General features: G+C 44.5%; 54 protein-coding genes (1 of these 54 running past the window's edge). 20 read left to right on the top strand and 34 right to left on the bottom strand.

Annotation, left to right across the window (positions count from 1 at the left end; genetic code table 11):
* From ACVBIK_RS07880 to ACVBIK_RS07735, 30 genes are all read right to left on the bottom strand, one after another.
* Window positions 1-3,311, bottom strand: the 5' portion of a protein-coding gene (locus ACVBIK_RS07880) for a YhdP family protein (protein ID WP_447169432.1). Its footprint begins 1,051 nt before the window's first position; 3,311 of the gene's 4,362 nt are visible here — the first part of the coding sequence; its start codon is at window positions 3,309-3,311; the stop codon falls past the left edge of the window.
* Window positions 3,311-4,777: a ribonuclease G gene (rng, locus tag ACVBIK_RS07875; RefSeq protein WP_447159815.1), complete on the bottom strand. Its 1,467-nt coding sequence runs from the start codon at window positions 4,775-4,777 to the stop codon at window positions 3,311-3,313. Before rng ends, ACVBIK_RS07880 begins: the two co-directional genes overlap by 1 nt.
* A 201-nt stretch (window positions 4,778-4,978) precedes the next feature.
* Window positions 4,979-5,587, bottom strand: a complete 609-nt coding sequence (locus tag ACVBIK_RS07870; protein WP_447159759.1) for a Maf family protein — start codon at window positions 5,585-5,587, stop codon at window positions 4,979-4,981.
* Window positions 5,588-5,699: 112 nt separating this feature from the next.
* Complete coding sequence (gene mreD, locus ACVBIK_RS07865; RefSeq protein WP_447159760.1) at window positions 5,700-6,188, bottom strand: rod shape-determining protein MreD; 489 nt, start codon at window positions 6,186-6,188, stop codon at window positions 5,700-5,702.
* A complete protein-coding gene (mreC, locus tag ACVBIK_RS07860; protein ID WP_447159761.1) occupies window positions 6,185-7,072 on the bottom strand; it encodes a rod shape-determining protein MreC in 888 nt (295 codons plus the stop codon). Before mreC ends, mreD begins: the two co-directional genes overlap by 4 nt.
* Before the next feature lie 41 nt (window positions 7,073-7,113).
* Complete coding sequence (locus ACVBIK_RS07855; RefSeq protein WP_447159762.1) at window positions 7,114-8,163, bottom strand: rod shape-determining protein; 1,050 nt, start codon at window positions 8,161-8,163, stop codon at window positions 7,114-7,116.
* Between the two features lie 172 nt (window positions 8,164-8,335).
* Complete coding sequence (locus tag ACVBIK_RS07850; RefSeq protein WP_447169431.1) at window positions 8,336-12,757, bottom strand: DUF6701 domain-containing protein; 4,422 nt, start codon at window positions 12,755-12,757, stop codon at window positions 8,336-8,338.
* 7 nt (window positions 12,758-12,764) lie between these two features.
* Window positions 12,765-13,289: an MSHA biogenesis protein MshP gene (locus ACVBIK_RS07845; RefSeq protein ID WP_447169441.1), complete on the bottom strand. Its 525-nt coding sequence runs from the start codon at window positions 13,287-13,289 to the stop codon at window positions 12,765-12,767.
* Between the two features lie 4 nt (window positions 13,290-13,293).
* A complete protein-coding gene (locus tag ACVBIK_RS07840) occupies window positions 13,294-14,220 on the bottom strand; it encodes a PilW family protein (protein WP_447169430.1) in 927 nt (308 codons plus the stop codon).
* Window positions 14,220-14,795, bottom strand: a complete 576-nt coding sequence (locus tag ACVBIK_RS07835; protein WP_447159766.1) for a type IV pilus modification PilV family protein — start codon at window positions 14,793-14,795, stop codon at window positions 14,220-14,222. Before ACVBIK_RS07835 ends, ACVBIK_RS07840 begins: the two co-directional genes overlap by 1 nt.
* A complete protein-coding gene (locus ACVBIK_RS07830) occupies window positions 14,782-15,267 on the bottom strand; it encodes a pilus assembly FimT family protein (RefSeq protein ID WP_447169429.1) in 486 nt (161 codons plus the stop codon). The genes ACVBIK_RS07835 and ACVBIK_RS07830 overlap by 14 nt, the downstream gene beginning before the upstream one ends.
* A 309-nt stretch (window positions 15,268-15,576) precedes the next feature.
* Entirely contained in the window at window positions 15,577-16,053 is a 477-nt protein-coding gene (locus tag ACVBIK_RS07825; RefSeq protein ID WP_447169428.1) for a type II secretion system protein, read from the bottom strand.
* 26 nt (window positions 16,054-16,079) lie between these two features.
* On the bottom strand, window positions 16,080-16,604 hold the full coding sequence (locus tag ACVBIK_RS07820) for a type II secretion system protein (protein ID WP_447169427.1): 525 nt from the start codon (window positions 16,602-16,604) through the stop codon (window positions 16,080-16,082).
* A 14-nt stretch (window positions 16,605-16,618) separates the two neighbouring features.
* Window positions 16,619-17,128 carry a type II secretion system protein gene (locus tag ACVBIK_RS07815; protein WP_447169426.1) on the bottom strand — a complete coding sequence of 170 codons (510 nt, stop codon included), beginning with the start codon at window positions 17,126-17,128 and terminating at the stop codon, window positions 16,619-16,621.
* A 63-nt stretch (window positions 17,129-17,191) separates the two neighbouring features.
* Complete coding sequence (locus ACVBIK_RS07810) at window positions 17,192-17,800, bottom strand: type II secretion system protein (RefSeq protein ID WP_447169425.1); 609 nt, start codon at window positions 17,798-17,800, stop codon at window positions 17,192-17,194.
* Between the two features lie 69 nt (window positions 17,801-17,869).
* Window positions 17,870-18,361, bottom strand: coding sequence for a hypothetical protein (locus tag ACVBIK_RS07805; RefSeq protein ID WP_447159772.1), 492 nt, complete (start codon window positions 18,359-18,361; stop codon window positions 17,870-17,872).
* Between the two features lie 36 nt (window positions 18,362-18,397).
* Complete coding sequence (locus ACVBIK_RS07800; protein WP_447159773.1) at window positions 18,398-19,618, bottom strand: type II secretion system F family protein; 1,221 nt, start codon at window positions 19,616-19,618, stop codon at window positions 18,398-18,400.
* 2 nt (window positions 19,619-19,620) lie between these two features.
* A complete protein-coding gene (locus tag ACVBIK_RS07795) occupies window positions 19,621-21,354 on the bottom strand; it encodes a GspE/PulE family protein (RefSeq protein WP_447159774.1) in 1,734 nt (577 codons plus the stop codon).
* Window positions 21,354-22,619 carry a tetratricopeptide repeat protein gene (locus tag ACVBIK_RS07790; protein WP_447169424.1) on the bottom strand — a complete coding sequence of 422 codons (1,266 nt, stop codon included), beginning with the start codon at window positions 22,617-22,619 and terminating at the stop codon, window positions 21,354-21,356. Before ACVBIK_RS07790 ends, ACVBIK_RS07795 begins: the two co-directional genes overlap by 1 nt.
* On the bottom strand, window positions 22,616-23,524 hold the full coding sequence (locus ACVBIK_RS07785; protein WP_447159776.1) for an ExeA family protein: 909 nt from the start codon (window positions 23,522-23,524) through the stop codon (window positions 22,616-22,618). Before ACVBIK_RS07785 ends, ACVBIK_RS07790 begins: the two co-directional genes overlap by 4 nt.
* Before the next feature lie 2 nt (window positions 23,525-23,526).
* The gene (gene mshL / locus ACVBIK_RS07780; protein WP_447159777.1) at window positions 23,527-25,200 is read right to left on the bottom strand and encodes a pilus (MSHA type) biogenesis protein MshL; all 1,674 of its coding nucleotides are present in this window, start codon (window positions 25,198-25,200) and stop codon (window positions 23,527-23,529) included.
* Window positions 25,201-25,205: 5 nt separating this feature from the next.
* Window positions 25,206-25,541: an MSHA biogenesis protein MshK gene (locus ACVBIK_RS07775; protein ID WP_447159778.1), complete on the bottom strand. Its 336-nt coding sequence runs from the start codon at window positions 25,539-25,541 to the stop codon at window positions 25,206-25,208.
* A complete protein-coding gene (locus ACVBIK_RS07770) occupies window positions 25,522-26,178 on the bottom strand; it encodes an MSHA biogenesis protein MshJ (RefSeq protein WP_447159779.1) in 657 nt (218 codons plus the stop codon). The genes ACVBIK_RS07775 and ACVBIK_RS07770 overlap by 20 nt, the downstream gene beginning before the upstream one ends.
* The gene (locus tag ACVBIK_RS07765; protein ID WP_447159780.1) at window positions 26,175-26,783 is read right to left on the bottom strand and encodes a PilN domain-containing protein; all 609 of its coding nucleotides are present in this window, start codon (window positions 26,781-26,783) and stop codon (window positions 26,175-26,177) included. Before ACVBIK_RS07765 ends, ACVBIK_RS07770 begins: the two co-directional genes overlap by 4 nt.
* A complete protein-coding gene (locus ACVBIK_RS07760; RefSeq protein ID WP_447169423.1) occupies window positions 26,780-27,661 on the bottom strand; it encodes an MSHA biogenesis protein MshI in 882 nt (293 codons plus the stop codon). Before ACVBIK_RS07760 ends, ACVBIK_RS07765 begins: the two co-directional genes overlap by 4 nt.
* Window positions 27,662-27,878: 217 nt before the next feature.
* On the bottom strand, window positions 27,879-29,798 hold the full coding sequence (gene csrD, locus ACVBIK_RS07755; RefSeq protein ID WP_447169422.1) for an RNase E specificity factor CsrD: 1,920 nt from the start codon (window positions 29,796-29,798) through the stop codon (window positions 27,879-27,881).
* Window positions 29,799-29,968: 170 nt separating this feature from the next.
* Window positions 29,969-31,219 (bottom strand): malic enzyme-like NAD(P)-binding protein, encoded by a 1,251-nt coding sequence (locus tag ACVBIK_RS07750; protein ID WP_447159783.1) that lies wholly within the window; start codon window positions 31,217-31,219, stop codon window positions 29,969-29,971.
* 165 nt (window positions 31,220-31,384) lie between these two features.
* Window positions 31,385-32,158, bottom strand: a complete 774-nt coding sequence (locus tag ACVBIK_RS07745) for a thermonuclease family protein (protein WP_447159784.1) — start codon at window positions 32,156-32,158, stop codon at window positions 31,385-31,387.
* A gap of 201 nt (window positions 32,159-32,359) precedes the next feature.
* A complete protein-coding gene (rpmE, locus tag ACVBIK_RS07740; RefSeq protein WP_220762057.1) occupies window positions 32,360-32,572 on the bottom strand; it encodes a 50S ribosomal protein L31 in 213 nt (70 codons plus the stop codon).
* 201 nt (window positions 32,573-32,773) lie between these two features.
* Entirely contained in the window at window positions 32,774-33,490 is a 717-nt protein-coding gene (locus tag ACVBIK_RS07735; protein WP_447159785.1) for a FimV/HubP family polar landmark protein, read from the bottom strand.
* Window positions 33,491-33,735: 245 nt separating this feature from the next.
* Between ACVBIK_RS07735 and priA the strand changes: the two genes are divergently transcribed.
* The 8 genes from priA to tsgA all read left to right on the top strand — a co-directional run bounded on the left by priA (window position 33,736) and on the right by tsgA (window position 43,173).
* The gene (gene priA, locus ACVBIK_RS07730) at window positions 33,736-35,931 is read left to right on the top strand and encodes a primosomal protein N' (RefSeq protein ID WP_447169421.1); all 2,196 of its coding nucleotides are present in this window, start codon (window positions 33,736-33,738) and stop codon (window positions 35,929-35,931) included.
* 124 nt (window positions 35,932-36,055) lie between these two features.
* The gene (gene argS, locus ACVBIK_RS07725) at window positions 36,056-37,801 is read left to right on the top strand and encodes an arginine--tRNA ligase (protein WP_447169420.1); all 1,746 of its coding nucleotides are present in this window, start codon (window positions 36,056-36,058) and stop codon (window positions 37,799-37,801) included.
* Between the two features lie 10 nt (window positions 37,802-37,811).
* A complete protein-coding gene (locus ACVBIK_RS07720) occupies window positions 37,812-38,387 on the top strand; it encodes an SPOR domain-containing protein (protein WP_447159788.1) in 576 nt (191 codons plus the stop codon).
* A gap of 150 nt (window positions 38,388-38,537) precedes the next feature.
* The gene (hslV, locus tag ACVBIK_RS07715) at window positions 38,538-39,062 is read left to right on the top strand and encodes an ATP-dependent protease subunit HslV (RefSeq protein ID WP_447159789.1); all 525 of its coding nucleotides are present in this window, start codon (window positions 38,538-38,540) and stop codon (window positions 39,060-39,062) included.
* Window positions 39,063-39,151: 89 nt separating this feature from the next.
* Window positions 39,152-40,477, top strand: a complete 1,326-nt coding sequence (gene hslU / locus ACVBIK_RS07710; RefSeq protein WP_447159790.1) for an ATP-dependent protease ATPase subunit HslU — start codon at window positions 39,152-39,154, stop codon at window positions 40,475-40,477.
* A gap of 116 nt (window positions 40,478-40,593) precedes the next feature.
* On the top strand, window positions 40,594-40,989 hold the full coding sequence (locus ACVBIK_RS07705; RefSeq protein ID WP_447159791.1) for a gamma-butyrobetaine hydroxylase-like domain-containing protein: 396 nt from the start codon (window positions 40,594-40,596) through the stop codon (window positions 40,987-40,989).
* A gap of 216 nt (window positions 40,990-41,205) precedes the next feature.
* A complete protein-coding gene (gene deoD, locus ACVBIK_RS07700; RefSeq protein ID WP_447169419.1) occupies window positions 41,206-41,910 on the top strand; it encodes a purine-nucleoside phosphorylase in 705 nt (234 codons plus the stop codon).
* A gap of 93 nt (window positions 41,911-42,003) precedes the next feature.
* Window positions 42,004-43,173 carry an MFS transporter TsgA gene (gene tsgA / locus ACVBIK_RS07695; RefSeq protein WP_447169418.1) on the top strand — a complete coding sequence of 390 codons (1,170 nt, stop codon included), beginning with the start codon at window positions 42,004-42,006 and terminating at the stop codon, window positions 43,171-43,173.
* 53 nt (window positions 43,174-43,226) lie between these two features.
* Here the strand turns inward: tsgA and ACVBIK_RS07690 are convergent, their stop codons facing one another.
* The 4 genes from ACVBIK_RS07690 to ACVBIK_RS07675 form a co-directional block, all read right to left on the bottom strand.
* Window positions 43,227-43,898 (bottom strand): Crp/Fnr family transcriptional regulator, encoded by a 672-nt coding sequence (locus ACVBIK_RS07690; protein WP_447159794.1) that lies wholly within the window; start codon window positions 43,896-43,898, stop codon window positions 43,227-43,229.
* An 82-nt stretch (window positions 43,899-43,980) separates the two neighbouring features.
* Entirely contained in the window at window positions 43,981-45,036 is a 1,056-nt protein-coding gene (locus ACVBIK_RS07685; RefSeq protein WP_447159795.1) for an MJ1255/VC2487 family glycosyltransferase, read from the bottom strand.
* A gap of 9 nt (window positions 45,037-45,045) precedes the next feature.
* Complete coding sequence (locus tag ACVBIK_RS07680) at window positions 45,046-45,558, bottom strand: phosphatase PAP2 family protein (RefSeq protein ID WP_447163301.1); 513 nt, start codon at window positions 45,556-45,558, stop codon at window positions 45,046-45,048.
* 306 nt (window positions 45,559-45,864) lie between these two features.
* Entirely contained in the window at window positions 45,865-46,116 is a 252-nt protein-coding gene (locus tag ACVBIK_RS07675) for a YgjV family protein (protein WP_447159796.1), read from the bottom strand.
* A 338-nt stretch (window positions 46,117-46,454) separates the two neighbouring features.
* Between ACVBIK_RS07675 and rraA the strand changes: the two genes are divergently transcribed.
* The 12 genes from rraA to hemB all read left to right on the top strand — a co-directional run bounded on the left by rraA (window position 46,455) and on the right by hemB (window position 57,331).
* Window positions 46,455-46,940, top strand: a complete 486-nt coding sequence (gene rraA / locus ACVBIK_RS07670; RefSeq protein ID WP_447159797.1) for a ribonuclease E activity regulator RraA — start codon at window positions 46,455-46,457, stop codon at window positions 46,938-46,940.
* A 230-nt stretch (window positions 46,941-47,170) separates the two neighbouring features.
* The gene (locus ACVBIK_RS07665; protein WP_447169417.1) at window positions 47,171-48,205 is read left to right on the top strand and encodes a formimidoylglutamase; all 1,035 of its coding nucleotides are present in this window, start codon (window positions 47,171-47,173) and stop codon (window positions 48,203-48,205) included.
* A gap of 204 nt (window positions 48,206-48,409) precedes the next feature.
* Window positions 48,410-49,165, top strand: a complete 756-nt coding sequence (gene ubiE / locus ACVBIK_RS07660) for a bifunctional demethylmenaquinone methyltransferase/2-methoxy-6-polyprenyl-1,4-benzoquinol methylase UbiE (protein WP_447159799.1) — start codon at window positions 48,410-48,412, stop codon at window positions 49,163-49,165.
* 11 nt (window positions 49,166-49,176) lie between these two features.
* The gene (locus ACVBIK_RS07655) at window positions 49,177-49,800 is read left to right on the top strand and encodes a ubiquinone biosynthesis accessory factor UbiJ (RefSeq protein ID WP_447169416.1); all 624 of its coding nucleotides are present in this window, start codon (window positions 49,177-49,179) and stop codon (window positions 49,798-49,800) included.
* Complete coding sequence (gene ubiB, locus ACVBIK_RS07650; protein WP_447159801.1) at window positions 49,797-51,446, top strand: ubiquinone biosynthesis regulatory protein kinase UbiB; 1,650 nt, start codon at window positions 49,797-49,799, stop codon at window positions 51,444-51,446. Before ACVBIK_RS07655 ends, ubiB begins: the two co-directional genes overlap by 4 nt.
* A gap of 60 nt (window positions 51,447-51,506) precedes the next feature.
* On the top strand, window positions 51,507-51,776 hold the full coding sequence (gene tatA, locus ACVBIK_RS07645) for a Sec-independent protein translocase subunit TatA (protein WP_447159802.1): 270 nt from the start codon (window positions 51,507-51,509) through the stop codon (window positions 51,774-51,776).
* Between the two features lie 6 nt (window positions 51,777-51,782).
* Window positions 51,783-52,178 carry a Sec-independent protein translocase protein TatB gene (gene tatB / locus ACVBIK_RS07640; protein WP_447159803.1) on the top strand — a complete coding sequence of 132 codons (396 nt, stop codon included), beginning with the start codon at window positions 51,783-51,785 and terminating at the stop codon, window positions 52,176-52,178.
* Between the two features lie 3 nt (window positions 52,179-52,181).
* On the top strand, window positions 52,182-52,949 hold the full coding sequence (gene tatC / locus ACVBIK_RS07635) for a twin-arginine translocase subunit TatC (RefSeq protein ID WP_447159804.1): 768 nt from the start codon (window positions 52,182-52,184) through the stop codon (window positions 52,947-52,949).
* A 172-nt stretch (window positions 52,950-53,121) separates the two neighbouring features.
* Window positions 53,122-53,628 (top strand): hypothetical protein, encoded by a 507-nt coding sequence (locus ACVBIK_RS07630; RefSeq protein ID WP_447159805.1) that lies wholly within the window; start codon window positions 53,122-53,124, stop codon window positions 53,626-53,628.
* On the top strand, window positions 53,628-54,422 hold the full coding sequence (locus ACVBIK_RS07625) for a TatD family hydrolase (protein WP_447163298.1): 795 nt from the start codon (window positions 53,628-53,630) through the stop codon (window positions 54,420-54,422). Before ACVBIK_RS07630 ends, ACVBIK_RS07625 begins: the two co-directional genes overlap by 1 nt.
* The gene (locus tag ACVBIK_RS07620) at window positions 54,422-56,296 is read left to right on the top strand and encodes a sensor domain-containing diguanylate cyclase (RefSeq protein WP_447169415.1); all 1,875 of its coding nucleotides are present in this window, start codon (window positions 54,422-54,424) and stop codon (window positions 56,294-56,296) included. The genes ACVBIK_RS07625 and ACVBIK_RS07620 overlap by 1 nt, the downstream gene beginning before the upstream one ends.
* 24 nt (window positions 56,297-56,320) lie before the next feature.
* Window positions 56,321-57,331, top strand: a complete 1,011-nt coding sequence (gene hemB / locus ACVBIK_RS07615) for a porphobilinogen synthase (protein WP_447159808.1) — start codon at window positions 56,321-56,323, stop codon at window positions 57,329-57,331.
* Window positions 57,332-57,671: the final 340 nt, after the last annotated feature.

Here is a 57,671-nt window from a genome sequence, read left to right as displayed (position 1 = left end):
GGGTCGATCCCCAGTTTCTCTGACAGATAATCAAATTTTGTGGCATCCAAAGTTAACTTGAATGAGGTGAGGTTTTTGCCTTGATTCATATCCCAGTCACCACGGCCTTTTAGCTGCACGTTGGGCGTGGTAATTGAGACGGTTTGGATCTCATATGACGCTCCCTTAGGTGTTCCTTGCAGCACTAAGTGGCCTAACGACTTACCATATAATGAAAAATTATCGACATCGATCGCCAATGGCGGCAAGTTAGCCATAATCGTATCAGACTTATAATGCGCATTTTCTTCTGTACGAGATTCTGGTGCCATATGGAACTTACTTGCGACGATCTTTAGTCCTTGATTAACCCAGTCCGGATAAAAGTCGAGACGACCATCAAACTGCTGCGAGTTAACATCGAATCGCCAGGCATGTTCAGTCGGCTCTGCGCTAAAGTGGAGGTCCGTCAGCGGTTGCCCCATAAGATTGAGATCATTTAAATCAGCATCAATTGATACCAAAGCAGGAAAGAAAGCTGCTTTGGTTGTCACGGACTCATCAGTCAACACGCTTGGCGCATCATCTTGACTGATATCGCTTTGACTAACCTCGCCTTGACTCACAAAGGCCTGCACAATCGGCAACCAAGGTGACAGCTCGGTCTTATCTAAATCGATCTGCAAGTGACCCTGGTGCTTACGTAACTTGTCTCCAGGCTTAAATAACCGCCCCAGTAACAAGTCATAATGCGCTAGCGCATTGCCTGAGTCAGCCCCAAAGCCACCCCAAAACTCCATCTGCTTATCCAGCTTAATGCCTAAAGAAGCTTGTTTATTATCACCAATTAACTCGGCAACTAAGTGCTTAGCTTCGCCTTTTGCCTTAGAAAAAGGCGCTGGTAAATTAAGGGCGGCGTCAATAAGATCGGTTTCGACTCGCGCTTGAATTCGGTAACCTATGGGATCGAAGATCAACCTCAAATCACCATTCCAATCAACTTGACCGTCATAATAATCGCTAAGGGGATTATGCAGCTCTGGTGGCAAATCGGCTAATTGCCACTGCCCAGCGAGATCGACGTTCACCCCATAGTTCTTATTCATGCTTTTGGTATTAAAGCTAAATTGCAGCGGCTGCTGATACATAACAGCGTTAAGGTTTGAGCCTGTGACCACATCATTGACAAACTGAATCTGTCCGGTGACCTTATCGAGTTGGATCCCAGGTTCAGCCACGTAAACAGGCGTATCTTTAAAATTAACCGTCCCTTTAATCACCTCACTTTCACCATCGTAAAGTGGAATGCTGAGATCGATCTGCCCGGTAATATCACCACTTATCTGCACTACATCAAGCGTTGCTCCAACAGAATCAACTAACGGTGATTGTTGAATAACGGCATTAGCAGCTTCAGCCTTTGTCGCTAAGTCTACTTTCACTTGCAATAAGCTTCTGTCGCCCAGCGAAGGAATGCCGATATAAGCACCGTCCGCTTTAACATCTAATAACTGGCCTTGATTGACCCGAAGATCCATCGCATCATTTTCAAACAAGGCTGACAAGTTAAGCTGACTCACTGCAGGCCAGGTTGGCTGAAATTCAAAGTTAGCGTTTGTTAACGTAAAATCTGCCTGGAAAATACCATCGTGCTGAGCATAGGGGTAACGACTAAATGCACCATGCCACACTACAACCGCATCATCAGTGTTACCCGCTTTAAGCGCTTGAGTTAGGTAAGTAACCAGCTCGCTACTCATGCCATTTAACGGAAAATATTGATGCACGTTAGCCACATCATTAATATCTATGTTGGCGAGTAAGGCCATATGCACCGCATCGGCAAACTCAAAGCGTACGCCAGCATCAATGTCTAAGTCGGCATTACTAAAGTGTATCTTTGGTAAAGATAGCGATAAATCTGAGAAGTTAACATCACCACTAAATGCATCGCCTTTAAGCTGGATTGGCGCGGCAAAATCACCATTAAAGTCGAGGAGGTAGCTTTGTTCAGGCAGTGAAAATCTCAGCGTGTCATCAAGTATATTCGCTTTGACATCAATCGCAGCAACACCAGGAATGCCATCATAAGCAAGCCAAGCGACGCTATCGAGTTCAAGCGACACTTCAGGCTGTTTCAGCAGCTCACCCCAATGGGCGTTAATGTTTTTAATCTTGCCGGTTAGCTTTAATGCCTGCCAGGTATTTAGGCTATCGAGCTCTACACCGGGAATGAGCGGCAGCAAAGGCAATAACATATCCAGCGCCAGCTGATTTGCAGTCGCATCAATACCTTGCTCTGTTTTTTCGGCGACCAGCGATAATGCAGGCCAAGAGGATTCATTGGTTGAAAAATCAAGTCCATGACTTGTTAATGACCAACCTTGTGCTTTTGGCTGCCACAGGACTGCGCCAGAGTTAATGGTAAATTTCTGCGGTTTTTCATTAAGAAACCACTCTAACCAGCTAGGTTGAAACTCGACCGTTACTCCCTCAATGCTTCTATTTGCAAATCCAGCCCATGCCTGAAGATTAACAACGCCTTCCAGTGGCAGACTTGTTGTCATGTCATATGGATTAGGTTGTCTGGAGGCCCACTCGCCAATATCCAGTGAGCGCGCCGCTAAGTAGAACTGGCCCACTAAAGATTCTGGGCGATTACCATTACCCTTAATATCGACGCTTAATGCCAACTGCTCTACCTCTGAGGCATTTTCATCGAGTACAACCTTGCCTTCAGCTCGATGCCGGCCACTGGTATTGCGCCACTTCATATCTTTAATAAAGATGGGGCGATAATCATGCTCTTTGCTAAGCAACTGAAATCTAGCATCGGTAATTGAAAAGCGATCCAGTTGTTCTAATAACAACTTATAGATCCAATCCGTCTGCATTTGGGTGGTCGACTCGCGAGGCTCAAGCGCCTTTAAACGATCCAGATCTAAGGCGACATTTGCCCCATCGAAGATCACATCCTCGATTTGTGGTGACGCTGTGACTAACGACTGCCAAAAATCAAATTTCACATGCACTTGATTAAATAGCAGGGTGACAGGAAGGTTGTCCTGCGCGGGTAGAACGAAGTTTTTAACCGTTAATGCAGGGCCATATGCCTGCCATTCCGCAGCGAGGTTACCGATGTCCACTTTGACTTGATACTCAGACTCAACAAAACTGATCAGCTCCATACGGACCTGATCAAGTTGTGGTAACAAGCCCCTAAATAGACTGACCATAAGTGCAAACAGCACTAAAATGATGGCGAGAAATTGCCAGCAAAAACGAGTCAAATTAAAAGAGCGCTTTTTAGGTGCGTAAGTCTCTGATGACACTACATTATCACCACATCAAATTTGTTCTGCGCATACATAGGTTCATTTTGCAGCCTCACTCGTTTACCGATGTAGACCTCCAATTCTCCCAGTAGATGACTCTCGTCACCTTTCAGACTCTGATAAACAGCAGGCGAGCAGTAAACCAAGAACTCATCAGCATCGTAGCCACGATTCAAACGAATGATCTCTCTGAAAATTTCGTAAGAGACAGTTTCAACCGTCTTTAAATTACCCGTGCCGAAACAAGCTGGACATTCACCGCACAATACATGCTCTAAGCTTTCACGAGTACGTTTACGGGTCATCTCCACTAGGCCTAAGCCAGAGAAACCACTGATATTGGTTTTCACTCTGTCTTTAGACAAAGCACTTTCTAAACTGGCTAGCACACGCTTTTTATGGTCGTTATTCATCATATCGATAAAGTCGATAATGATAATGCCGCCTAAATTACGCAGACGTAATTGACGTGCTATGGCATGGGTCGCTTCGAGGTTGGTATTAAAAATGGTTTCTGCAAGATTACGATGGCCAACAAACGCCCCCGTATTGATATCTACCGTGGTCATGGCTTCGGTTTGATCTATGATCAAGTAGCCGCCAGATTTAAGCTCGACTTTACGCCCCAAGGCACGCTGCACTTCATTTTCGACATCATAAAGGTCAAAAATGGGGATAGGCCCATTGTAGTGCTCAAGCTTATCGGCGATCTCAGGCATGAACTCTTGCGCAAACTGCTGCAGCTCTTCATAAGTTTGCGCAGAGTCGACCTGAATTTGGTCCAGCTCAGTACCCACAAAATCGCGCACAATACGCACAGGTAGGGCGAGGTCTTGATACAATAAAGACACGCCACGGCGCTTGCGTCTCTCGCTAACTTTGGCCCACACACGTCTTAAAAAGCCCGCATCTTGCACGAGTTCATCTTCACCCGCGCTCTCAGCTGCGGTGCGAATAATAAAGCCGCCATCATCATCAACAAAGGGTTGTGTTATTTTTTTCAGGCGAGCCCGAATTTCTTCGGACTCAATGCGTTGCGACACACCCACATGGCTAGAGCCTGGCATAAACACCAGATAGCGAGAGGGTAAGGTGATATCTGTCGTTAAGCGCGCGCCTTTGGTGCCTAGCGGATCTTTAACCACTTGCACCATGATGTCTTGCCCTTGCCTAACAAGCTCGGCAATGTCGCGCACCACAAAATTGCCTTTTTCAACATCGGCAACACATTCGGTATGCGGCACAATATCTGAGGCATGCAAAAATGCAGCCTTATCGAGGCCGATATCAACAAAAGCCGCCTGCATACCCGGTAGTACGCGGCTCACTTTACCTTTATAAATATTGCCAACTAAACCACGCTTCATGCGTCGTTCAATATGGACTTCTTGCAGCACACCATGCTCGACTAATGCAACTCGAGCTTCTGTTGGTGTTACATTGATTAAGAGCTCAGAGCCTATTTTTTTCTGCACTCGGCTTTGCGCGAATCGACTTCTACTCACAACTCACCCCACTTAGGGAAATAGCTAATTTAAAAAGGATTTGGCGTAGATCGTGATCTAGCTAAACGGAGGTAAAATACCGATTAGCCAGTTAAAGTCTGCAAAGAATGATGTTTTATAGCTTGGCAATTAAGGCCTATTTATTACGCTATTTTATGGCTATAAAATTTGCATCTCACACAATAACGCGCGGGTTTCTACCAAAGGTAACCCGACTACCGCGGAATAACTTCCCTCGATAGCTTCAACAAAACTTCCACCCAAACCTTGGATCCCGTATGCACCGGCTTTATCCATCGGCTCACCCGTTGCGATATAAGCTAAGATATCCGCCTGGGTTAGCTGGCAAAACTGCACCTTAGTTTTAACCAGGCGACTCACCGTCTTGGTGCCATCAGTTAACGCCACAGCGGTCATCACTTGATGCTGCAATCCTGACAGACTTGCCAATATTTGCGCCGCATCGGCTTCATCTTTTGGCTTGCCTAAAATGATGTCGCCTTGCACTACGATAGTGTCAGAACCTAACACTACAGCCTGGTTATCGGCGCCACTTTCCGCCCTATATAGCGCTAATCCTGCGAGTGCTTTCTCTTCAGCAAGTCTTAACACAAACGCTTCAGCAGACTCTCCTGCTTGATGACTTTCGTCAATATCCGCCGCTAAAATCTCGAACTCGAATGGACTCGCACTGTTAGTGTTCAAAAAACCTAACTGGCCTAACAATTCTTTACGACGAGGCGAGCCCGAGGCAAGTACTAACTTCATAATGAGTACCTTTTTTAAGATTCTAGCTGAGCTAACTTATTCTAGTGATTAACTTAAAGTCATAAGCTAACGTCACAAGCTAACGAAGAAAATAACCTAAAACCAATTGTTGCTATCTGACCTTATAAAGACGTCTTACACGGCGTAAAATCCAAAAGATCCACGGCCACATCACAAGGCTAGAAAGTGCTGGATAGAACAAACTAATATCGAAAACGGCGGAGTCGCTAACAAATTGCACCCAAAATACCACTAGGTTATAAAGTGCCACCTGCATAGCCACCAGCAGCGACTGTTGCCACATAGGGAAGTTACGTAAGCGCTGAAAATGCAGTACCACCACATATACGACGACTGACATAGCAAACGCACGGATCCCTAATGTGGCCCCGAGCAAGATGTCTAGCATCACACCCAGCACCCATGCCGTGAGAATATTGTATCGGTGAGGCAGCGCCATCGCCCAATAGATAATGACCAGCAATAACCAGTCGGGACGCCATGCTTCTACCAAATCTGGCAGTGGCATGATTTGAAACAGCATCGCCACTAATAGGCTTAACCAAACGACCCAGCGGCCATTTGCCACATGTAAACTCATTGTGTGACCTCTTGACTCGCCTTAACCGCTTCTTCGACACCCTCAGGCGGCGTGAGTTCAGCACTGTCAGATTCAATATCTGGCCAAAGTAATAATAAATAACGAATTCTATCTAATGCGGCTAACGGCTGAGCAACGACGGTAGCATAGTTCTTACCATCGTCTTTTTCGACGCTGATCACTCGAGCCACCGGGTAGCCCTCAGGAAAACGCTTGCCTAAGCCTGATGACACCAGAAGATCGCCAACCCGCACATCGGTACTCTTAGCCACATGCCTGAGCTCTAATTCATCGAGCACACCTGTGCCGACAGCCATAAGGCGCACATCATTACGGGTAATTCGTACCGGAATACCATGGGTGGTATCTGAAAGCAGCAGTACTCGGCTAGTGAGCTCGCTCACCTGCACCACCTGGCCGACAACACCTTGAGCATCAACCACAGGTTGACCGACAAATGTGCCACTGCGTGATCCATGGTTTAGTACTACATATTGGTGAAAAGGATCGCTGGCGACTTCCATCACCTCAGCAACGACCTTCTTCGCATCCATATGTACCGGAGATCCCAGTAAACCACGTAGACGATCGTTTTCTTGACGCAAATGTTCAAATCGCTGTAAACGCTCACTCATCAGCAGTTGATGACGTAATAATTCTTTATTTTGTTTCGCGAGCATGTTTCGCGTTGCCAAACTTTCAGCAGAAAGATCGAGTAATGCACCAGGAATATTAGCGACATACTGCAACGGACTTAATAACGAAGAGAGGGAGTTACGCACAGGTTCAAGCCTGTCATTAGCGACAAGCAGGATCACCGACATGATAACAGCCAGTGTTAATCTAAATTGATTGGAAATACCGCGAGCAAAAATAGGCTTCATAACAAACTAGGGCGGTTCAATACCGCCCTTTTTAACCGTGGTTAGTTTTCTTCAGAGAACAGGTCGCCGCCATGCATATCGATCATCTCTAAAGCTCTACCGCCGCCACGAGCAACACACGTTAATGGATCTTCTGCGATCATTACCGGAATACCCGTTTCTTGCATCAGTAATCTGTCTAGGTCACGTATAAGTGCGCCACCGCCAGTTAACACCATACCGCGCTCTGAAATATCCGATGCCAATTCTGGTGGAGACTGCTCTAGCGCAACCATTACGGCACTGACAATACCCGATAGTGGCTCTTGTAGCGCCTCTAGGATTTCGTTGCTGTTTAGCGTAAAGCTACGTGGTACACCTTCAGCAAGGTTACGACCGCGTACTTCAATCTCTAGTACTTCATCGCCTGGGTACGCGGTACCGATTGTGTGCTTGATACGTTCTGCTGTTGCTTCACCAATCAAGCTACCGTAGTTACGACGTACATAGTTGATAATCGCATCATCAAACTTGTCACCACCGATACGCACTGAAGATGAGTAAACCACACCGTTTAGCGAGATAATCGCAACTTCTGTAGTACCACCACCGATATCAACAACCATAGAACCTGTTGCTTCAGAAACCGGAAGACCGGCACCGATTGCAGCAGCCATTGGCTCTTCAATCAAATACACTTCACGCGCACCTGCGCCCATTGCCGATTCACGGATTGCACGACGTTCAACTTGCGTTGCACCCACTGGCACACACACTAGAACACGAGGGCTTGGACGAAATACGCTATTGTTATGAACTTGCTTGATAAAATGCTGTAGCATTTTTTCTGTGACATAAAAGTCGGCGATAACACCGTCTTTCATTGGACGAATTGCTTGAATGTTTCCAGGCGTACGACCTAGCATCTGCTTAGCTTCAGTACCGACGGCCGCAACCGACTTCTGACCAGAACCGTTTCGCTCTCCACGAATGGCAACGACTGATGGTTCGTTTAGCACTATGCCTTCTTCACGGACATAAATTAGTGTATTTGCTGTACCTAAATCGATCGAAAGATCATTAGAAAAAATGCCGCGTAGCTTCTTGAACATGTAACCAGCCTGTCTCAGTGGAGTCGTAGAAAAAAGAAATCAGGTAACTTTATCATGCTTCTTAAAATCCACAAGACCACAGAGGTTAACAATTGCTAATGAAACGCTGTTTTTTGCGATCTTCTACCAAAAGAGCGAGTCAATAACTTGTCTCGCCCCCTGTTACTGACATTTAGTTAACTTCTCGCCAATAAATAATCCGGTCATGACCTCGATAAGTACCAAAGTAAGCCGTTGCTCGAGGGTCCTGCAGGCCGGTATTTCCATCATAATTCCAATACCACTGTAGCCATTTATCAACATGCTGCTGTAAGAGCACCTCGCCATCGCTATTAGGTGCTGGCAAATAAATAAAGCTTTTACCTAACTCTATAGTACCGGCTTTTCCGGTTCCCCCTGATTGAGTAAAACCTTGCACTAACTCAAGCCCTGCATCTGGTTTTAAATTCAAGCCTGTATCTGCTGACTCTGTGGCTGTGGTCGTATCGAAAACCGAGCAGCTGTCACTAGTATTAGTCACCCACTGCGCTTTACCATCAACATTAGCAGCCACATATTGAGTACTTACCTCAACTCGCAACTCTTCCGATGAGGGGCCGTAAGCATTTTGCTTCACAAATCGACCATAGCGCATAGCAAAACTCTCGTCTTTGCCAATATCATCAAAGCTAAAGCCGATACAGGCACCAGATGCGGAGTCTTGATAACAAATTGCGTCGATATCGGTGACATCGGTCTTAGAAAGGTCTAAATCAAACTGCGCATTAAATGGCACAGCTAATGAGGCCGTACGGACATAATGCAGCTCTGATCCCTTTAGATAAGCCCTTTGAACACTGTTAGTATCATTAATCGGGTAGTAATCAACAACGCCAGAAATCGGTGTTTCATCTGCTATTTGCAGCGCTACACCATTAAACGAAGTGGCGCCTGAGGTATCGCTATAACTGCGATCCAGCCATTGCTTCCCCTTATAGCGCCACCAATCACCAATTTGGTAATTATTAGTTATCGCCCCGCTCTTACTTTTACCGACAATAGACAAAGTTGGCTCTTTACCCGTTAAGAAGCCAAACGGCTGCCCCATATAGGTGAAACTGCCACACTGAGCTTCAAGACTAGGAGCATTGCCCGTTAAGGTTAAATAGTAAGGAGAGAAGCGACCAAACGTGTCGCTGCTAGAGTTCGCCTCAGCAATCGTCGCGCCGAGGTAATTAACTTCGCCATCAAGCATAATGCTTATCGCGCCCACCTCAGAATAAGTCTGATTGGTCACTTTCAATGGTGCACTGTTAGTCTTGGTAAAGTTTAAGCCTGTGAGCCCCAGACCTCCAAGTCCTCCATCTTTATCATCCCCATTAGTGACTAATGGCGCTTGTAGCACAGGCTTAATGTTTAAGTCTGAAAATTGGAAATTTTTAAGTGCTGGGCGATCCTTATAGGTCGCTCCGTTATCAACGCCACACACCGCTTTTACATTCATCTTAAAATCAGCGCCAGCTTTAGCAAACAAGTCACAACTTGCACCGCTGCAACCATTAGTGCCGGAATCATTAAAAAAATGGAATCCATCGGGCTTAGAGACAAACTGCTCACTATGTTCAAGCACTAAGGTCTCGCTCGTGCTGCCATCGGGAGAACGAATCGTTTCAGTAAGCGTTGCTGCAAGCTCAACTTTACCCGCTTCAGGGTAGTTCACATTAAGTAGCGCCTTACCGTTGGCATCAAAATGTACTTGTAGCTGTTGACTTGCCCCGCCTGTAATCTCTTTACTCGCCGTTGGCGAATTGAGACTGTTAATGGTCAGCTTGGCCGCTTCATTTATCCCTGATGAATCGGGGGTAATGTAATTAAATGCCATTGAAATCGGTTTTGTTTTGTTGGCAAATAGCGGTACACATTGCTGAGTGGTTTGATCTTTTTTAACCGCGAACAGCTCGAAGTTATTTGAATTTTTACAGGCTGTAGAATCATCGATATTAAAGTAGATGCCGCTATCTTCAAAGTTCAATTGGCATTGACTGTTGGCAACAAAACTTCCATCGATATAACAGCTGTAGTTAGCCGTCGGCAAGGTCGAGCTTAACCCAAGCGTGACCAAGCCACCCTGAGGGTGCCACAACTCTGTTGTTGTGTTGCCGGTAAAGGTTTCACGAGTATAACTGGTATTGTTTTTCGTCAGCGTCACAGAAGCGGGATCGCTAAGTAAAGATGTACAGTCTGGATTAGCACATGCCTGAAGGGTGATTGATTTAGCCGCGCAGCTAAGCGCGCCAGAATCAAAGTTAATTCGATAATGATTAACGGCTGGCGCGTCTGGCGCATACTCAAAGGCAAAGTAACCAATACTCTCAGCTAGATGGCTGCGCTCATCATCTCGCTGCTGATCTTCATCTATCGCAAAGCTCACCTGATTGTTAAAACTCTCTTTGGTGCAGCGCCTTACCCAGCCGCCATCTGCCCCACGGCGCTGGTTTTTATTAGCGATCGTTAAAGGTTGGTCTGAATAGGTTTGCTGATAGTTGTTATTAAAAACGCACTGCTGGCTCAATGTTTGAGTTGAACTACCATTGCCATGATTTAAGCCGTTTGCAAACTCGTACTTTAGGTTCTCACCATTGACTGTCATCACGCCCTGACCAACACCAGCAACATAGCCCAAGGTCTCTTCAGTCCAAATTGGACTACTAATTTCAGAACCTTCAATAGCAATTTCAAAGTCGTAGCCATCGCTGTTGACGTTGTTGATTACTGTAGTACTAAAACGTTGATTATTATTGGTCAGTGTTTGCCCAAGTATAGCTGGCTTTAGGCCGAAACGATGATTGAAGGCGATATGCTCATAACCCCGACCTGAGCTTGGCAGATATTTACCTTGATACAATTTGGTTGATATCGCTCCCGCCTGCAATGCCTTGCCTCTTTCTAGAAAACGGTAACCTTGCTCCATGACAAAATAATCGATTTTATCCATCTTTTTATTTAAGCCATATGGATAACCGGAGTTCACCTGCTTAATAGAGGCATGACTCGAACTAAGACTATCGACTCTTACCGTAGAAGATCGATCTATGATTTCCCCATGTCTATCAGTATCATTTGGATCTATCGTCGGCATAACCATGATGACAGGAGCTGTAGAATAAGTATTATCAAAATTAATAACCGCATTGCCGTTGGCATCAAGCTCGGCGCGGCCAAACTCAAACTGCGGCGCCGGACAAGTCAGCAACTGGCTCGACGGAACTATCTCAAAACGATTTGAGGAAGGGGGTTGCCAATACAGTCTAAAGGCTTCTGCACCAAAGGCTTCATGAAAGCGAAATTCAATCCTATGAGCCCCTTGTTCTAGCAAAACCTTACCTTGATATCGAGTGCAATTACACACGGCATGGGTACTATAAAACCCAGTAACGACCTCACCATCGATCAAGACTTCAATAGCATCATCGCCATCAATAGCAAACGTATACTCGCCTGTTTCAGGAACTTGAATATAGCCTTCAAAAACGCCTAAATATAGATCTTGATCGGCTGCAGCCTTTGAATGAGGATTGATGCTATAACCATGCTGATTTAGATTCGTTTCAATTGACTCACCAATTTGATTGCTGGTTTTACTGACCTCACTAACAAGCTCTCGAAATTCATTTTTATTTGCCGGACTATAGTTATCAGCGTACCAGCTACGAGCATCATAAGTTCTGTAGGTTAGACCTTCAATATTGCTTTGTTCTGCGGGGCATTGAGGGATGATGGGAGGTTTTGGAACCGGCACCGGGTCACAGTTCGGATTGATACGAAGGTTTCCCATGGTATTTTTTTGAATGACACGGCTATTGTTATCAAGCCTAACCTTGTCTTTACCTGCTACAGCGCCTTCAATCGATGAACTATTTTTCAAATTGACGTCTTTTTCTGAAAAAACAAAACCACGCAAATAGGTGCTATTTTCAAGCTCAATCTTACCGTAACCATAGAACAGCATTTGCTCAGCGCTATAGGGTAAAAACTGCAGTTTCTCATGCTTATAGTCTTTTTTTACAAAAAAACCTATATCGCCAGAAGTTGGAAATACGATTTGTACTGCATCATCAATTTCTAAATCCTCAATCCAGTATTTACCCGGGGCAAAAGTTAGCGTTCCTAGCTTTGCCTTTAAATGCTTAATCTTGTAAATACCATTTGTCGTTGTGAATGATATTTTATCACTGGCACTATTTTCCATATGGATATGACCATATTCACCATCTGGCAGCTCAAATTCACGGTCGCTATTTGAGGTAGTAATATCGTCATTACTATGTGATTTGCACTGCTCAAAACTAATTCTATCCGGTGGGAACTCTGAGGGGGTATCGGACTCCTCACACTCGATTCTACGCCCATCACTTACCCAGCAAGAGTTGTCGTCTTTATCTTTTACGTCTCTAGCAGGTAGCTCTCCATTTGACGGCGCATTTTCAAGACGAGCATCTTTTTTAAATTCAATTTCACCTCTTGCGCCATGAGTATTAATCCCCTCCTGGAAAACAGAGTTCCAATCTGACGCCACTGCAGATTGACCCAGTAAGCTTAAACTGCAAATAAACATTAAGGTTCTAATCACGAGCTTCTACCTCCACTTGACGACTCACGCGAATGCAACTGGCATCGCTATCAGTGCCTGAGTCACATTGCCCGGTACTGCAAGTGCCAGTGCTGGTAACGAGGTATTGGGTCATATTATTTTGCGGTAATGTTGTTGTTATCGCAGAGCAGGTCATCACTACAGTGCAGCCGTTAAAGCCCACGAGTCCAGTTGCAGTACCAATATTCCACGTAGTTTGAGCATCACAACTACCGCTACTGCCATCAACCGGAAACAAAGTGGCTAAAGCGCGATCGGCGCCGGTGTTTGCTGCAGCAAAGGCGCGTGTTCCCCAGACTTCAAGGCTGATATCTTGGTCAGCATCATCTAAGACATTAATCAATGTCGCAGCCAGTAAAAACATCACTGTGATAATGAAAACACCTATCACCAAGGCGCTACCGCGCTGCCTAGAGCAATTAATAGAGCGCCTAGAGCGATTAATAGAACTCATAGAACCTATAGAGATAGGCTTACGACGAGTGGGCAAAAGCATTTGGTTACGGGACATTAATCACCTGCACTTGATGATGATATTGAAACGTTTGCCCTTGCACATTAAACAGTGGGCTTAAGTGAACCATAGCGTTGTTTCTAAGCGTGCCTGGGGTATAAGCAATAGGGCTATTGGTACCTATGGTATTGACTATATTTTCCGCCATCAACACACCTGTCCCCATATCAGTTGGTGATGGCTGCAAATTAGGATGATTAAAACCATAACCTGCGTAGCGCTTTAATATGCTCAACTCTGTCGTCACTTGCTCGAAGCAATAGCTAACCGCGCCTTTTACGCCAAAATAACGCTGTCTTGGAGATGCCTCATCAAAACGCACCGCTCGTCCAAAATTAATACTGAGATCATTGCTGCTATTCGCTGTAATTGAGTCAATAGTAAATAGCTTGCCTTGGGTGCCAGCAGCAAAGGTGTAAACATCGGCAGGGGTGAGCGGGTAAATCAGTAGTAATTGATCCGCGGTTAATGGCGCATTAGCAGTCGATTGCATCGCAGTGCCACTACTTGCTGTTGAGGCTGGCACGATAGGCATATCGATATAAGACGCACTGGAGATAATCGGCATCATCTCGATACATTGCCAAGCACCATCACCACTATCGCGAACACGAATACTGTTTGGCGCTGCGTTACGGATCTCTCGGGTCATGCGCTCAATAGCAAATCGACTTTGGCTCATTACCTGATCAACCGAGGTAGCGTCGATAAATATCCGAGTACCAAAAATCAGAAAGCTACTCACGCCAAGTACCAATACACCGAGGATAATCACCACAGTGACCATCTCGACCAAAGTGAAGCCGCTATTTTTGAGTTGCTTAAGTTGCTTAAGTTGAGTTAGTTGAGGCTGATTTAATTGAGTTCGTTGACTCAATTTCGACCTCGAAGCTGGGCGTATTAACGATTGCATTAATAGTTGCTCCGGATCGCGTTGAAGGTCATCACCTCGCCATTAGGCGTGGTCACATTAATCGTAATAAGCTTGGTATTAAGGCTCGGTAAATTGTTATATGTCACTTCAACGTTAAGGCCATAATTAACATAGCGCTGAGCATAAGTTTCGCTGCTATCAAGCATCAGACTGTTGATATTAAGTCCGTTGTAATCGTCGACATCGTTATAATTATTACGGCTTTCTTCGGCGCCATTAACCTTATCAGGTCCCAAATTGCCTTTGGCTGTACAGGGCTTCCCCGCTGGCAAACCTAACGTAGGCTTTGCTGGTGCGCCGCATGCTGGCACCCCACCATTAGCATTGGTATTTTGATCAAAACGCTTACCCCAGATCTCATTTAAAATAGAATGGGCAAGTTCTGCTGTACGTACTCGATGCAAGGTATCAGCGGCTCTTTCCGCTTGAGGGAATAGCATAGTGCTAAGTAACACAAAGGCGATGCTTATCACCACCATGCCGACAACAAGCTCAACCAAGGTAAAGGCTTTTTGACTGTGCAATTTAAACCTTAAGAATCTATTGCCCATCATGAATATACCCCTCTGATTCTATAGCAAGCAATAGAGTTTCATCGGCAATCACGCTAATGCAATTACCATTGCAGCGCGCACCATTCACTATGGGTACGCCTTGGGCATTAAATTCAATATTGAAACTGCTCGCGCCATTGAGCAAAGCTAAGCTAGCACCACCTTGAAACGCCTGTGGCATATCAGTACGAATGAGAACGCCTAAACAAGCATTGTTGTAAGCGCCTTGGTAGCGAGAGACTTGATAATTGGTATCGGTGACAGATAAACGGTAGCAGCGATCTTGATTATTCATCGCCATGATCTGCACCTTTCTAAGCTCACTAATAAACTCATCACGTAGGGTAAAAGCACTGTAGCTTGAAGAGGTCAGCAGCCGAGGAATCACCACCACAGCAAGGATGGCAATAAGGATTATCGTCGTCACAAGCTCGACTAGCGTAAAACCTGTGTGGCGCTGCGATCTATGCATTACTCGTCCTGATTGATATGTGCAGTTGTAAGTTGTATTGATTGCCGTTTATTTTTTGCTGCTAAAGCAAACTCACGATCTTTGACGCTAGAATCGAGAGTCTAGGACGCCGCGTTGCGACGGCTAGAGCGGGCTGCGCCCAGCTATAAAAGATGAAACCACAAGCTGGTGCCTAGTCTAGCTTTTCCGGCTTTTCACCATCTTAAACCTGATTTCCCAACAGTTTAATAATTATGGCAAATAAAGCCACAATTAATGCCCTAGATACAAAAAAGGCCTGCGAGGCAGGCCTTTTTCACTCAGATAAATCTAGCACTTATCAGCTGTTGGCATATCACCGTACACTGGTGGTGTTGATGCATCTTTAGCTTGCGTGTAAATAAATTTACAATCAGTAGGTGCATCCTTAGGCGATATTGCTATCGCAGGTGTATCACCAGTAGCACCTGTAACAGGTGTAAAAGTCCAATCAGCAGCTGTAATTTCCAATGCTTCTTCTATCTCGGCTGCAGTTGCTTGCACATAACCAAATTGCAAAGTCACGTCCCCAACCTTTGGAGGATTAGTGGTATCTGTAGCTTTATTCTTTTCAAAACCGCCGATTGCAGCTTTCGAGTAATAAAGAGAGTTAGCCCCTTGCAATGCGCCTTTCACACCTTGAAGAGTAGATAAACGAGCATCGCTCTGTAGGTTGATAAATTTAGGTGCAGCTGTTACAGCCAAAATACCTAGAATGATAATCACAACCACTAATTCGATTAGGGTAAAACCATTTTGTTTTTGCATTGTCATTTTCTCTTAAACCGATCCGATTAACAGCCAGTATCAGTAATAGTATAAGTTGGTACAACTGAAGTGCTTCCAGCTTGAGTATAAACTAACTGACAATCATCGGCAGGTGAGCCCGCTTGCTTGATAGTTAAAGTTGCTGGTGTAGCTGCTGAATCGGGAACTACAACCCACTCTGGATTTGTTGCTGCTAAGCCAAAATCGGCATCGATAGCGTTGTTGAACTCTGTTGCAGTCGCTTGAAGATAACCGAAATTGGTTTTAGCCTTCAAAGCAGTACCAATATCCACACCACCATTTACATCATCAGGCTTTGTAGCATCGCCAGTCCAAGCGGTTGCCGCTTTCTTCTCCGCACCAGCCAAGGCAGCCTTAGCGAATACTAGACCGTTAGCGCCTTGAATGGCACCTTTAACACCTTGTAATGCTGATGCACGTGCATCGGTTTGTAGATTGATAAATTTAGGTGCAGCGGTAACCGCTAAGATACCGAGGATGATGATCACAACCACTAATTCGATTAGGGTAAAACCGTTTTGCTTTTGCATTTGCAATGTTCCTATTAGCACTCAGAGTCATCGACGGTAAATATAGGTAAAGTAGTTTCAGTTGCTTCTTCGTAAGTAATCTGACATTTAGCATTGCTATTTGGAGCACCACGTTGATAGATGACCATAACACCATCTTTAGCAGGAGTTCCAGTTGCCGTTACAATCCAGTCTTCTTTTCCATCAACTACTGTCGATGCATCAAACGTTGCATCCATTGCAAGCTCAAAAGCAGCTTCAGTTGCATGCATGTAACCATAAGTAATAGGTACATCATCAGTTGTTACTGCTGTGCCTAAGATATCAACTGTAGTATCAGCAGAAGCTTCCTTTCCCGCTAAAGCAGCTTTAGCAAAAACTAAACCATTAGCACCTTGAATAGCCCCTTTCATTCCTTGCAATGCAGACTGACGCGCATCAGTTTGTAGGTTGATAAACTTAGGTGCAGCGGTTACAGCCAAAATACCTAGAATAATAATCACAACCACTAACTCGATTAGGGTAAAACCATTTTGCTTTTGCATATAAAATTCCTCGATCACGTAACAAATACAACTAACGAATCTACTCGTTAAGTTGTAAAAAATTTAGTCAATAAAACTCGCTACTTGGCCTGAACCTGGGTTGTAAGTCACCCCTTTACCTGCCAAATTCTTCAAATCAGACAAATCCCCAGACGGTATTCCCGTTTGTGGATTTAACACGAGTGATGAGGCTAGGTAATACAAACAAACATCAAGATCGCTAACAAGCACGCCATCTATGGTATTTGAGCTACCACCCGCTCCTTTTGCCACGCTCACTACATATCTTGCTTTACGCGCATCTTCTCCTGAAACTACGCTTCTTGGTGAATTTTGCAAAACAAGATCAAACACTTGTTGGCAAGAATTTTGGTCCATGCCTTTTGCATCTGTGTTGGTTGCACCCGTTGGATAACCAAAACGAGTATCGAGTGATACCGTTGTACCATCTAGCAACACGGTATTATTACGACGACCATCGACTTCCCACTGTGAGCGAACAAAGCTCACTGCGGTGCTTAAGCCACCTGCTACGCCGTCGACACTGGCATCTTCAGCATCATCAGTTACGTTTAAAAAACGGGGGATAGCCGTCGCAGCCAACAAACCTAAGATCACTATGACTATGACTAATTCGATAAGGGAGAACCCCTTTTGATACTGTTGTTTCATTTTACCCCCAGTGTTGTATGCGACTATTCTAGCAGTTTGTTAAAATTAGAAAACAGATAATTTCGCTCTTTAGTCGGCCCTAGTCAAAAAAATGACCCGTCCAGAGCTAGTTTGATAGCTAATACTATCGCCAGACTCGCCAATATATCGGCATACTCCTGTATCTAAATTGAACTCAGTATCAATTTGTTGCACATAACCTTGACCCAACAATTCGGACAATAACTGCTGACAACCAGCAACACTTGTCTCATTCAAAATGGGCCAACCACCAGCAGCCATACGTACTTGCCCTGTGGATGAAACACGATCTTCACTATCTGAGTACCAATCCAACAATAAAACGTCTGGCTTACTACGCATCAGCCATTGTGAGCGCGCCACCGCCATAACATTAAGCAGTCGTGTATGTTCTACCCGAATACTTGGCTGACTAAGCTGCTTAATGCCGCCAAAGTAATGAAAGCCTAAGAAAAATAAAATAATGAGCAAAATAATCAAGGCAATCACTTTGCCATAAATAGTGATCAGCTCTGCTTCTGCTTTTTGTTGGCTAAGCACGTTAACCGGCCCATGCGTTCATTGACAATGACTTCACTAGCGCCCACCTTTAACGACATTGAGCATGTCCCACATAGGTAGGTAAATACCCAGTGCTAGCACCAATACAATACAAGCAACAAAGCCAATCAGAATGGGTTCTAACTTTGCGGTTAAGTTTTTAAGATCGTAGTCCACTTCACCTTCGTAAAAGTCAGCCGCATCATTTAACAACTGATCAATTTGACCGGTCTCTTCACCTACTGCCACCATCTGTAGTACAAGAGGCGTAAATAGCTGACTGTTATTCGATACTCTTAGCATCGACTCGCCTGACTCGATACCACGGCGCATACCCACAATACTGTCGTGCATATAGGCATTATCTACGGCGTCAGCAACAAGACTCAATGCTTGCGTCATTGGCACGCCTGCACTCAACATCATTGAAAAGCTGCGGCAATAGCGCGATAGCGTTGAACGTTCGATAATACTGCCAACTATGGGGATATTTAACTTCCATCTATCCCACTGCTTCTCGCCTTTTTCAGAGTTATGCCAATAACGAATGCCCACGAAACTCGCAACAATAACCAGGATCATCGCAGGCCAGTAATTAACGAAAATATTTGATGTATTAATTAACAGTTTAGTCGCCCATGGCAGATCGGCACCAAAACGCGAGAACATTTCTGCAAACTTGGGGATCACCATGATGTTTAAGATAACCATGGCTATCGCGATCGCTATTAAGACAAATATCGGGTAACGCATCGCCGCTTTAATCCGTCTGCGGGTTTCCTGCTCGCGTTCGATATAACCCGACAACTGAATAAAGGCGTCTTCAAGCTTACCGGTGTTTTCACCCACATGAACCATAGAGACAAACAATGCATCGAATACATCGGGATGCTGATTCATCGCTGATGATAGAGGGCGACCTGAGGTCAACTGTGCTGAAATATCATCGAGCGCCTCTTTCATGCGCACTGAATGCGTCGTTTCCGAAAGCCCTGCGATCGCTCTTAAGATCGGGATCCCTGAACGAGTCAAGGAGTACATCTGCCGAGTAAATATCTGCAGTTCTTCTAAGGCGACCTTACCTTTAAATAAAGACTTTAAGTCAAACTCTTTAGCTTCTTTCGCTAATACTAGCTCCAAGGGGATCACGCCACGAGACATCAGTTGATCGGCAGCCGCACTCTCTGAGCTAGCATCAACTTGCCCTTTTATCTGCTCACCTTGAGCGCTTCGACCGCGGTACTGATATGTAGGCATGTTTAAGCCTCACCCAAATCTAATGAATTATCGCTAACATCTTCAACCAACTTGGCGACCTCTTCTATGGTCGTCATGCCCTGTGCTAAATATTTTAGGGCCGACTTTGCAAGCGGAGTAAAGTTTGGACTCTGGTAAGCTGCGTGAGTAAAGTCTTGTGGGTTACCACTACGCATCGCCTCAATCATAGGCTCATCAAGCTCTAAGATCTCAAACACACCAATACGGCCGCGATAACCACTGCCATTACAGCTTTGACAACCCGTACCTATTTTAAATGTGGCTTGTGAGTAATCGAGCTGACTCACGCTAGATAGCCAGGCCTTGTCTTGGGCGCTGAGATGGTAGTCGATGGCGCAGTTTTGGCACACACGGCGCACTAATCGCTGAGCAATGATGACTCTTAGCGCGCTCGCCACTAAGTAGCTTGCAGCACCCATATCGAGCAAACGCAGCGCACTGGTTACCGCATCGTTAGTATGCAGAGTCGACAGTACAAAGTGACCGGTTAATGCACCACGTAGACCAATTTCTACCGTTTCTTGGTCACGCATCTCACCGACCATAATGATGTCGGGATCTTGTCGTAACGTGGTTCTAAGTACATTAGAAAAATCGAGGCCAATTTTATGATTAACTTGAACCTGATTAATACGAGGTAACTGATATTCTACTGGATCTTCGACCGTAATGATCTTGCGATCTGCGGTGTTAAGCTCGCTCAACACGCCGTAAAGAGTGGTAGTTTTACCGCTACCAGTCGGCCCGGTAACCAGTAACATTCCGTGAGGACGCTTGATTTGACGACGGATCCTCGCCAGCATTTCTGGCGGCATACCCGTTTCGTTTAGTGTCAGTAGACCTGCAGATTGATCCAGCAAACGCATCACCACAGACTCACCGTGGTAGATCGGCATTGTCGACATACGTACGTCAATCTTATGCCCTTTAATTTCCATGTGAAAACGGCCATCTTGAGGCAATCGCTTCTCGGAAATATCTAATCCTGCCATCAACTTTAAACGCAATACTAATGCCGCTGTGATGCTGACTTCAGGCAAAATATTCTCATGTAACTGACCGTCGATACGCTGACGAATGCGTAACGTTTTTTCACCTGGCTCAATATGAATATCTGATGCTCGCATCTGCACTGCATCTTCAAAGATGGACTGTAGCAGTTTAACAACCGTGGTTTCGTTGTCGCTATCACCCTCGGTCAAACTGCCCAGATCAAATAGATCATCAGCGGCGTATTCTTCTTCCAACCTACCCGCTATTTGCGCAATTTCATCGGTACGTCGATAGAGATTATCAAACGCATCCAATAGCTGCTCTTCAGTCACAACCGCAATTGAAATACTCTTAGGTGCTAGCAACAGTTCTAAGTTATCCATGGCCTGTAGATCGGCAGGATCGCTCATAGCGATTAGCACGCTGTCACCCTTATCTTCGACAACTAAGGCGCGATATCGACGAGCCTGCACCTCAGGCAGTAAGCTAACCACTTCGGTAGCGATGGCACGCTTACTAATATCGAGGAAGGGAATGTTGAGCTGATGCGACAAAAACTGCAGTAGTTGCTGCTCAGTGATCGATGACAAGTCAATTAGCGTGCGCCCAAGTTTCTTTCCCGTATTTCGCTGTTCGCTTAATGCTTGCTGTAATTGCGCTTCTGAAATGATGTGCTCTTGAACAAGCAGATCACCTAATCGCATCTTTAACTTAGGTTTCACTAGTACGCTCCTAACTGCAGCAATCGATTATCTACATAAACTTTAGCCTGCGCTGATAGATTGCCTTGCGACAAGGCTTGGTTGTAAGCCAACTTTGCCTCGGTATATTGTTGCTGGGCATCTAACGCATAACCTAACCCCATCCACCAGCGCCCTTGATTAGGTTCACTCTTGGCTAGCAGCCTAAAACTTTGCTCGGCAACGGGATAATCCTTCTGCTTTTGAGCTAAATCACTTTGCTGATGCCACTTTTTTATCGCTAAATCACTGGTGTCAGGGATCAGCGCTAAGCTTTTAAGTGCTTGCTCATTTTGCCCCCCCGCCTGCAGGACCCGCGCTAATAACAATGAAAACTCGTATTCTTGTGGGAATAACAGCTGGCCTTGCTCTAATAGCTTCGCCGCTTGGGCTAATTTATTTTGGCCATAATATAAGGCTGCCGCCTGTCTTCTAGCCTGGTGCAACGCAGGGTTATACATCAGCGCTGCTTCGTAATAAGTTAAGGCATCCAGGTGCTGACCTTGCTGCTGTGCGTCGGTTGCCAACATCATCTGCTTTTTGGCAAGCTGCTCGGCAGACAGCTTCACCTCTTTGACTGCCATATTGCCGCCGCTATACAATTCGCTCGAACGTTTGCTGGCTGGTGCGATATTCATCTGTGAGGGCGACGCTGCAAGCTCATTGGCACTATCTGTTTGCTTAAACTTAACCTTAGCTTCATCCTTAGCCTTAGCTTCATCCTTAACCTTAGGTTCGCGCTTCGCAACTACCTGTGCTGGTGTTTCGATTGGCTGTGCCGCCTTGGACTCAAAATCTTCTGCTATAGGACTCGCTATGGTTGAGGTTTCTACTGTTGATGCTATCTGAGCCGGTTCTATTAATTTAGACCCAGCTTTAACTTCAGCTTTAACTTCAGCTTTAACTTCAGGTTTAGTCTCAAGCTTAATTTCAAGCTGCTCTGCAGTTATCGTTTTAGCAACCTCGGCCTTACCCTCTGCTGTTTTCACAGCCTCAGTATTTGTTGCTAATGGCTGAATATCGGCTTGATTAGCATTCAGTCCTATCCCTGGATCTGACTGCAACGACCCCGTCGCTAAAAAGACCACTAAGCCACCGATAAATAGAGACAATATACTTGTTAGCACCAAAGCTCGCTTCGGTGTTGAATTCACTTTGTGTGCGATGGGCGACGTAGCCATACTTTCGAGGCCGTGAGGCTGTTGGCGCTTATCTAAATCTTTGAGCATTTTGTTGATTACGCTCATATTACGCCTCCTTTAAACCAATAAAATAAACTGACTGAAATGCCTGTTATCACAGCTAGAGCTATAGCCCATTTAACCGCTAAACCTTGATTGTTTGTAGCATCACTTGTATCTGCGATGGCGGCATCGACATGATGTCGCTCAATTTTGGATCTACCTTCCCCGAAAGCTACCAATAACGCTTTATGGGACAACACATTAATCAAGCGTGGGATCCCTCTGGCCGCCTTTGCAATACGCTTCGCATAGAGCTCACTGAATAGATATCCATTTTCACTGCCCGCGACACTCAACCGGTGTTGAATATAGGCAGCAGATTCATCAAGCGTTAATGGACGTAAGCAATAGCTAAAAGTGATCCTTTGCCTTAGCTGCCTAAATTTGTTTTGCGCCAAACGTTCATCGAGCTCTGGTTGGGCAAATAACACCACCTGCAGTAACTTACGGCTTTCGGTTTCTAAGTTAGTAAATAAGCGTAGCGCTTCAAGACTTTCATCTGGTAAAGCCTGCGCTTCATCGAGCACTAAAATAATCGAGTGGCCGTGTGCGCTTAGTGCCATAAGTTGTTGCTGAATTAGGCCTGTTAACTGTTGCTGATCTATTTGGCTTGAATGCTTTAGACCAAGCTCCATCGCCACAGCCCAGCGTAATTCATCAGGCGTTAAGTAAGGATTAGGCAGATACGCACAATGAAAACGTTCAGGTAGATCGTTCATCAGCTTACGGCATATGAGTGTCTTACCCGTTCCGACCTCACCAGTAACTTTTATAAAGCCCTCACCAGTCTGTAACGCTGTTTGCAGCACTTGTAAGGCTTCTACGTGCGGGGCAAGGCCAAAGAAGAATCCCGTATTCGGTGTAAGTGAAAATGGGACTTCTGTTAAGCCAAAATGCTGCAGATACAAGCTTATTGCTCCTCAGGATACCAACGATCAAGCAGCTCTTGAGAACGCTTCAATTCGTTTTCCCATGTGTTAGCACCGACAACAATGGGTTTAAGCAAAATAACTAACTCGGTCTTAACGGTGGAGTTTGCACGGTTAGTAAAGGCTTCACCTAGATATGGAATGTCACCAAGTAATGGAACTTTAGAGACAATCTCTTTGTTCTCACTCTTCATCAAACCACCAATCACTACCACATCACCACTAGCAGCCTTAATCACAGTGTCTGATTCGCGGATCTCACTCTGTGCAAGAGGCAGCTCTAATGTGCTACCGGAGATCTTAATAATTTTGGTTTGCTCTTTAATGTCTATCACTGAAGGATGGATATGCAGCAATACATTACCTTGCTCATCAATTTGCGGCGTAACGTCAAGCGCGATACCAGAGAAGAATGGTGTTAATTCAACATCTGGAGTAGTGATTGGGGTATTACTTGCAACGGTTGTTGAAGATACGTTAGTTACAAAGTACTCATCAGTACCGACCTTAATAACCGCTTTTTGGTTATTCGACGCGGTCACTCGTGGGCTTGATAATACATCCACGTCACCTTGGGTATCGAGCAAGCTAATCATGGTGCTAAAGTCAGAGCCATCTAGCTTAATAGATGTCACTCCGCCTAGTACGCTAGAAATTTGATCGCTAAGACCAGTAGTCGGGCTCGTGCCAAAGGTAATATCTGTACTACCAGCATGGCCTAGCACACTCTCCCAATGGATCCCCTGTTGATAGCCATCAGATAGCGTCACCTCAAGCACTTTGGCTTCCAAGATGACTTGACGTTGCAAATGGCTTTCTGCGGTTTTGATAAAGTTACGTACCTGACGGATCTCATTTGGATACGCTCTGATAGTCACTAATCCCGCCTGTGGTGTCACCACCACTTGACGTCCACCACCAGAGTTACCAATAATCGATACTAAGGTCTCTTTTAACTCACCCCAAAAATCTGATTTAGTCTCAGAGCGGATAAAGGTGCCATTGGTTTGATCGCTTGAACCGCTATTTGAACCTGAGTCACTGCTTGACGAGTTATTGAAATTACTATTATTGCTGCCGTTACTATTACTGTTGCCATTAGAATTTGAATCATTATCTGAAATACGACCCGAACTCACCGACGTTAACGATAAGCCTTGGCGTTCCATATACAGATAATTTAATGAAAAGGTTTCGGTTCGCATGCCAGCAGGGAAAATACGCAATATGCGCCCTTCTCGGCTCACTTCATAGCCATAGATATCTTCAACGACTTGTAGCGCTTCTTGCAACGTCACGCTTTTTAAAGACAATGAAATTTTGCCTGTCACATCAGGGTGTACAGCAACGCTTAACGGCGTACCTTGAGCAAGACTTGGAAAAAAGACTTTAGCATCGACATTGTTAGCTGAAACATCAAAACGTCGCTCAGTCGGCCTTGCTGGTGCAAAACCTTGCAACAAGTTATCTGATGACAGCTCACGCTGAACATCATCAGGCATCACTGCAGGCGGAGGCGTAGTATTTGCCGCTTTATCATCGACTATAGCCTCAGCCAATGCCTCTTTAGACGCTACCGGATTAGGTCTGTCAACTGTTTGGCAAGCCACTAGCAATAATGACAGCAAAGGGGTGATATAGATTATTGAGCGCATTTTAATTATTGTCCCTTAAGATCTGTTACAGCTGGAAACAAAGTCAACTTACGACCGTCAGCTAATGACACCGTGTCTTTACCAATTTTCACGATTTTGACACCTTTTACACTTCCACCTAATGTGAAAATTTGATTATTTATCACAGCGTAAGCAGAGCTACCTTTCAGCACGATACTATTGAGCACTAAGTTGGTGTTTGATGAGGCTTTCACCGAGGTTGTTTTACCCGATAAATGACCTGGTTTTGTAGGATCACGCAGCGCTGCAGCATTAAGGTTAAAACCTAAAGTACTGCACAGAAACCCAATCAATAGCGCACTAATCTTTTTTGGCAACACTGATAAAGTCCTTATTAATACTCAAGGTATAAAGTTCTAATGAAACAGAGGCCTTTGGATAGGTATCGACTTGATAGTCCATACTGCGCCAGTACAGTTTGTTAGGCATATTTTCAACCGCTTCCACAAACCGCATTACCGCAAAGTAGTCACCAACAAATTCAAGATGTATACCGTGGCTGTATAAGTTAACTTTTTTATCGTCCCCCACCTCTAATAACGGAGTTGGCGCAATTGAAGTAAAAGATTTCAGCTCAATGCCTTTTATTTTAGACAGCAAGCCTGCCAATAAGGTTGGCATATGATCCGCAGGCACCATATCGACCATCTGATAAGAAAGCTGCTTATCAATTGACTTATTTTGTTGGTTAATATTGTTTAAACGCTGACGATATTCTTCATCTGGATCTTTGCGAAGACTCTCTTCATAGAGCTCTATTTGCTGCTCAGAAATTCTGTTTTCGCTTGCAATCGCTCGGATCTGCTCATTGAGTTGACTGTGCTGTTTCAACGTCGACTCGAGTGGGATATAAAACAATAAACCCGTAATAATCAGCCCCGCAGCAGCGATTAATACTCGCTCTCGCTGACTTAAGGCGTCAAATTTTTCTGTTAATTTAACCCACTGCTGCTTCATTTAATCAACTCCTTACCTGTAGGAGTGGCATCACTTGTTAGCTTAAAGGCAAGCGGCTGATTTTCACCTAGATTCATGGTCATTGTCGCAAAGGCATGACCTTTGAGTGTCGTGGTGGTTTTTAAGCGTTCAATCCATAAGGGGACGCTTTCAGGGCTAGAGGTAAAACCTTCGAAAATATAGCTTTTTTCATTAACCTGAATGCGGTTCAGCCAAATACTCGAGTCTGCAACGCGAGCAAGATCGGTCATTAATGGTGAGTAGCCATAGCTAGTTAATACTTCTTGCTGGCTGAGCTTACCAAACAGTTTCTGTTTCAATTCCAGCTGCTGCGCTTTTAAATTCACCTCTGCAACCAAGGCTTCACTTGGTCCTCGCTTTGCTAAAGCAGCCTCGAGGTCTTTTTTATCTGAATCAAGCCGTTGCTTATCTTGCATCAACTGCGCTTTGTCAGACTCAAGGCTAGAATTTAACGCAAATACAGCCGCGCTGGATAATAAGAGTACCACGACAACCGCTAGCATCGCTCGGCTTAACCGTGAAAAGGATAAACGCAATTCAGGCGGAAATAGGGTTTCAGAATAGAGGTTTACTCTTAGTTTCATAACTGCTGACCTCGCATCGTTTCAGCTAAAGCCAACTCAGCAAACGTTGCGTCAACAGAAGCGCCTTTATGAGGAGTCACACTTTGGTTAAAGTTACTACTGATCAAGCTTGCAAGGTGTTCACACTGCCCATCCATGACTAACTCTATCGAGGATACAGGCGCCTCACGTAGCTGACTCTCAAAATAATCCATCGAGCGCTGGATCTCTAAACTTAAATTGTCAGCAACGCCATAAGCTAAATCTTCAGCCGAAATCTTATCGATTTGTAAAAAGCCCCTTACCCGTCGTTGCATAAAGACTTCGCCTGCCCTGACAACCGTCAATAATAACTCTTGCCCTTCACGGTGACTTAATACTAACCGAGCTTGGTTATCATCAAATAAATTACTCATCGCCATCTCTTCAATCGAGACACCACTGATGAGCAAGCCTGCATTTTTGGCGGCTAATAACAACGAGCTGAGTAGGGGTTTCTCTGTAACAACCACATTAACTTTATTGGTGGTTTGTTTTGATGATTCAAAGTAATCCAAGTGAATATCTGTGACAGGTTGGGCAGCAAGATCTTTTACAGACCAAAGCAGTGCTGCATTGAGCTCTTCTACTGGTACATTTGGCTTATCCACCAAAAATAGTTGATAAAAGTCTGCAGCCAGTACAATTTGAATTTTCGCAACACCAAACTCACTCACCAATTGAGAGAAAGCTTGCTGCCAGTCGTGATGACTAAAAGAGAAAGTCATTGCTTTTGCATCTGTCTGAGCTGTCGATGCTTGAAACACGGATATTTTATCGGCGCAAACATAAACACCTAACGCTAATGTAGGTGCAGGTTTACGCCAAAACTGGATTTTATCTAACAGGCTTTCTTCCATTAATCCATGCCTTAAAAAAATGACCCTAAATCGAATCTAAATAAGTGAGTAAAACGATGTTGAGTAAATAAATGTGTATATTAAATACTGCGAGTTCTTATCTCGATAGCGCAAGACTCTTATTATGCCATTAGTGTAGCGAGTTATCCCTGATTATTATAGATAAAACCCTAAATTAAGAATATCTAGTAACAATCACCTCAAAATACGAAACAAACTATACCTCTTCGATCGGCTCACTGAAAAAGCTCCCCTGTCCAGCACTCACGCCTAAAATTTGTAATGTTTGCCACTCTTCAAACACTTCAACCCCTTCTGCGCACACCTGTACATCGGTGCGAAATAAACCTGCAATTAAGCTTCTAACAAATAGCTGATTTTCTGCTCGTAGATGTATTTGATTAACGATAGAGCGATGAAGCTTAATTAACGATATAGGGTAATGGTGAATATACTCAGTGCTCACAACTTGTTGACCCACACGATCGACACAGATGCTCGACCCCATTTTATTGATCATATCTAAAGGTGCTATAAGCTGCTTCTGATGCTTAACTAAAATCGCTTCATTCACCTCAAAAATAAGCCTTGGAGCTAAATGTCGGTACTCAAGCAGTGTCGTCTTCAACCAGCGTACGAAGGCGCGGCTGGTTAAGGTATCCAAGCTCAAATTAATACTAAATTTTAAGCTGTTATCCTTGTGTTTAGGCAATATATCAAACATCACCATCTCGATGACCTGACGTTCAATTTGTGGTGTCAGACCGCACTTTATCGCCATAGGTAAAAATAGCGTTGCCCTGACTAAGTTACCCTGCGTATCTCGTAGGCGGCAGGTTACTTCTTGATGATGAGCCAGCGAGTCACTGTCTACGACAGGCTGCGAAAAAAGAAATACTCTTTTGCTCACCAATACATTCTCAAGAAAACTTCGCCAACGTACAGAGCCTTTTGACAAGTCACCGTCAACCGAGCCCTTGTCGTACATAAACCAACTACTCCCGCCCTGGAATTGAGCGGAGCGCAGCGCGAGTTCAGCCTCTTCCATTAACGCATCCTTATCATCACCGACTTTAAAGTAAGCGCCACCTAAATGTATAAAGTCGTCTGGAAGTGGGATAAATGTATTGAGTTGATTAAGGCTCAAACGCAGTAACTTAGCGGCGAGCTGATCGGCCTCAGCTTGAGATATTTGTGGCACGACGACAGCAAATTGATTGTATGAACGTCTTGAGAAAATGCTATTCGCTTTATCCGCTAAGATTTGGTTTACGGTATTAATTAACTGTAACAGCAGCTCGTCGACCTCGTGATCAGCTAACTCTTTACCGAGTAAGTCTAAATCCTCCATCTCAAACAGATACAAAACACCTGGCGTCATCATACCTGAGTGATTACTTAACGCATCCAAGCGGTTTTTCAAAAACAAACTATTACCTATGCCTGTTTCTGCATCTAAAAATGTATTAGAACGAATAAACTGATCAAATCGAGCACGCTCTTTATGCGCATCATCAAGCTCTAACAGCAGGTGCGTTAACGCTCGATTGATTAACCTCGGCTTACCATGCCCCTTTTCGGCCAACGCTTTATCATACTGCCCCGACAGAATAAGACTTGAGCGTTGCGCTAAATGCTCAATCCCTTCAAGGTGCAGTGAGAACCAGCGAAACCCAAAACGTACAAATAGGAATACAGCAAGGCAGCCGATGACAATAATCAGTAATTCATACCAGCCAATATCAGCGCGACTAAATGGTTGAGGTAAAGTAAGCTTCATCGACAACTTGCCACCAGCGAGTTGACTGTGATAGTTCACCCCGCCTCGTTGAGGAGTCGGTGAATGATACTCAAAAATAACGTCTTTGCCTGTCGATAACGTAAAGGCCTGCGCACGATACGCATTAAGTAAAGGCGGTAACCACGCATTAATCTGCCCACTATTTTGCTGCGCTACCTGGTGTTCAACCTGTTGTTCAAGTAAGTTTTCTAGTTCGGTAACCTTTTGCTGCTGAAAGGTATAGGTCAGTTGAATAAAGCTAACCATAGCGGTCAAAAAACAGATGAACGCGACACCTGCCAGTGACATAAGCCAAAAGCTAGTCAGTTTTTTTGTAAGAATTCGAGTCAGTTTCATCTGTCCGCTTCCTGCTGGATCTTATTGTTGCATCTAAACCTGCATCCTCAAGGCGATGGAGAATGACGTAAGCCAACCTTACCTTGCTAGCCTTCAGTTATACAGTAATCGAAAAACTCTCGGCAACAAAAAAGGAGCCATTAGGCTCCTTTTCTCGACAAATAGAGTGCTTATGACTCCATATAGCCTGCAGGTAATTCTTTAATCACTGCAACACCAGATTCAATTGCTGCAATCGCAACCGCTTTGGCCACATTAGGCAAAAGGCGCGCATCAACTGGTTTAGGGATCACGTATTCTGGACCAAACTCTAGTGAGTCAATATTTGGATAGGCTGCAAGTACTGAAGCCGGTACCGGCTCTTTTGCCAAAGCAGCGATTGCGTGTACAGCGGCAATCTTCATCTCATCATTGATTCTTGAAGCACGCACATCTAGCGCACCACGGAAAATGAATGGGAAGCAAAGTACGTTGTTAACTTGGTTAGGGTAGTCGCTACGGCCCGTCCCCATGATTAAGTCTTTACGAACATCATGAGCAATTTCGGGTTTGATTTCTGGATCTGGATTAGAACAAGCAAAAATCACTGGCTTATCTGCCATTAAGGCAACATCTTCAGCAGCTAAAACATCTGGACCAGAAAGACCTAAAAATACATCAGCACCTTTAATCACATCTTGCAGCGTGCGCTTATCAGTGTTGTTAGCAAATAGCGCCTTATACTCATTAATGTCGTCACGACGAGTATGGATAACGCCTTTTCTGTCTAGCATGTATACGTTTTCACGCTGAGCACCACAGTTAACAATCATGGTCATACAAGCGATCGCAGCTGCGCCAGCGCCCATACAGACAAACACTGCGTCTTCGATAGACTTGCCTTGAATCTCAAGTGCATTAAGCATACCTGCAGCAGTTACAATTGCAGTACCGTGCTGATCATCATGAAATACAGGTACATTACAGCGCTCAATCAGTGCCTTTTCAATTTCAAAACATTCTGGCGCCTTGATATCTTCAAGGTTAATACCGCCAAATGTGTCGGCAATCGCTTCAACTGTGTTAATGAACTCTTCAGATGTTCTGTGCTTTACTTCGATATCTGTAGCATCAATATTAGCAAAGTGTTTGAAAAGCAAAGCCTTGCCTTCCATTACAGGCTTAGATGCCAACGGGCCTAAGTTACCTAGACCTAAAATTGCCGTACCGTTAGAGATAACAGCAACTGTGTTGCCTTTACCTGTATAACGGTAAGCATTGTCTGGATTAGCCGCAATTTCACGTACAGGCTCTGCTACACCCGGGCTATAAGCCAGAGCGAGATCCATACTGGTTTCTGCGGGTTTAGTTAGGCAAACAGCTGTTTTGCCTGGAACGGGGAATTCATGATAATCGAGGGCTTGTTGACGAAGATCTGCCATTTTTCTAATCCTGAGTGCGACTAATAATATCCTGAGCGAGAGGTCGGCAACTAAAGTTTCAAATTGAGCAAAAAACAGTTAGTTGATAGCCGCTAAGATACTTGAATCTCAGGTCATTTCAAACAAGTTCTTCTCATTTTTTAACTTTATCGCTATATATTATTCCTAAGGGGCATTTTCCAAGGTTATCTGAGATGGATGTGTCGCATTTAGGCGATATTTGCCGTAAGAAAAGTACAACTTACCTCTTACTATTACGCGGCTTTCAAGCAAATTCAACGTCAAAATGTTGCTAAACTTACCAATATCTTGCTGAGTCATCATCAAAACCAAGTTATTGTCGATATTAAGCTCGAAATTTTGACCTTTTCTTTCATAACCCGTAACAACTCCTCTGACCTCTCGCCATTTATTACTGTCATTACGCGTTAGGTTGTAGGTGGTTAAAGGTTGATAGGCTTTATGACTCCATAAGCCCACTTTATTTGTACGTGCGCTTCGTTCTATTTTACTTAAACACTGCCAAAAATAGTCGTTTTGGTAGACTCGTGCCTTAGCAAAACCATTAGCTAGCATCATCTCTTGCAGATGCTCTAATTGCTCAGTGTAGACATAAGCCAGTGTTCGACCAAACGGATCTAAGCGCTTCTTATCGAAAGCAAGCAACAGCGACTGACCGGGTTTAACGACTTCAGAAAGGAATTTTTTTGCCGGTGTAGCGTAAGGCTGTGAAAGCTCTGGAAATTGAAAGTCAATTTCAGGGGAGTCGATACCGATGAGTCGCACTAAGCGGCCGTCGGTTAAAGTAATAGTATCGCCATCATTGACGTAATCTAACGTAACCGTTTCATTAAACTGCGTCGGTATGCATAGGCTCGCTTGCACAACGAAAACCGGTAAAGATAACAGCAGGACTGCCAGTATTCTAATTAGACTCATGCCACGGCCCTCCTTTTATCAATCCTTACTGTGTCTATAGTGACGACAACACATCAAGATGTAAAAGTACCACGAGCCCATAACCGATAGCTATTCAAACCATACTAATCAGTATAAAGATGTGATTTTTCAGCGAGTAAATATGCTTAGATAGCAAAAAGGCGCCAGAAGGCGCCTTTTTTAAATTCATTGCAGAAGTAATTACTTCTTGCCAAGTGCACCAAAGCGCTTGTTGAACTTGTCGATACGTCCGCCAGTATCCATAACTTTCTGGGTACCAGTGTAGAATGGGTGACATGCACCACATACGTCTAGGTGTAAATCTTTACCTACAGTAGAGTTAATCTTGATAACGTTACCACAAGTACAAGTTGCAGTGATTTCTGCATAATCAGGATGAATGCCTGGTTTCATTGGAATTACCTCAGTAAAAGGCCATGTCGCTCTTCCAACCCGAAGTCGGACACCACATGCAGTTAAAATAAAATTATTTAGGCGCCGAATACTACAGGATCTTATTTGTAGATTCAAGCGCCATTATGTGTGAATAATAAATAATCGCAAAAAGGCCTCAAAAGCCTATTCTATTGCACCCTAGCAAGCAGCCTTAAGCCATTATTCCATCGCATTAAATTGCCTCATAGCCACCTTAGCATCCGCATACTTTTCGAGCGTGACCATCGATGGACACTCTAGGGTCGCTTGCGACTTAAGGCCATTTATACTCTGGTTATTAAAAGCCTTAGGGTTACGCTCAAAAATGGCTAACATCGCCCCATAAGGGCTTATTCCCCAACGTTTAGCTTGTCGATTCGCGATACGCCATAAGGTTTCTTTACCATCAAACTCTATTTGGCAGTCATCTAAACGGCTGACTATCACATCAGCACCACTCACTTTTATGCCACTTGAGGCGACTTCGGTTTGCTTGACCTCTTTAACAGCGCTCGCCTGATAAGTGCTATCGCGCTTATCCCTGCCAGCTTCATTCACCTTGTCATTAAATAAACTCAAGACTTTGACTTGGTACCAGCGATTAACCCGGTACTCCTTTACAATCAATACCGCGTTTTTATCAACCACATCTTCCACCCCTGTCGCCTCGACCATAAAACTGGTCAGAGGCTTAGAGAGCAGTCGCTCTTCACCATTGGCTTGCCGAATTGAGAACTGTACTTTTTTCAGGTTGCTATGAGAGGTAACAATATTGAGCTTTAAGCTAGGGTGCTCACCGAGCTTAAACTGCCTCTCATTAATACTGACATGTGACACTTCTGCCTGAGCCGTTGCCAATGCTGTCATTGCCATCAGCGCGAATATAAATCTCTTCATCAAATGTACCTTAATCCAGTAAAACTTTTTCTTGGCTATTTTTATTAATCATTATTCCAACCAATTGAATAAGCCTGCTTAATCAAGCTTAAGCTAATACCAATTAGTAACAGTAAAATCATCCCAATGCACCCTCTCAAAAGGCCAGCGAGTATGTTTGATCCGCAATAAAATCAATTGCCGCTAGCTCTGATGAAACTCGCTCGGTACACTTAAGGCTAACTTCCCTTCTAAATAGTAATACTATGCCTTTGTTTGTTGAGGTCGCCCTGCCCGTTCCAATGCGACAAAACTTTAGCTACCAAGTGCCTGAACATATCACCATTACGCCTCAAAAAGGCATGCGTGTTCAAGTTCCGTTTGGTCGCCAACAACTCATCGGCCTTATTACGGCAACCAGTGATAGCTGCTCACTTCCACCTAAGCAGATAAAACCGATTGTGGCCATTCTTGATACTGAGCCATTACTGCCAGATTCACTTTATAAATTAACTGCTTGGGCCGCAAGATATTACTTCTGCAGCCTAGGGCAAATGTTATCGCAGGCGATTCCTGTTGCGCTACGTAAAGGCGCAGAGGTCAAAGAATCTAGCGTCACATACTGGACGCTAACCGATGCAGGCAAAGAGGCTGATATCAATCAGCTCAATCGAGCCCCTGCACAGCGAAAGCTACTCCACAGCTTGCGTGAACGCGACATAGAACTCAGTGACATTACCAGCTTAGAGCTAAGCAAAGCCGCAATCAAAGCACTAGATGATAAAGGCTGGATTGAAAAGAAAAGCCGCATACTTGCGACAGACTTAAGCTGGCGCACCGAACTTGAAATGACAGAAGAGTCGCACAAGCTTAACCCAGAGCAAGCCATTGCTGTCGCCACCTTGACCCAGCAGTCAGGCTATCATTGCACCTTACTTGAAGGCGTTACCGGATCAGGTAAGACGGAAGTCTACTTAGCCATGCTTGAAACCGTATTAAAACAAGGCAAACAGGCACTGGTTTTAGTACCCGAAATTGGTCTAACCCCACAAACCATCAATCGCTTTAGACGCCGATTTAACGTTAAAGTGGCCGTCATTCACTCAGGTCTTACCGACAATCAAAGGCTGGATGCGTGGCGACAAGCAAGATCTGGTGAGGCTGCGATTATTATCGGTACCCGCTCCGCGCTCTTTACCCCGATGCTTTATCCAGGCGTGATCATCTTAGATGAAGAGCACGACTCTAGCTTTAAGCAGCAAGAAGGTGTGGGGTATCACGCCCGCGACTTAGCCGTTATGCGCGGCCATCTTGAACAAGTCCCAGTGCTTTTAGGGACGGCCACGCCATCACTTGAAACACTACAAAATGCGCTCAGCGGCCGCTATCAACATCTGCATTTAGCAAAACGCGCCGGCGCTGCCGAAAAAGTGCGCCAGGGCATTATCGATATTCGCAATCAGCCGCTACGCTCAGGGATGTCTCACGCGCTATTGAATGAGATGCGCATTCATCTCGACGCTGGCAACCAGGTTATCTTATTTTTGAACCGTCGTGGCTTTGCTCCTGCACTTATCTGCCATGAGTGTGGCCATCTACATGAGTGTGACCGCTGCGATGCCTTCTTTACCGTGCATCAAGCCTTAGGCGAAATTCGTTGTCACCACTGTAGCAACCAATACGCCATTCCTAAACAGTGTCATAGCTGTGGCAGTACCATGCTTGCAGGCCAAGGCGTGGGCACAGAACAGCTTGCGTCATTTTTAGAAAAAGAGTTCCCCAATCATCCGGTGGTACGAATAGATAGAGATACCACTCGTAATAAGGGCTCACTCGAAGGGCACCTTAATGCGATCCACAAGGGTGAGTACAAAATCTTAGTTGGCACCCAAATGCTGGCGAAAGGCCATCACTTTCCTGATGTCACCTTAGTGGGCTTATTGGATGTAGATGGTGCGCTATTTAGCGCCGATTTTAGAGCGCCTGAGCGATTTGGCCAGCTCTATACTCAGGTGTCCGGCCGCGCAGGGCGAGCCACTAAGCCCGGCACGGTATTGCTACAGACCCATCAGAGCGATAACGCCATGCTGCGAGAGTTGATGCACAAAGGTTATGGTGAGTTTGCTCGCAATCAGTTATTTGAGCGTACTCAAGCACTACTGCCACCCGCTTGGCATATGATCTTAATTCGTGCTGAAGCTCATCAGGCTATTGATGCTGACAACCTGTTAAGCCAAATTGGTGCCCTACTACCGCAAGATGAAGAGTGTGAAGTGATTGGCCCCATGCCTGCGCCGCTTGACAGAAAAGCGGGTAAGTATCGCCGCCAGCTTTTATTCCAGACAAAAAACCGTAACAGACTCCAGTTAGAATTCGAGCGTGCATTGCCACAAATCGAACAGCTGCCACTGGCTAAAAAATGTCGTTGGAGCATAGATAGAGACCCACAAGATCTGCTTTAAATCGACTTTATCGGCTTCAAAGCAGAAAAAGTTCGCTAGAGGATAGTAATTCACCACCACTAGCGGCTAAAATAGTCGGTTACCCCTAATTATTTTTCTTTATGTAAGTGTCGATTAAACGCCAATGAAATCACATACTCAATCTTTACTCGCTGAATCTTTAAATGCTCTTAAACAACAAGGGATTGTTCCTGCTGACTTTGAAGCTCGTATTCAAGTTGACCGAACGAAAGATAAAAGCCACGGTGATTTTGCAACTAACTTGGCAATGATGCTAACTAAAGCTGCGGGCAAAAACCCACGTGAAATCGCTCAGCTATTAATTGATAACTTGCCGACATCAAGCCATGTCGAAAAAGTTGAAATTGCAGGTCCTGGATTTATCAACTTCTTTATCGATGATAACGCCCTTGCTAACCAGCTAATGGCAGCACTCAACAGCGATCACCTTGGTCTTGAGTTACCAACACCACAAACGGTTGTTGTCGATTACTCTTCACCTAACCTTGCTAAAGAGATGCACGTAGGTCACCTGCGCTCAACCATTATTGGTGACAGTGTAGTGCGCGCCCTAGAATTTATGGGTCACAAGGTTATACGTCAAAACCACGTTGGTGACTGGGGCACTCAGTTCGGTATGTTACTTGCCTATATGGAAGAGCTGCGTGCAGCCAACGGCGAGCAAGCCAAGATGGAGTTGTCTGATCTAGAGACATTCTACCGCGCTGCTAAAGTGCGTTTTGATGAATCAGAAGAGTTTGCCATTCGCGCTCGTAAGTTAGTGGTTGCACTGCAATCAGGCGACGAGTACTGCAACAAGCTATGGCGCGAATTTAACGATATTTCGCTAAGCCATTGTCATGAACTATACGAGCGTTTAGGTGTGAGCCTAACCCGTGCAGACGTTCGTGGCGAAAGCGCTTATAACAATGACTTAGCACAAGTCGTTGCCGACTTAGACGCTCAGGGTTTACTGTCAGAAAGTAACGGTGCAAAAGTCGTATTCCAGGACGAATTTAAAAACAAAGAAGGCGAGCCTCTACCGGTTATTATTCAAAAAGCCGATGGCGGTTACCTCTATGCCACCAGCGATTTAGCAGCTATGCGCTACCGCTCTAACGTCCTTAAGGCTGACAGAGCGCTTTACTTTGTGGATTTACGCCAAGCGCTTCACTTCCAACAAGTATTTAAGCTAGCTAAAACAGCTAAATTTGTTCGTGAAGACATGAGCTTTGAGCACATGGGCTTTGGTACCATGAACGGCGAAGATGGTCGTCCATTCAAAACCCGTTCTGGCGGCGTTGTTAAGTTAATCGATCTGTTAAATGAAGCCGATACGCGCGCATTAGAATTGGTTCGTAGCAAGAACCCAGATATGGATGAAGCTGAACTAGTTGAAATTGCTCGCGTTGTGGGTATCGCATCAGTTAAGTATGCCGATCTTTCAAAGAACCGCGCGAGTGACTATATCTTCAGCTTCGAGCAGATGCTGAGCTTTGAAGGCAACACCGCGCCTTACCTACTCTACGCATACACACGTGTAGCGGGTATTTTCAAGCGCGCTCAAGACGTTGACTTAAGCGATGCAACAATTACTCTAGAGCACGAAAAAGAGAAAGACTTAGGGACTAAGCTGGCTCAATTTGGTGAAGTAATGGCGCGTATGGTCAACAAAGGGCAGCCCCATGCACTTTGTGGCTACCTATTTGAACTGGCTGGTGCCTTTTCAAGTTTCTACGAAGCATGTCCTGTATTGGCCGCCGAAACAGAAGAGTCGAAGAAAAGCCGCCTACTATTGTCTCAGCTAACCGCTAAGACATTGAAGCAGGGTCTGAATCTTCTTGGCCTAGAAACCTTAGAACGGATGTAACCTCCAGCTCATGACAAATCGTGATTATGCAAACCGTAAGCCTGCTCGAAAAGGTAAGAACAGCGCTCGCAAAAAGAGCTCAAAAGGAAGCGCCCCTAAGCGCTTTCCGATTCTGCTGTTGCTTATCACACTTGTAGGCGTTGGTGGCTTTGGCTATTTACTGTGGATATTAAGCAGCAATGATGAACCAGCAACCACACCTGTGGTTGTCGAACAGCCAAAGAAAAAACCAGTAAAGAAAGATCCTGATGCTCTTCCTCCTGCACCGAAAGAGGAATGGACCTATCTTAAAGAGTTAGAAAACAAGAAGGTCGAAGTGGACCTTCCTGAGGTGTCGACTAAACCTAAGCGTCCTTATCAGATGCAATGTGGCTCATTTAGAAAAGAGTCACAGGCTAATGAGCTAAAAGCGATAATCGCTTTCCAAGGACTAGAGGCTCGAGTTCGAAAAGTCCAAGGCACCAGTGGCATTTGGTACAAAGTGGTTCTAGGGCCTTATGACAAGAAACGTGATGCTGAAAGGCAGCGTCACGTGTTGCAAAACTCTGGCACTAACGGCTGCCAAATCTGGCTCTGGGAAGGCTAACGCCCACCAGCAATAATTTAAAACGCTGCCCTGTGCAGCGTTTTTTATGCCAGTACCCTATCTACCCTTGATATTTACTCACGCATCCCCATATCTCTATTATCGTCAACCAGCAGGCAGACCGCCTCTGGCTAGAGAAGAGGATTTATTGTGACCACTATCGTATCAGTACGCCGAAATAACCAAGTTGTTATCGCCGGTGATGGCCAGGTTTCTCTTGGTAACACAGTTATGAAAGGCAATGCTAAAAAAGTTCGTCGTTTGTACCACAACAAGGTACTTGCGGGCTTTGCTGGCAGTACCGCCGATGCATTCACCCTATTCGAGCGTTTCGAAGCTAAACTCGAGATGCATCAAGGTCACCTTATGCGTGCCGCTGTCGAGATGGCTAAAGACTGGCGCTCAGATAAAGTTCTACGCAAGCTTGAAGCTTTACTTGCCGTGGCCGATACAGAGTCTTCACTGATCATTACCGGTAATGGTGATGTTGTTCAGCCTGAAAATGATCTTATTGCGATAGGTTCTGGTGGCGCCTTTGCCCAATCAGCTGCGACTGCACTGCTTGAAAATACCGATTTAAGTGCACTCGAAATCGCTGAAAAATCGCTGACAATTGCAGGTAACATTTGCGTGTTCACCAACCAATTTAAGACTATCGAAGAATTAAAGTACTAAGCCTAGCGCTCAGTACCACGCACTAAATAAAAAGTACTAAACGATTCATTCGTTTATACGAAAAATGCTGCAAAGCATGAGGAAAGATTATGTCTGAGATGACACCACGTGAAATTGTTCATGAGCTAGATAGCCACATTATTGGCCAGCAAAAAGCCAAACGTTCAGTGGCCATTGCCCTACGTAACCGCTGGCGTCGTATGCAGCTTCCTGCCGATCTTCGTCAAGAAGTCACGCCAAAGAACATTCTTATGATTGGTCCAACAGGTGTAGGTAAAACTGAAATTGCTCGTCGCCTAGCTCGGCTAGCAAAAGCGCCATTTATTAAAGTCGAAGCGACTAAATTTACTGAAGTGGGTTATGTCGGTAAGGAAGTCGAGCAAATTATTCGTGATTTAACCGACTCAGCTATCAAGCTTACTCGCGAAGAGCAGATCAAAAAATGTAAATTCCGCGCAGAAGAAGCTGCTGAAGAGCGTATTTTAGATGCCTTGCTACCTAAGCCGAAAGAAGATTGGGATAGCGAAAAAACGGATAGCAGCGCAACTCGTCAAATTTTCCGTAAAAAACTACGTGAAGGTCAGCTAGACGACAAAGAAATTGAGATCGATGTTGCCGCGCCGCAAGCTGGTATCGAGATCATGTCTCCTCCAGGTATGGAAGAGATGACGAACCAACTACAAAGCATGTTCCAAAACATGGGACCTGGTGCCAGCAAGCGTCGCAAGATGCCAATCAAAGAAGCTTATAAGCTATTGATTGAAGAAGAGGCGTCTAAACTGGTTAATCAAGAAGATCTTAAAGAGCAAGCCATTGAACTGGTTGAGCAACACGGCATCGTGTTCCTTGATGAGATCGATAAGATCTGTAAGCGCGGCGAATCATCAGGCCCTGATGTGTCTCGTGAAGGCGTTCAGCGCGATCTACTTCCTCTGGTTGAAGGTTGTACCGTTAATACTAAGCACGGCATGGTAAAAACCGACCATATCTTGTTTATCGCCTCTGGTGCTTTCCAGATGTCTAAGCCTTCGGATCTTATCCCTGAGCTTCAAGGCCGCCTACCTATTCGTGTCGAGTTAGATGCGCTGTCAGCAGGTGATTTCAAACGCATTCTAACTGAGCCGCATGCGTCGCTGACGGAGCAATATATTGCTCTGATGGGGACAGAAGGTGTCACAATTGAATTTACTGAAGATGGTATCGACAGTATTGCAGAAGCGGCATGGCAAGTGAACGAGCGCACAGAAAATATCGGTGCACGTCGTCTTCACACTGTTATGGAACGCTTAATGGAAGAGTTGTCTTATGAAGCTTCTGACAAGTCTGGTTCAGTGACGGTTATTGATGCCGCATACGTGAAAGCAAGCCTAGATAACTTAGTTCAAGACGAAGATTTAAGTCGCTACATTCTCTAAGCTAAACTTAGAAAACGAGCCACTGCAATAGCAAAATAAGTGATAGCGGTTAAGGACAATCTTGTGCTTAACCGCTATTGTATTTTCAATACTCTCTAAATCATTTTGGTTAATCAATGACTCAAGATAACAACACCCCAAATGTTGAAGCGCTTAAGCTGAAACGCAAATCTCGCCAGCTTGAGATGACATTCGATAATGGTGAAACCTTTCAGTTGAGCTGTGAGATGTTGAGGGTTTACTCGCCTTCGGCTGAGGTCCATGGCCACGGTAATCCAGTACTGGTGACCCACAAGAAAAACGTCAACATCACCGCTATCGAGCCTGTTGGTAACTATGCGGTAAAAATCGTCTTTGATGATGGCCATGATACCGGTTTGTTTTCTTGGAAAGTCTTGTACGATCTTGCCACCCACCAAATAGAGCTGTGGGAAAAGTATCTTGCTCGTCTACGCGCGGCAAAAGCCAGTCGTGAACCATTAATCGATATGACTGTGAAGTATCACAAGTAGTACGTTTTACGAGATCGCCTAAAGCCTTTTAGGTGATCTACATCTTCTCTTTCGACTGTAGTTATTCGTTCAAATCACAAAACTCTGCCTATACCCGCCACTTTTCTGTGAGCAAATACAAAAAAATGCGCATATTTCAGCCTATGCGGACTTATGTCCTCTATACATACCGCATCGAGATTTACTATCTGCTGCAATCAAAAAAGAGGATAACTCATGACTGCACATATCAATGGCAACGCAGGCGATTTTGCTGAAACAATCATCATGCCGGGCGATCCACTTCGCGCCAAATACATCGCAGAGAATTTTCTAGAAGATGCTGTTGAAGTAACCAACATCCGTAATATGCTAGGTTACACCGGCTTCTATAAAGGCCAGCGCATATCGGTAATGGGCCACGGTATGGGTATTCCATCTATGGTGCTATACGCCCATGAGCTTGTTGCTGACTTTGGGGTAAAGCGCATTATTCGAGTCGGTAGCCTTGGCGCGACTCAGCAACACGTTAAAATTAATGACGTAATTCTAGCTCAAGCAGCGGGTACTGATTCACCCACTAACGCTAAGCGTAGCAGCGGTTATCAGATGGCCACTTCGGCAACCTTCGACCTACTGCATAAAGCCTATATGATCGCACAGCAAAAGCAGATCAACGTTAAAGTCGGTAACGTATTTAGTGGTGACATGTATTACGATCCTGATGAAGATATGATCCCAGCTCTTGAACGTTTTGGCGTATTAGGCGTCGATATGGAAGTGGCTGGTCTTTATGGCCTTGCCCACCACAAAGGCTTTGAGTCACTCGCGATTCTAACGGTTTCTGACCACTGCTTAACTGGCGAAGAGACCAGTGCAGAAGCGCGTCAGCTCACCTTTAACCAAATGATTGAGCTGGCCTTAGAAACAGCCTGTCAATAAGACTCAAATAAGCCGCTCGAAGCCTAGCTTCCAGCGGCTTTCTTTTTAATGATTCGTTTTTAGCTGGTGATACAGCAACAATAGGAATAGATGATGAAAAACAAAATATCTCTAACCTTGCTCAGCTTTTTAGCCAATTTCGTGATGGCAGGCTTTGCAACCCAATTCGGTATGCTAATAGAACCGATTAGCGAAAAATTCTCTGCCAACGTAAATGAAGTCGCTTCCATCTTCTCGCTGCTTAATGGCGGCGCGCTAGCCGGTACTATTGCTGCCTTTTTCTTAATTGAAAAGATTGGTATAAAGCGTATCACCCTACTCAGTTATGTCAGTATTGCCCTGAGCGCTGCAGCCCTTCACTTTACCGGCTCACTGAGCATCGTGATGGTCGCAATGACGGTGATCGGCCTTTGTGGCGGTGTAGGCCTTTGTATTGCGGGTACGATAGTGGTATCGGTATGGAAAAATAAAATTCAAAGCACCATGCTAGTCGTGCAAGATGCCACCTTTAACGTGGCAGGTGTGGTGTTCCCACTGATCACGACCTACGCACTAAGCAATGCACTTTCTTGGAGTTATAGCTACCTTGCCGTTGGTATTGTTGCACTCGCTACAGCAGCAATAGCACTCGCCACAAACTTCGAGCTTTGTGAAACTAAGGGCGAAGCTGTCACAAGCAAAGATCAGTCTGAGTGGAACCTTGGTATTATCAGCGGCGGTTTAGGCTTATTTCTTGGTATGTTAGCGCTTTATACCTTCCTAACTTGGGCGCCGATGTTCGTTAAGACTAAATTCGACATCCCATTTGAAGAAGCCGGTAACATCATCACTCAGTACTGGTCTGCTGCTTTAGTGGGTGCGTTAGTATCAACAGTGATTGTATCGAGAGTTAAAATCCAACACTTTATTATGGGTATGATTTCACTGGCATTAGTCATTACCAGTCTTATCGTCACCACAGATAACTTAAAATGGATTGGCTATTTAACCTATGGCTATGGTTTTGCTTGTGCCGCACTGTATAACGCCTTTATCGCTTACGGTGTATCGTTTGTGAAAAATGCCAGTAGCCGAAATGTGTCGTATATCTTAATTAGTGGTAGTGCTGGCGCAATGTTCAGCCCAGCTATAAGCTCACTATTTGAAAGCATTATCGGACTACAAACCGTCATGTACGCAATTCCGGTTATCTACGCGCTTATCATTGCAATGTTGATACTGTCTAATCGCCAAAAAGTCGCGTTAACTCAACAAACAGCATAAAGCTCAGGCTCAGTTTGCACATAATAGCTCTAAACCTACATATAGGTTTAGAGCTATTCAATAAACGCTTTCAACCCTTCTAAATCACAAATGATGAGCCCCTCTTTTTCTCGCTTTATTAGTGTAAGATCTTCGAGTTTTTTGACTGCACGGCGATAAACCCTGTCAGTTGTCGCAAAGCGCTCCGCCTCTAAATAACATTTAGTAAACCCTTCTACCGGCTGGTCTTTCAAATACTGATGATAAAGATCATAGGCGATGTTATACGCTATCGGATAGAGCATTCTGCGGGTAAAAATATCGACTGTGTCCTGATAATCGATGGCTATTGCACTGGCAAAAAACAGTGCAAACTGCGGCGTTTTGAGCAATGCCTGTTGCAGCTTGTCACCATTAATAATCGAGATCTCTAACGTTTCCTCTGCAATGATATCCAGCTGGCATAGATAATCGGTAAAGAACTCCATTTCGCCAAATAGCTGTGAATCACAGGTCATGGTCCCCAACTGAAAGCTGCGGCCATTTCTGGCGGTATAGCCCATAGAAATCCGTCCATGAGGCACCAGGATTAACGCATTAACCTGTTGACCTTGCTGCATCAACTTGTGCTGCGCTGCTACAGTTTTGGTCTCAGTAATGCACTCTCGCATAATCTGCTCAATAGCATCATGCTCTTGCTCCCATAAAGAATGGAAGCGCCCTTTTGCGAGTGGTTTTAGCTGCATAGTTTTGTTGGTCTAGTTTACATTCAGGCGATTGATGTTTTTATTATACGCCTTTGTTAGCATACTAGGCACCTTGCTCAGGCTAGGGGCTCTTTTTCTGCCAACTCACTGGTAAGCTTACGTTGTCCCATAGTGCTTTGCATAATACCTCGGGCTGGCTCCAATTCCCTTGCAGTAACCATGTGACTAGCGCATCCCCCACTTCTGGGTATTGAATCGCTTCTGGCATGGGGTCTTTTAACCAACGCCTTAATGCATGCGGATCTAAATGTGTTTTCATGCACTCTGCCGCGCCTAACAGCTCTAGCGCTGCCACGTTAGACTGCTGCTCAAATTGCCCTAATAAAGGCTTAATCAATAACTTTTTACCCAGTGTTAATGCTTCGCTGGCAAGCTCAAAGCCCGCATTGCCAATCACCCCCCCACAACTTGCCATCGCCGCTTTAAAACCAGCTCTATCAAAACCATGCCACTGAATATGCTCGGGCAAAGGATGGCGAGCTGTAGATGCGTGATATACCAAAAAGGTATAGTCGCTAAAGGGGGTAAGAAATTTTATGATCTCATTCGGTGATTCAAAGGGGAGGTAGACTAAGATCTTGTGTGCTAGTTGTTTCTGCACTTTATCCACCTCGACAAACGGCGGTAAAATTGGAAAGCCGAAGTGATGCCAGTGACACCCTAAAGCAATATCCACAGGCGCAAAATAACTTAACATGACCTCATTAAACCAACTGTCACCCACTTTAGGGACGGGGTAGTTCAATGCGGCTTGGTGACTAATCCCGATAGAAGGGATGCCTTGATTTTTTGCGGCCCAGGCTGACACTGGTTCAAAGTCATTGAGCACTAAGTCATAACCGCTTAAGTCTAGATTCTTAATGTCTTTAATAAAGCCAAACCAGGCATTCTGTTTTGCGGTTTTTGCCACACTCACTCGACCATTTGCAGTGGCAAATGTCAGCCCAGATTGAACCTGATACTCACCAAAACATTGCATATCAAAGAACTGCTCTGATGAGCGACCAGAAAAAAAGAAATCAACATCTACACCTTGTCGCTGAAGGGCTTTTGCCATCACCCTGGCGCGGCTTAAATGACCATTCCCCGTACCTTGAACACCATAAAGAATTCGCACATGACACTCCTAAATAAATTGCTGACTCAGTAATACAGAGACGATGCCCAGCAATGCGCCTGCAACAATATCGAGTGGGTAATGCACACCCAGCACCACCCGAGCGAGACCTATAGCCAAAGCCCAAGCTACGGCGATGTAAAAAAGTTGCGGGTAAATAAAGTAGATACTGGTTGCCATAACAAATGCCGCTGCGGTATGACCTGATGGCAAACTAAATTTATCTGCGGGTTCAAAGCTTGCCACACCGTCAGCTAAGGCATGACAAGGGCGAGGCCTGCGGATCATATTCTTGAGTGCAAAATACAACGGTAACTCAACAAGGTATGCAGCAATCATCGAGTTAAGCAGATACTCACCTTTGCTATCGATGATGAGAAATATCACCGCCATATAAAGGTACACAGGACCGTTGCCAGATGCAGATAGGGAAAGCGCCCACTTTTGCAGCCCGTGCTGCTGACCTTGCTGGACTATATAACGGTAAAGGGACCTATCTAACGTCGTTATCGAAGCCATTATCATTACCTCCCAATTATTTTTACGCTCTTATATCATTGGCAAGCTATGAAAACTCCATGACACCACGGTGACAACTTATCTAAAGTTTTATGACACACATTAATTAAGTCTGAGCGAATGAACGCGATAACGGCCAGGTGAGCTTACAATTAGCGTGTATAACCACAATGAATAACGTCAGATAAGCGAATGCAATGACAAATGACAATGGAAGTAACGATGGGAAGTAAGGATAGGAATAAACAAACGGAGGTAACCAGCCCGATAGCAAAGTACACTAGGCTGGTTTAATAGGCGTTTTGCAGACTACTCAGAGGCAAGCTCAGCATTATTACGATTACGATAAAGCTTTAATAAATGGTATATGTTGATACAGGCAACGAAAGCATTCATACCCGCTACAGGCCATGCTTCAATTGATGCGCCGTAAATGACAAACAGCGAACATCCGGTAAAGTTAAGACATCTCAACCAAATAATGTCTTTCATCATAAGTGAAATCGCCACCATCACTGATGCGGCATAGCCGATGATCTCAATAGTATTAACAGCTTCCATAAGGCACCTTTTTTAGGCCCTATGCCTTCCCTAAGCTAGCTGGGGGATCCTTGCCCCTAAAGCGGGTAAAAATTAAAGTTTAAGTTAAATTATCTGACAACATGCTAACAAACATAGCCACCAATTGTAATAATAAAACGTCATATAATGACTTGAATCATGTTTTTGTGGCTTTATTGAACAAATGGGAGAAAAATTACTACAACAAACTCAAACGCTGCCTTAATAGACAATTGCGTGATTGATAACACTTTTCTTTTTAAGAATCCCTTATATACTGAGTGAAACTACTTGCTTGCTCGGACTTCTGAGCATCTCTATCTATCAGGAGTGTTCTTATGGAATACAACACCTCAGAACTTTGTGACACTTATATCGATGTTGTTGATGTTGTCGAACCCATGTTCAGTAATTTCGGGGGTTGTAACTCTTTTGGTGGCTCAATTAGCACCATTAAATGTTTTGAAGACAATGGCCTTATCATTGATGCCGTTCAAGAAGATGGAGAAGGTAAAGTACTATTAATTGATGGCGGTGGATCACTTCGCCGTGCACTTCTCGATGCCAAAATTGCAGAAGTCGCTGTAGCTAATAACTGGGAAGGTATCATCGTTTACGGTACTGTTCGTGATGTTGATGCACTAGAGGATTTAGACATTGGTATCCAAGCATTAGCCTCGATTCCTGTTGGCGCTGACAGCAATGCAGTGGGTGAACTAGAAATCCCGGTAAACTTTGGTGGTGTAACTTTCTTACCAGGCGATCACGTCTATGCTGACAACACTGGTATCATTCTTTCACCAGAGCCGCTAGACATCGACTAATCTGATAGAGAACAGGCGCTATTGAGCCATTTTATAAAGTCAGTTCTATAAAGTTAGTTCGTTTATTTCAGTCTCGAGCCAGCTCAAGATGATTTAAAAACCAGTCCTAAGTGACTGGTTTTTTTGTGCCTGTATTTATCCGTTAAGCTCTATACCTCTCTCCCCTACTTGCGAATAGGATTAATCCGCTTAAACTAACGGCTATCAGAGCTAACAATAAGAATAATAACATGCAGCATTTGACACTCTTCAACCAAGCCACACTTCTAACGCTGCTCAATACACGCGATGGCGAAACCAAGCTAGGACAAAGAGTTCAGCTTGCGGATCACAATTTAGATCTCAGCAGTAATTTGGCGCTGGCTAAACAAAATGGTGCGCGCTTTGCTCTTATCGGAATAGGAGAGGATATTGGTCCTCGGGCTAATTTAGGCAGAGGAGGCGCAACCGATGCATTTGATAGCGCCATGGGCCAATTTCTTAATCTGCAGTCAAACCGATTCCTCTGTGGCCAACAATGCTTAGTACTAGGGCAAATTAATACCCAAGATCTTCAGCTTCCTAATAACGCGTCAGCTGATGAGTTACGCAACAATGTCGAGCTATTGGACGAGCGAGTCATGCTAATTCTGTCTCAGGTCTTTAGCGCCGGACTCGAACCTATCGTCATTGGAGGCGGGCATAACAATGCCTACGGCTTATTAATGGCTGCAAAAAGTGCATTTAAACGCCCTATCGCGGCGGTGAATATGGATCCACATTCAGATTTTAGGCCTAAAGAAGGCCGCCATAGTGGTAATGGTTTTAGCTACGCAGCAGCGTCGGGGGCACTAGGCTATTATCATGTAGTTGGCCTACATGAACTAAAAAATAGCGAAACGACACTCGAGCAACTAAAAGCTTTTGGTGGCCATTGGCATAGCTTGCAGCAGATCTGGGTTCGTCGTGAGATCAGCCTAGAAACAGCATTAAAAACGATAAGCAAAGATCTTAATAACACCCAACTTCCCGTAGCTATAGAGCTCGATCTTGACGCCATCACTAACATGCCAAGCAGTGCATCCACCGCCGCTGGTGTACCGTTACTCGATGCACTGCATTATGTCAGTTATATCGCCAAACATTGCCCAAGCGCCTACCTGCATTTAGCAGAAGCGGCGCCTAGTTGCCATGTTGCAGGAGCAGAAGCCGGCCACCGTGAAACAGGCCAAAGCATTAGTGAATTGATCTACTCCTACATAAGCGGACGTATTAATGCTCTATAGCCAGTAATAATTATTCAACATTGGTAAAGATTGTGGTGTAATGCGCTGTCAATTTTGCGATAGCCTGCGTCATCACTCATTTTTTTATTATCATTCGATGGATAGTTAACCTTCGTCACAGAGTGGTAGATGAAAGATTCAGCAATCCAGTTCAATGGCTTACAATCGCAACAATTTAATTGCTAACGTTATAGGAATAGATAGATGTCAGAGGACACTCCAAAGAGCACTCACTTCGGTTACAAAACGATTGAAGCAGAGAAGAAAGCCGACATGGTCGCTGGCGTATTCCATTCTGTCGCCGCAAAGTACGACATTATGAATGACGTCATGTCTTTCGGTATCCACCGTATGTGGAAGCGCTTCACTATCGAAAGTGCAGGTGCGCGCCCAGGTATGAAGGTGTTAGATTTAGCCGGTGGTACCGGTGATTTAACGGCTAAGTTTTCTCGCATTGTCGGTGAAACAGGCCAAGTGACGTTAGCTGATATTAACGACTCAATGCTTAAAGTGGGTCGTGAGAAGTTAAGAGATAAAGGTATTGTAGGCAACGTGAATTACGTGCAAGCAAACGCTGAAGCACTGCCTTTTCCTGATAACCACTTTGATATCATCACCATTGCTTTTGGTCTACGAAATGTAACCAATAAAGATGCAGCGATTGCATCAATGCTGCGCGTATTAAAGCCGGGCGGAAAGCTACTGGTACTTGAGTTCTCTAAACCTCAGCATGAAATTATGCGTAAAATTTACGATCTGTATAGCTTTAAAGTACTGCCAAAGATGGGATCACTCATCACCAAAGATGCAGACAGCTATGAATATCTGGCTGAATCTATCCGTATGCACCCAGATCAAGATACCTTAAAGCAGATGATGGAAGATGCGGGCTTTGAACAAGTCAACTACACCAACATGACTGACGGTATCGTTGCCTTACACAAGGGCTATAAATTCTGATTGGACTCACTATGTCTCGTGACCTGCCATTACTTGCCTGCGCCGCGATAGAGATCAGTTTAAATAAGCTGATCTCGCAATCTCCTGAAGACTACGCAAAGTTGCGTACTCTTCACGGCAAGGTCTTATGCATTCAACTATCACAGCTCAACTGGCCGCTTTACTTTTTATTTGCCAAAGAGATCCAAGTTTTCTCTCGCTACGAAGGCGAAGTTACCACTAAAGTGAATGCCGATATCACTACGCTTTACCAGCTGACTGAAGGTGCCAACCTTACCGAGCTGATTAAGCAAGATAAACTCAGTCTCGAAGGTGACTTAAGCCTATTACAGACCTTTAGTCATTATATGCAGCAAATTGAGATTGACATAGCAGAGCCTATCTCACGCTATATTGGTGACGCGCCAACGCACTTTCTTAGCCAAGGCCTCAAACAAGCCAAAAATGACCTGACAGATGTGCTGCGTAAAACTCTCTCACACCTTGGCCAGCTCACAATCGAAGAATATAGGCTCGCTCCTCATAAACTCGAATATATCCATTTAAGTGATAGAATCGATGATTTAGCTGTCGATGTCGACGCTATGGCTACACGAGTAGACCAACTTATCAACAGGGTAAAAATGAAACCATGACAGTAAAAAGTATCAGGCGCGCTTATCACGTCATTCGTACTGCTTTGCATTACGGACTCGATGATTTAATTCCTTCTAAGTTAACGCCTTGGTACTTCAAACTGTTAAGGGGTTGCTTCTTCTGGCTACGAAACCAACACAAAGATAAAGTGGGTGGTGAACGTTTAAAGTTAGCAATGCAGGAGCTTGGGCCGGTTTACATCAAATTCGGCCAGATGCTATCGACGCGTCGAGACCTACTATCTGATGAATGGGCCGAAGAGCTTGCGATGCTGCAAGACAGAGTGCCGCCTTTTGATTCAGCCATTGCGCGTGCCTCTATAGAATCGGAGCTCAATGCCCCTATTGAAACCTATTTCGATGACTTTAACGATACACCGTTAGCGTCAGCTTCTATCTCTCAAGTTCATACTGCAACACTTAAATCTAATGGTGCAGCGGTGGTTTTAAAAGTTTTACGCCCCGATGTCGAACAAAAAGTACATGCTGACATCCTCTTGATGTCGCAAGCAGCCGCTGTCTTAGAAAGTTTACTCGGTGCCAATAACCGCTTACGCCCAGCAGAAGTGATTGAAGACTATCGCACCACAATTGAAGGCGAACTAAACCTCAAGCTTGAAGCCCTTAATGCCATAAAGTTACGTAATAACTTCCTCGATTCCAATGCGTTATATATTCCGTATATGTACGAGGAACTATGCTTTACCCGCCTTATCGTAATGGAGCGCATTGATGGTGTACCCGTTTCAGATAAAGCCGCGCTAGAGGCACAAGGCACTAACTTAAAGTTGCTTGCAGAACGCGGGGTGGAACTCTTCTTCACACAGGTGTTCCGTGATAACTTTTTCCATGCCGATATGCACCCAGGCAATATTTTTGTTAGCCGTGAGCACCCTAACGATCCTTTCTATATCGGTTTGGACTGCGGCATTATGGGCACTTTAACCGATGAAGATAAGCGTTACTTAGCTGAGAATTTTTTAGCCTTTTTCAATCGCGATTACCGCCGTATTGCTCAGTTATATATAGAATCAGGCTGGGTTTCGCCAGATACCGATGTCGGTGCATTTGAACAAGCAGTAAAAGTCGTTTGTGAGCCTATGTTCAACAAGCCACTGGATGAGATTTCATTTGGACACGTTTTACTCGAGCTTTTTAGAACGGCTCGGCGTTTTGACATCGTTGTTCAACCCCAACTGGTACTACTCGAAAAAACCTTGCTGTACATCGAAGGGCTAGGCCGTCAGCTATACCCACAACTAGACTTATGGCAAACAGCAAAACCTTTTTTAGAGCAATGGATGGCGGAGCAAGTTGGGCCAAAAGCAATGGCCGACAAGGTTAAGAAACAGTTACCTTATTGGGCCGAACATTTGCCAGAATTACCAGAGCTTATCTACGACAACCTAAAAATGGGTCGCAACCTATCTAAAAACCAGAATAATTTGTTAGATCGGTATCTCAAACATCAGCAAAAAGCTCATAAAAGTAACTATCTTTTAATTACATCAGCTGTTTTAGTGATCTGTGGCACTATTTTGTTAAACGAAGACGCTACACTATGGCCCTCTTATGGCAGTATTGGCATAGGCATCACTCTGTGGGTGCTCGGATGGCGATCTAGACCAAAGAATCGCAAAATTTAGCTAGACCTAAATAACCAAAGGTTCATAATGGAACCAGTATCTAATTAAGAGGATTCATCCATGGGTGGCATTAGTATTTGGCAACTTCTTATTATTGCTTTGATTGTCGTATTATTGTTTGGAACTAAGAAGTTACGTTCACTAGGCGGCGATTTAGGTGGTGCAGTTAAAGGCTTTAAGAACGCAATGTCTTCTGAAGAAGAAAAGAAAGCTTTAGAAGAAAACGCAACTGACAAACCAACTGCTGACACTGCAAAAGTGACAGAAACTGCAAAAGTTGCAGAGACAGCCGAGAAAAAGGCTGAGTCTAAAGGCAAAGAACAGGCGTAATCGACTATGTTCGACGGTATCGGCTTTATGGAGTTGCTGCTGATTGGGATCTTGGGCCTTGTCGTACTTGGCCCTGAAAGACTCCCAACCGCTGTGCGCTCAATTTCTAGCTGGATCCGCGCCATGAAAAAAATGGCTAACTCGGTAAAAGACGAATTAGAGCAAGAGCTTAAAATTGAGCAACTGCACTCTGATTTGAAAAATGCAGAGAGTCAGGGTTTAAAGAACCTTTCTCCAGAGTTACAGGATTCAATCGATCAATTAAAAGAAGCGGCTCAATCTGTTAATCGTCCTTATCAAGTAGAAGACGTTCCAGCGGCGAAGGATACACCAGCCAAAGAAACCCCTCCTGCAGAGACAAGTGCGACAACGAGTGCTAATTCAGACAAACCTAACGGGTAGTCCATGTCACAACAGCAGCCATTAATTAGCCATTTGCTTGAATTACGCACTAAGTTGCTAAAAGCAATTGGCAGTGTTCTTTTGGTATTTATTTGCTTAGTCTACTGGGCTAACGATATCTACCATTATATGGCCACCCCATTAATGCAAGTTCTGCCTGAATCAAGCAGCATGATTGCAACTGATGTAGCTGCGCCATTTTTTGCCCCTTTTAAATTAACACTGGTTCTGTCGTTTTTTGTTGCAGTTCCTTATGTTCTTTACCAAGTGTGGTCTTTTGTCGCACCTGGTCTATATAAGCATGAAAAGCGTCTGGTTGTGCCATTACTAACCAGTAGCACACTCCTTTTTTATCTAGGTATCGCTTTTGCTTACTATATAGTTTTTCCGGTCGTCTTTGGCTTCTTCGCCAGTGCCGCACCAGAAGGGGTAGAGGTCGCAACTGATATCAGCAGCTATCTAAGCTTTATTCTAAAGTTGTTCTTTGCTTTTGGTTTAGCGTTTGAAATCCCTGTAGCAGTGATTCTGTTATGCTGGGCAGGTGTAACAACACCTGAAGACCTGAAACAGAAACGCCCTTACATTGTTGTTGGCGCCTTTGTTATCGGTATGCTTTTAACGCCTCCAGATATTATCTCACAAACGATGCTAGCAATTCCTATGCTAATTTTGTTTGAAGCAGGTTTGATTGCCGCACGCTTCTACAGCAAAGGTAATCAAGACGACGAAAGCGAAGACGGAGATGAACAGAAAGAATCTGAGTCACAATAGACTTTCTTGTTAAGCTTATAAAAAGGTATTATCTCGTTATAAATCAACAGAGATAGTGCCTTTTTTTTGTTTTTACAGCATTAAACCATCAATAACATTAATGTTTCAATTCGCCTAATAAAATGTAAAATCAGTCTAAAACCTGCTTTATAAAAATAAAAGGAAGTTATTGATGATCAAGCAACACTTATTGCTACTTACCACAGCGTCTTTACTTATCTCAAGCGGCGCCCATGCATCCGTTGAAACTCAGTTAACACAATGCGCAGCAATTCAAGATAAGCTCGAACGATTAATTTGTTATGACAAGCTTTCTTCATCACTAAATTCAACTAAAACTGGACAGCTCCCAGTTACAGAAACCGTCGCCGTTGCGGCATCAACCACTGCCGTCGCATCAACGGCAAACAAAACATCACATGATGACTTTGGCCAAGTAAAAAAAGCCGACAAAGAAGAGATAAGCAAGATCTACCTAGAGGTAGCAAAAGTATCTAAAGATGCTTACGGCGCCTTAAAAATTTCATTTGCCAACGATCAAGTCTGGAAACAAACAGATAACCGCACCTTCCGGATAAAACCAGGGCAAAAAGTCTTTATTGAAAAAGCGGCTTTTGGTTCATTTATGCTAGGTACGGATGACCGTAACACGACTATTCGAGTAAAGCGTCTAAAGTAATGCCTCAATATATGGATATAGCTGTCAATCTTATCGGCAGCTCGCTTGAAAAAGATATTCAACGTGTAATTGAAGATGCGACTAATCAGTCGGTCACTTCTATGGTTGTTATTGGTAGCCACTTAGATGAAAGCAAGCACGCTATCGCCCTATGTGAGCAGTTTCCTGATCAACTCTATAGCACTGCAGGTATTCACCCTCATCATGCCAGTGAATGGCAAACAAGTAGCGCTAACACTATCCGTATGCTTGCACAGTCGCCATGCGTCATTGCCATAGGCGAATGCGGTCTTGATTACAATCGAGATTTTTCACCACGGGATGTGCAGCGAAACGTTTTTGCTAAGCAGCTAGCGCTCGCTGTTGAGCTAGAAATGCCAGTGTTAATGCATGAACGCGATGCTCACCCAGATTTCTTAGCTATTTTAAAAGAATATCGCACAGATCTCCCCGCAGCGCTGCTGCACTGTTTTACAGGCAATATGCAGTCTCTCGAAGCTTATATAGAGCAAGATATTTATCTTGGGGTTACTGGGTGGGTTTGTGATGAGCGCCGTGGCCAAGAGCTGGCTTCGATTGTCCCGTATATTCCAGATAACCGTCTTCTTATCGAAACAGACAGCCCATACCTTTTACCAAGAAGTATGCGGCCAAAGCCTAAGTCGAGTAAAAACGAACCCAAATATCTACCTTATATCGCTCAGTATATTGCCGATCTAAAAAAACAAGACATGAGTACTTTTGCAGATAATACCTATAAAAATAGTCGCCGTTTTTTTGGATTGGATTTTTAATGCTTTTTCACTTTCAGCTTATTGCTCTTATCGCTCTATTCAGCTTTTCTAATATCGTCAATGCCGAAAACCACCAATTTGTCAGTGAACAACACACCACAGAGGTTCAGCTATCACCTCAGCTATATATTGCTGAGGCACTGCCAGACTCGAACATACAGCAAGCCGTAAACTTTACAGAGCGACAATGGCAACCATACGATCCTAAAAGCATCACAGGGATTGGGCAAAAATCGTATTGGGTTAGGTTCAGTCTTAAGCTGCAGAACCATGAACCTAGACAGCAGATTTTGTCGATAACCAACCCGCATATTGATTATATTGAGCTATACCATTTTAACCGTTCGACTCTAGTGGAGCAGCTGAATGTCGGCGATAACTATCCCTTTAGTCAAAGACCTATTCTAAGCACTGACTTTTTATACCCTTTTAACAGCCAACAACATGATAGCCATAGATTCTACTTACGAATAAAGGGGACTGGCTCAGCGTACCTCCCTATCACCTTATGGAACAGCGACGCTTATTATCAAAATGCGGAGCAGCAGTCTATTTTCTATGGTTTTCAGATAGGTGTACTGATGGCTATTGGTATCTTTAGTTTACTGATTGCCATCACATCCAATTCATTCAGTTATAGCTATTATGCAGGTTATGTACTTTCTATTACTCTATTTGTCGCGACCCTGCACGGCTTAGCCTTTCGATTTATTTGGCCAAATTGGCCGATTTTTCAAGAGTACGCATTACCAGCCCTGCTAAGCTTATCAATGATGTTCGCCTTCCTGTTCTCAGAGAAGGTTATGCAACTAAAACATCACAACCAAGCCATGCTAAGGCTCTGCCGTTCCAGTGCAGCCCTTTCTGTATTGCTGCTGTTTCTTGGCTTACTACTTAACTACACGGCCGCGCTAATTATTAATATTTACGCCGTCATGTTTGCAAGCCTTATGCTGATGTATATGTCGGTGACCCAAGCAATTAAGGGCTACAAGCTAGCAAAACTATTTGCGATTGGCTGGGCGGGCATGATGCTAGGTGCGTTGATATCCGGGGCTATCTATTTAGGCCTGCTCAATTGGACTATTGACCCTAAAACCCCTTTTTTGGTTGGACTAAGCATAGAAGTTATTTTTATGGCTGCGCTATTAGCCATCCGCTATAACGACGAACGCTTATCTAAACAGAAAGTCCAAAAAGAGGCCTTAGCCCAAGCAAAACTTGCCAAAGACAATAAAGAAGAAGCGCTACGAATTGAAGCCAGAAGTAGTGAGCAATTAGCCCAAATGGTACAAGAGCGAACCCTTGAGTTAGAGATTGCTTTAAGAGAGCTTAATGAAGCGAATCAAAAGCTCACCGAACAGACAACAAAAGACAGCCTTACCGGCGTGAAAAACCGTAATTCATTTGATCGGCGTATTATTGCAGAGGGCCGAATTAGCCGTAGGCAGCAGTCTCCAATGGCAATTTTGATGCTTGATTTGGATCGTTTCAAATCAATTAATGACTCCTACGGTCACCTTGCTGGTGACCACGCCTTACGAGTGGTCGCTAATAAATTAAAAGAAAACTTAAAGCGACCAACCGATCTAGTATCACGTTTTGGTGGTGAGGAGTTTGCTATTATATTACCCAATACTGATCAAATTGGTGCTGAGCAAGTCGCTGAGACAATTAGAAAAGTTATCGATGAACTCGTTATTTACTGGGAAGGCAATGCCATCCCTCTAACGGTAAGTATTGGGGTGAGCAGTGAAATTGTCACCTCAGAAGAACATACCACCTTGTTATTAGAACAGGCTGATAAAGCACTTTATCAAGCCAAGAATGAAGGGCGTAACCGTATTAAGTTATACAGCCCTGAACAAGATTAATATCACCATCGTCTGGAGCCTAATGTGAATATTATTACCAGTGCCTACCCACAACGTAGAATGCGTCGTATGCGCAAACATGAATTTAGTCGCCGCTTAATGGCTGAAAATCGATTAACAGTTAACGATTTAATCTACCCAATGTTTGTTCTCGAAGGGAACAATCGCACAGAGCAAGTCGCCTCAATGCCTGGTGTTGAACGATTATCTATCGATCTTCTGCTTAAAGAAGCCGAAGAGCTAGTGGAACTAGGTATTCCTCTGATCGCTCTTTTCCCAGTGACTCCAGCTGAGAAAAAGACTTTGATGGCCGAAGAAGCCTACAATGCAGATGCCTTAGCACAGCGTGCTGTGCGCGCACTGAAAGAAGCCTTCCCTCAGTTAGGTGTGATGACTGACGTAGCACTTGATCCGTTTACGACTCATGGTCAAGACGGCATCATTGATGAAACCGGCTACATCATGAATGACATTACAACTGAAATTTTAGTAAAACAGGCACTATCACATGCTGAAGCTGGTGCAGATATTGTTGCGCCATCAGATATGATGGATGGGCGTATTGGCGCGATTCGCCAAGCGCTAGAAGAAGCTGGTCACGTTAACACCCAAATCATGGCGTACTCAGCTAAGTACTCTTCAAATTACTACGGACCTTTCCGTGATGCCGTTGGCTCAGCAGGAAACCTTAAAGGTGGCAATAAGCATAGCTACCAAATGGATCCAGCTAACAGCGATGAAGCCCTGCATGAAGTCGCTCTAGATATTCAAGAAGGCGCTGATATGGTTATGGTTAAGCCTGGCATGCCATATTTAGATATCGTTCATCGTGTCAAGACTGAGCTCGCTGTACCCACTTTTGCTTACCAAGTAAGCGGTGAATACGCGATGCACATGGCTGCAATTCAAAATGGTTGGTTAGCTGAGAAAGCTATCGTTATGGAATCATTGCTTTGCTTTAAACGGGCAGGTGCAGATGGCATTCTAACCTACTTCGCTAAACGCGCTGCTCAGTGGTTAAAAGAAGACAAATAATTTAACCTAGTCATTAAAAAGCCAGAGAATGCCTCTGGCTTTTTCATTCTCCCTTCATATTAGCCTCACCCCTTATTTCCAAACCACCCACTAGACTCTTGCTCCTTTGAAAAACCAAGTGTTCTGTTTGCTACTAGAGCGTACAACAAAAAAACCTGATTTATACCAAACTGGAAAATTAACTGGTCACACTTGCCCAATCCCTAGAACACAATTTTGTCACTCGCTCTGAACTCTCAGTAAAGGTATTCCAAGCCTCACACACACTATCGACAATATCTTCATAATTTTTGAAAACTCTATTAGCAAGGCAGTGTTGCCGCATCCAGCTCCATACTTG

Source organism: Shewanella sp. 125m-1 (assembly GCF_052977065.1).
Note: the sequence above shows the minus strand (reverse complement) of the source record. Positions and strands in the feature narration are given on the sequence as shown.

Coding starts and splice junctions, on each gene's coding strand:
- ACVBIK_RS07720 (WP_447159788.1), top strand. CDS start 37,812: ATGACAAATCGTGATTATGCAAACCGTAAGCCTGCTCGAAAAGGTAAG.
- ubiB (WP_447159801.1), top strand. CDS start 49,797: ATGACAGTAAAAAGTATCAGGCGCGCTTATCACGTCATTCGTACTGCT.
- argS (WP_447169420.1), top strand. CDS start 36,056: ATGAAATCACATACTCAATCTTTACTCGCTGAATCTTTAAATGCTCTT.
- rpmE (WP_220762057.1), bottom strand. CDS start 32,572: ATGAAACCAGGCATTCATCCTGATTATGCAGAAATCACTGCAACTTGT.
- ACVBIK_RS07665 (WP_447169417.1), top strand. CDS start 47,171: ATGCAGCATTTGACACTCTTCAACCAAGCCACACTTCTAACGCTGCTC.
- ACVBIK_RS07705 (WP_447159791.1), top strand. CDS start 40,594: ATGACTCAAGATAACAACACCCCAAATGTTGAAGCGCTTAAGCTGAAA.
- ACVBIK_RS07765 (WP_447159780.1), bottom strand. CDS start 26,783: ATGAAACTAAGAGTAAACCTCTATTCTGAAACCCTATTTCCGCCTGAA.
- ACVBIK_RS07810 (WP_447169425.1), bottom strand. CDS start 17,800: ATGAAACAACAGTATCAAAAGGGGTTCTCCCTTATCGAATTAGTCATA.
- priA (WP_447169421.1), top strand. CDS start 33,736: ATGCCTTTGTTTGTTGAGGTCGCCCTGCCCGTTCCAATGCGACAAAAC.
- csrD (WP_447169422.1), bottom strand. CDS start 29,798: ATGAAACTGACTCGAATTCTTACAAAAAAACTGACTAGCTTTTGGCTT.
- ACVBIK_RS07830 (WP_447169429.1), bottom strand. CDS start 15,267: ATGCATAGATCGCAGCGCCACACAGGTTTTACGCTAGTCGAGCTTGTG.
- ACVBIK_RS07790 (WP_447169424.1), bottom strand. CDS start 22,619: ATGAGCGTAATCAACAAAATGCTCAAAGATTTAGATAAGCGCCAACAG.
- tsgA (WP_447169418.1), top strand. CDS start 42,004: ATGAAAAACAAAATATCTCTAACCTTGCTCAGCTTTTTAGCCAATTTC.
- ACVBIK_RS07845 (WP_447169441.1), bottom strand. CDS start 13,289: ATGCTTTTGCCCACTCGTCGTAAGCCTATCTCTATAGGTTCTATGAGT.
- ACVBIK_RS07820 (WP_447169427.1), bottom strand. CDS start 16,604: ATGCAAAAGCAAAACGGTTTTACCCTAATCGAATTAGTGGTTGTGATC.
- mreC (WP_447159761.1), bottom strand. CDS start 7,072: ATGAAGCCTATTTTTGCTCGCGGTATTTCCAATCAATTTAGATTAACA.
- deoD (WP_447169419.1), top strand. CDS start 41,206: ATGACTGCACATATCAATGGCAACGCAGGCGATTTTGCTGAAACAATC.
- ACVBIK_RS07620 (WP_447169415.1), top strand. CDS start 54,422: ATGCTTTTTCACTTTCAGCTTATTGCTCTTATCGCTCTATTCAGCTTT.
- ACVBIK_RS07855 (WP_447159762.1), bottom strand. CDS start 8,163: ATGTTCAAGAAGCTACGCGGCATTTTTTCTAATGATCTTTCGATCGAT.
- tatC (WP_447159804.1), top strand. CDS start 52,182: ATGTCACAACAGCAGCCATTAATTAGCCATTTGCTTGAATTACGCACT.
- mreD (WP_447159760.1), bottom strand. CDS start 6,188: ATGAGTTTACATGTGGCAAATGGCCGCTGGGTCGTTTGGTTAAGCCTA.
- ACVBIK_RS07655 (WP_447169416.1), top strand. CDS start 49,177: ATGTCTCGTGACCTGCCATTACTTGCCTGCGCCGCGATAGAGATCAGT.
- mshL (WP_447159777.1), bottom strand. CDS start 25,200: ATGCGCTCAATAATCTATATCACCCCTTTGCTGTCATTATTGCTAGTG.
- rraA (WP_447159797.1), top strand. CDS start 46,455: ATGGAATACAACACCTCAGAACTTTGTGACACTTATATCGATGTTGTT.
- ACVBIK_RS07735 (WP_447159785.1), bottom strand. CDS start 33,490: ATGAAGAGATTTATATTCGCGCTGATGGCAATGACAGCATTGGCAACG.
- ACVBIK_RS07750 (WP_447159783.1), bottom strand. CDS start 31,219: ATGGCAGATCTTCGTCAACAAGCCCTCGATTATCATGAATTCCCCGTT.
- ACVBIK_RS07770 (WP_447159779.1), bottom strand. CDS start 26,178: ATGAAGCAGCAGTGGGTTAAATTAACAGAAAAATTTGACGCCTTAAGT.
- ACVBIK_RS07675 (WP_447159796.1), bottom strand. CDS start 46,116: ATGGAAGCTGTTAATACTATTGAGATCATCGGCTATGCCGCATCAGTG.
- tatB (WP_447159803.1), top strand. CDS start 51,783: ATGTTCGACGGTATCGGCTTTATGGAGTTGCTGCTGATTGGGATCTTG.
- ACVBIK_RS07870 (WP_447159759.1), bottom strand. CDS start 5,587: ATGAAGTTAGTACTTGCCTCGGGCTCGCCTCGTCGTAAAGAATTGTTA.
- tatA (WP_447159802.1), top strand. CDS start 51,507: ATGGGTGGCATTAGTATTTGGCAACTTCTTATTATTGCTTTGATTGTC.
- ACVBIK_RS07625 (WP_447163298.1), top strand. CDS start 53,628: ATGCCTCAATATATGGATATAGCTGTCAATCTTATCGGCAGCTCGCTT.
- ACVBIK_RS07825 (WP_447169428.1), bottom strand. CDS start 16,053: ATGCAAAAACAAAATGGTTTTACCCTAATCGAATTAGTGGTTGTGATT.
- ACVBIK_RS07815 (WP_447169426.1), bottom strand. CDS start 17,128: ATGCAAAAGCAAAATGGTTTTACCCTAATCGAGTTAGTGGTTGTGATT.
- ACVBIK_RS07840 (WP_447169430.1), bottom strand. CDS start 14,220: ATGCAATCGTTAATACGCCCAGCTTCGAGGTCGAAATTGAGTCAACGA.
- hslU (WP_447159790.1), top strand. CDS start 39,152: ATGTCTGAGATGACACCACGTGAAATTGTTCATGAGCTAGATAGCCAC.
- ACVBIK_RS07800 (WP_447159773.1), bottom strand. CDS start 19,618: ATGCCTACATATCAGTACCGCGGTCGAAGCGCTCAAGGTGAGCAGATA.
- ACVBIK_RS07745 (WP_447159784.1), bottom strand. CDS start 32,158: ATGAGTCTAATTAGAATACTGGCAGTCCTGCTGTTATCTTTACCGGTT.
- ubiE (WP_447159799.1), top strand. CDS start 48,410: ATGTCAGAGGACACTCCAAAGAGCACTCACTTCGGTTACAAAACGATT.
- ACVBIK_RS07760 (WP_447169423.1), bottom strand. CDS start 27,661: ATGGAAGAAAGCCTGTTAGATAAAATCCAGTTTTGGCGTAAACCTGCA.
- ACVBIK_RS07835 (WP_447159766.1), bottom strand. CDS start 14,795: ATGATGGGCAATAGATTCTTAAGGTTTAAATTGCACAGTCAAAAAGCC.
- ACVBIK_RS07630 (WP_447159805.1), top strand. CDS start 53,122: ATGATCAAGCAACACTTATTGCTACTTACCACAGCGTCTTTACTTATC.
- ACVBIK_RS07850 (WP_447169431.1), bottom strand. CDS start 12,757: ATGTTTATTTGCAGTTTAAGCTTACTGGGTCAATCTGCAGTGGCGTCA.
- ACVBIK_RS07690 (WP_447159794.1), bottom strand. CDS start 43,898: ATGCAGCTAAAACCACTCGCAAAAGGGCGCTTCCATTCTTTATGGGAG.